The organism is Shewanella sp. M-Br, from assembly GCF_036245925.1.
In the GTDB taxonomy this organism is placed as follows: Bacteria; Pseudomonadota; Gammaproteobacteria; order Enterobacterales; family Shewanellaceae; genus Shewanella; species Shewanella oncorhynchi.
Genome location: NZ_BJBV01000001.1, coordinates 230,686 through 288,356, shown reverse-complemented (window position 1 = coordinate 288,356; position 57,671 = coordinate 230,686). Strand labels below are relative to the sequence as shown.

General features: G+C 47.1%; 39 protein-coding genes (2 of these 39 only partly in view). 16 read left to right on the top strand and 23 right to left on the bottom strand.

Annotation, left to right across the window (positions count from 1 at the left end; translation table 11 throughout):
• Positions 1 to 207, top strand: the 3' end of a protein-coding gene (locus AAA952_RS01195) for a diguanylate cyclase (protein WP_338253667.1). The gene continues 1,467 nt to the left of window position 1, outside the view; 207 of the gene's 1,674 nt are visible here — the last part of the coding sequence; its start codon lies off the left edge, out of view; the stop codon is at positions 205 to 207.
• A 163-nt stretch (positions 208 to 370) separates the two neighbouring features.
• On the opposite strand, the gene AAA952_RS01190 is transcribed toward AAA952_RS01195, so the two are convergent.
• From AAA952_RS01190 to AAA952_RS01170, 5 genes are all read right to left on the bottom strand, one after another.
• The gene (locus AAA952_RS01190) at positions 371 to 3,493 is read right to left on the bottom strand and encodes an NAD(P)-binding protein (protein WP_338253665.1); all 3,123 of its coding nucleotides are present in this window, start codon (positions 3,491 to 3,493) and stop codon (positions 371 to 373) included.
• Positions 3,494 to 3,730: 237 nt separating this feature from the next.
• A complete protein-coding gene (locus AAA952_RS01185; RefSeq protein WP_006080915.1) occupies positions 3,731 to 3,892 on the bottom strand; it encodes a hypothetical protein in 162 nt (53 codons plus the stop codon).
• A gap of 288 nt (positions 3,893 to 4,180) precedes the next feature.
• A complete protein-coding gene (locus AAA952_RS01180) occupies positions 4,181 to 5,572 on the bottom strand; it encodes an RsmB/NOP family class I SAM-dependent RNA methyltransferase (protein ID WP_338253661.1) in 1,392 nt (463 codons plus the stop codon).
• Between the two features lie 239 nt (positions 5,573 to 5,811).
• Positions 5,812 to 6,480 carry a glutathione S-transferase family protein gene (locus tag AAA952_RS01175; protein ID WP_113941046.1) on the bottom strand — a complete coding sequence of 223 codons (669 nt, stop codon included), beginning with the start codon at positions 6,478 to 6,480 and terminating at the stop codon, positions 5,812 to 5,814.
• A gap of 78 nt (positions 6,481 to 6,558) precedes the next feature.
• Complete coding sequence (locus tag AAA952_RS01170; protein ID WP_113941047.1) at positions 6,559 to 7,185, bottom strand: glutathione S-transferase family protein; 627 nt, start codon at positions 7,183 to 7,185, stop codon at positions 6,559 to 6,561.
• A gap of 196 nt (positions 7,186 to 7,381) precedes the next feature.
• Between AAA952_RS01170 and AAA952_RS01165 the strand changes: the two genes are divergently transcribed.
• Entirely contained in the window at positions 7,382 to 7,978 is a 597-nt protein-coding gene (locus AAA952_RS01165; protein ID WP_263165757.1) for a TetR/AcrR family transcriptional regulator, read from the top strand.
• Positions 7,979 to 8,071: 93 nt separating this feature from the next.
• Here the strand turns inward: AAA952_RS01165 and AAA952_RS01160 are convergent, their stop codons facing one another.
• Positions 8,072 to 8,785, bottom strand: coding sequence for a DUF2461 domain-containing protein (locus AAA952_RS01160; RefSeq protein WP_338253656.1), 714 nt, complete (start codon positions 8,783 to 8,785; stop codon positions 8,072 to 8,074).
• 336 nt (positions 8,786 to 9,121) lie between these two features.
• Here AAA952_RS01160 and AAA952_RS01155 point away from each other — a divergent pair, with 336 nt between their 5' ends.
• Together AAA952_RS01155 and AAA952_RS01150 are read left to right on the top strand one after the other, a co-directional pair.
• Complete coding sequence (locus tag AAA952_RS01155) at positions 9,122 to 11,341, top strand: TonB-dependent receptor domain-containing protein (protein WP_338253654.1); 2,220 nt, start codon at positions 9,122 to 9,124, stop codon at positions 11,339 to 11,341.
• A gap of 134 nt (positions 11,342 to 11,475) precedes the next feature.
• Positions 11,476 to 12,039, top strand: a complete 564-nt coding sequence (locus AAA952_RS01150; protein ID WP_011790067.1) for a PhnA domain-containing protein — start codon at positions 11,476 to 11,478, stop codon at positions 12,037 to 12,039.
• A gap of 98 nt (positions 12,040 to 12,137) precedes the next feature.
• Here the strand turns inward: AAA952_RS01150 and AAA952_RS01145 are convergent, their stop codons facing one another.
• A complete protein-coding gene (locus AAA952_RS01145; RefSeq protein WP_338253648.1) occupies positions 12,138 to 13,343 on the bottom strand; it encodes an MFS transporter in 1,206 nt (401 codons plus the stop codon).
• Positions 13,344 to 13,573: 230 nt separating this feature from the next.
• Between AAA952_RS01145 and AAA952_RS01140 the strand changes: the two genes are divergently transcribed.
• Together AAA952_RS01140 and AAA952_RS01135 are read left to right on the top strand one after the other, a co-directional pair.
• Positions 13,574 to 14,152, top strand: a complete 579-nt coding sequence (locus tag AAA952_RS01140; RefSeq protein WP_338253646.1) for a MarR family winged helix-turn-helix transcriptional regulator — start codon at positions 13,574 to 13,576, stop codon at positions 14,150 to 14,152.
• Positions 14,153 to 14,277: 125 nt separating this feature from the next.
• On the top strand, positions 14,278 to 15,291 hold the full coding sequence (locus tag AAA952_RS01135; RefSeq protein ID WP_028760658.1) for a succinylglutamate desuccinylase/aspartoacylase family protein: 1,014 nt from the start codon (positions 14,278 to 14,280) through the stop codon (positions 15,289 to 15,291).
• A 19-nt stretch (positions 15,292 to 15,310) separates the two neighbouring features.
• Here the strand turns inward: AAA952_RS01135 and AAA952_RS01130 are convergent, their stop codons facing one another.
• Complete coding sequence (locus tag AAA952_RS01130) at positions 15,311 to 17,338, bottom strand: methyl-accepting chemotaxis protein (RefSeq protein WP_263180931.1); 2,028 nt, start codon at positions 17,336 to 17,338, stop codon at positions 15,311 to 15,313.
• A 207-nt stretch (positions 17,339 to 17,545) separates the two neighbouring features.
• On the opposite strand from AAA952_RS01130, the gene AAA952_RS01125 reads away from it, so the two are divergent.
• The 3 genes from AAA952_RS01125 to AAA952_RS01115 all read left to right on the top strand — a co-directional run bounded on the left by AAA952_RS01125 (position 17,546) and on the right by AAA952_RS01115 (position 19,456).
• Complete coding sequence (locus AAA952_RS01125) at positions 17,546 to 18,172, top strand: fumarylacetoacetate hydrolase family protein (protein ID WP_338253642.1); 627 nt, start codon at positions 17,546 to 17,548, stop codon at positions 18,170 to 18,172.
• Positions 18,173 to 18,195: 23 nt separating this feature from the next.
• Entirely contained in the window at positions 18,196 to 18,807 is a 612-nt protein-coding gene (locus AAA952_RS01120) for a Crp/Fnr family transcriptional regulator (RefSeq protein WP_263199387.1), read from the top strand.
• Positions 18,808 to 18,946: 139 nt separating this feature from the next.
• Complete coding sequence (locus AAA952_RS01115) at positions 18,947 to 19,456, top strand: YgjV family protein (protein WP_028760654.1); 510 nt, start codon at positions 18,947 to 18,949, stop codon at positions 19,454 to 19,456.
• 129 nt (positions 19,457 to 19,585) lie between these two features.
• Here AAA952_RS01115 and AAA952_RS01110 read toward each other — a convergent pair whose 3' ends face one another.
• From AAA952_RS01110 to AAA952_RS01095, 4 genes are all read right to left on the bottom strand, one after another.
• Complete coding sequence (locus AAA952_RS01110; protein ID WP_113941056.1) at positions 19,586 to 19,828, bottom strand: hypothetical protein; 243 nt, start codon at positions 19,826 to 19,828, stop codon at positions 19,586 to 19,588.
• A 194-nt stretch (positions 19,829 to 20,022) separates the two neighbouring features.
• A complete protein-coding gene (locus AAA952_RS01105; protein ID WP_338253635.1) occupies positions 20,023 to 22,749 on the bottom strand; it encodes a family 20 glycosylhydrolase in 2,727 nt (908 codons plus the stop codon).
• On the bottom strand, positions 22,746 to 23,588 hold the full coding sequence (locus AAA952_RS01100) for an ROK family protein (protein ID WP_198572061.1): 843 nt from the start codon (positions 23,586 to 23,588) through the stop codon (positions 22,746 to 22,748). The genes AAA952_RS01105 and AAA952_RS01100 overlap by 4 nt, the downstream gene beginning before the upstream one ends.
• Positions 23,585 to 24,877, bottom strand: coding sequence for an MFS transporter (locus AAA952_RS01095; protein WP_198572060.1), 1,293 nt, complete (start codon positions 24,875 to 24,877; stop codon positions 23,585 to 23,587). Before AAA952_RS01095 ends, AAA952_RS01100 begins: the two co-directional genes overlap by 4 nt.
• A 505-nt stretch (positions 24,878 to 25,382) precedes the next feature.
• Between AAA952_RS01095 and AAA952_RS01090 the strand changes: the two genes are divergently transcribed.
• The gene (locus AAA952_RS01090) at positions 25,383 to 26,312 is read left to right on the top strand and encodes an AraC family transcriptional regulator (RefSeq protein WP_106649980.1); all 930 of its coding nucleotides are present in this window, start codon (positions 25,383 to 25,385) and stop codon (positions 26,310 to 26,312) included.
• Positions 26,313 to 26,321: 9 nt separating this feature from the next.
• Here the strand turns inward: AAA952_RS01090 and AAA952_RS01085 are convergent, their stop codons facing one another.
• A complete protein-coding gene (locus AAA952_RS01085; protein WP_338253629.1) occupies positions 26,322 to 27,878 on the bottom strand; it encodes a tryptophan halogenase family protein in 1,557 nt (518 codons plus the stop codon).
• A 66-nt stretch (positions 27,879 to 27,944) separates the two neighbouring features.
• On the bottom strand, positions 27,945 to 30,581 hold the full coding sequence (locus AAA952_RS01080; RefSeq protein WP_338253627.1) for a TonB-dependent receptor: 2,637 nt from the start codon (positions 30,579 to 30,581) through the stop codon (positions 27,945 to 27,947).
• Positions 30,582 to 30,920: 339 nt separating this feature from the next.
• Here AAA952_RS01080 and AAA952_RS01075 point away from each other — a divergent pair, with 339 nt between their 5' ends.
• The 3 genes from AAA952_RS01075 (at position 30,921) to AAA952_RS01065 (ending at position 33,584) form a co-directional block, all read left to right on the top strand.
• Positions 30,921 to 32,060 (top strand): polysaccharide deacetylase family protein, encoded by a 1,140-nt coding sequence (locus tag AAA952_RS01075; RefSeq protein WP_338253625.1) that lies wholly within the window; start codon positions 30,921 to 30,923, stop codon positions 32,058 to 32,060.
• 213 nt (positions 32,061 to 32,273) lie between these two features.
• Positions 32,274 to 33,050, top strand: coding sequence for a hypothetical protein (locus AAA952_RS01070; RefSeq protein ID WP_263160695.1), 777 nt, complete (start codon positions 32,274 to 32,276; stop codon positions 33,048 to 33,050).
• Between the two features lie 129 nt (positions 33,051 to 33,179).
• On the top strand, positions 33,180 to 33,584 hold the full coding sequence (locus tag AAA952_RS01065) for a DUF3224 domain-containing protein (RefSeq protein ID WP_113941065.1): 405 nt from the start codon (positions 33,180 to 33,182) through the stop codon (positions 33,582 to 33,584).
• Positions 33,585 to 33,851: 267 nt separating this feature from the next.
• On the opposite strand, the gene AAA952_RS01060 is transcribed toward AAA952_RS01065, so the two are convergent.
• Together AAA952_RS01060 and AAA952_RS01055 are read right to left on the bottom strand one after the other, a co-directional pair.
• Complete coding sequence (locus AAA952_RS01060) at positions 33,852 to 34,406, bottom strand: BON domain-containing protein (protein ID WP_338253619.1); 555 nt, start codon at positions 34,404 to 34,406, stop codon at positions 33,852 to 33,854.
• Positions 34,407 to 34,682: 276 nt separating this feature from the next.
• Positions 34,683 to 35,138 carry a hypothetical protein gene (locus AAA952_RS01055; protein WP_028760642.1) on the bottom strand — a complete coding sequence of 152 codons (456 nt, stop codon included), beginning with the start codon at positions 35,136 to 35,138 and terminating at the stop codon, positions 34,683 to 34,685.
• 248 nt (positions 35,139 to 35,386) lie between these two features.
• Here AAA952_RS01055 and AAA952_RS01050 point away from each other — a divergent pair, with 248 nt between their 5' ends.
• The 3 genes from AAA952_RS01050 (at position 35,387) to AAA952_RS01040 (ending at position 38,814) form a co-directional block, all read left to right on the top strand.
• The gene (locus AAA952_RS01050; RefSeq protein ID WP_338253616.1) at positions 35,387 to 36,757 is read left to right on the top strand and encodes a sigma-54 interaction domain-containing protein; all 1,371 of its coding nucleotides are present in this window, start codon (positions 35,387 to 35,389) and stop codon (positions 36,755 to 36,757) included.
• A gap of 107 nt (positions 36,758 to 36,864) precedes the next feature.
• A complete protein-coding gene (locus AAA952_RS01045) occupies positions 36,865 to 37,941 on the top strand; it encodes an L-dopachrome tautomerase-related protein (protein ID WP_338253614.1) in 1,077 nt (358 codons plus the stop codon).
• Between the two features lie 213 nt (positions 37,942 to 38,154).
• Positions 38,155 to 38,814 carry a hypothetical protein gene (locus AAA952_RS01040; RefSeq protein WP_338253612.1) on the top strand — a complete coding sequence of 220 codons (660 nt, stop codon included), beginning with the start codon at positions 38,155 to 38,157 and terminating at the stop codon, positions 38,812 to 38,814.
• A 50-nt stretch (positions 38,815 to 38,864) separates the two neighbouring features.
• On the opposite strand, the gene AAA952_RS01035 is transcribed toward AAA952_RS01040, so the two are convergent.
• The 7 genes from AAA952_RS01035 to AAA952_RS01005 all read right to left on the bottom strand — a co-directional run.
• Complete coding sequence (locus tag AAA952_RS01035) at positions 38,865 to 40,544, bottom strand: diacylglycerol kinase family protein (RefSeq protein WP_173245895.1); 1,680 nt, start codon at positions 40,542 to 40,544, stop codon at positions 38,865 to 38,867.
• A 144-nt stretch (positions 40,545 to 40,688) separates the two neighbouring features.
• Positions 40,689 to 40,883: a hypothetical protein gene (locus tag AAA952_RS01030; protein WP_028760637.1), complete on the bottom strand. Its 195-nt coding sequence runs from the start codon at positions 40,881 to 40,883 to the stop codon at positions 40,689 to 40,691.
• Positions 40,884 to 40,907: 24 nt separating this feature from the next.
• Positions 40,908 to 41,084 carry a DUF1328 family protein gene (locus AAA952_RS01025; RefSeq protein WP_028760636.1) on the bottom strand — a complete coding sequence of 59 codons (177 nt, stop codon included), beginning with the start codon at positions 41,082 to 41,084 and terminating at the stop codon, positions 40,908 to 40,910.
• Between the two features lie 355 nt (positions 41,085 to 41,439).
• Entirely contained in the window at positions 41,440 to 43,086 is a 1,647-nt protein-coding gene (gene pfaD / locus AAA952_RS01020; RefSeq protein WP_338253907.1) for an eicosapentaenoate synthase subunit PfaD, read from the bottom strand.
• Between the two features lie 116 nt (positions 43,087 to 43,202).
• Positions 43,203 to 49,205, bottom strand: coding sequence for a hotdog fold thioesterase (locus AAA952_RS01015; RefSeq protein WP_338253608.1), 6,003 nt, complete (start codon positions 49,203 to 49,205; stop codon positions 43,203 to 43,205).
• Complete coding sequence (locus AAA952_RS01010) at positions 49,202 to 51,526, bottom strand: PfaB family protein (RefSeq protein WP_338253606.1); 2,325 nt, start codon at positions 51,524 to 51,526, stop codon at positions 49,202 to 49,204. The genes AAA952_RS01015 and AAA952_RS01010 overlap by 4 nt, the downstream gene beginning before the upstream one ends.
• A protein-coding gene (locus AAA952_RS01005) for a phosphopantetheine-binding protein (RefSeq protein WP_338253605.1) crosses the window boundary here: on the bottom strand, positions 51,523 to 57,671 show its 3' portion. Its footprint extends 2,035 nt past the window's final position; the window shows 6,149 of its 8,184 coding nt (coding positions 2,036-8,184); its start codon lies beyond the right edge, outside the window — the gene reads right to left on this strand; the stop codon is at positions 51,523 to 51,525. Before AAA952_RS01005 ends, AAA952_RS01010 begins: the two co-directional genes overlap by 4 nt.

Here is a 57,671-nt window from a genome sequence, read left to right as displayed (position 1 = left end):
GCTTTGAGTGGCTTAGGTGAAGAATTAGCAAGCCATGGTTTTAAAGATTGCCAGTGTAGTTTTGGGATGTCGTTAAACACTGAGGTCGCAGATCCCCATGAGTGGTTGCGTTCTGCTGACACTCACTTATATCAATCGCGTATGGATAAGCGTCGTCAAGAGTATGCAGATACTCGCGGTGTCGATGTGAGGCTACATTTAAGCTAGTTATTGAAAAACTTAAAGTAATGGTTTAAGTAGAGCATTAGAAAACATAAACGGCGCAGAATTTATCTGCGCCGTTTATGTTTTTATCTTAGATTTATTAGCTTCATCTTGCTTGGACTAAACAGTGTCCAAGTTTGCGACTTAGCTAGATTTAAGGACGAGCTTAGAAGTCTTTTTCGCCCTTAATCACCGCAGGATGACCCGATATCGCTTTTGAAGTGTGCATTCCCGCCATCGTCGCCGCTTCGACGCAGCCCGCATTAAGGCCTGTCTTTATCCAATCGCCCGTCATATACAGGTTGTCTATCCCTGTGCCATCTGTCGTGATGCGATACTGCGAGCTGTCTTTAACCGATAAGACATAACGCTCGGATGGGTCTACATTTGCGCGCCAATATTGGCTATCGAAGCGGACAACACCTTGGCGGTCTTGTTCATCGTGTAACCATTCCCAAGGGAAGCTATCACCGACATTTTGCCAAAGTTTATGGATTTCGGTATTGAGTTGATGGATAGCGCCCGCTTTTGCTTCTAAGGTTTTCCGTTGTTGGAAATCTACATCCGAGCTTGGTGGATAGGCCTCGACAGGCAATGCCGAGCAAAAGTAACTGGCATTTTTAGGTTCTAAGCCGCGCCAATCTTCTTTGTCTAGTAGTTGGTTCATCGATGCCCAAGTATCGAAGGGTTCGGTGAAGCCCGATAATACGGGTTCCTCGCCATCTTCAGAGTAATTAGGCCAGCCTATCCCATTCAGATCTTGGTTCATCCACAGTTGATAGGCTTGAGTGGCGACAGTTTGCACCTTATCAACGCAAAGTGTGAGGGCTGGGCTTTGTGCCATGACTTCACTCGCCACATGGGGCACAGAACCTATGGATAGACCGAAGATCACTTTGTCAAAATCTACGCCTTTGACTAAACGCTTTTTCGGCAGGGCTTTGCCAAAGTGAGTTTCATACACGCTGTCCCAATCGCTCCAGAAGTGTTCAAGATTGATATTATGGGCTTTAAGCAGTGCCGCTTGTTCAGGCTCAAGTTGCTCATAATTGGGCGTACTTGGCCAGCAAGCGAGACCTTTAACATCGACCAAAGGATCATAGTTTGTGACAGTCGGTGCCAGAGCTACTTGTTCAGTGATCTCAATCGCTTGAACGCTTTGATTACGGCATTCGAGATTATCGATGCGATTGAAGTAGTGGAAGTTGACTCCGCGGTGTTTGAGCACTTCGTAAAAAGGTGTAAACACAACATCACCCATACCCGCCTGCATTTTCCACATCACGCCACCTTGATAGCACAGTGCAATACGCAGCATAGCGCGGATAATTGTGCCCGCTTCGACATTAGGTTTGTCGAAGTTGCCTTTCTCATAGGCAAACACTAAGTCGTAAAAACCACGCACGGGGGCGCTGTCGACTGTGTACTTAAGACTGGCGCCGTGTTTGGTTAACCATTCGCGGTAATCATAACCATTGATGGCATCGAAACCTTTTTCAAACACATCGTCGGCAAACATGCCCTTGAGGATCGTGAGCCCCAGATCGGCGGCTATATATAAGTGGCGTAGTTCGTCATTATTATCTAAATGTCCGCTAAAACGTTTCACGAGTCTTTGATGCAGGGCATCGACGGCCGATTCTACAAAACCATCGTCACTTTCACTGTGTACATGCTCATCGCACTCGCGGCCAATCATTTGATTAAAATGGCATTCAAGCTTATCACCGAGCGCGTCGAGTGATTCTTTGGCATCTTCGACCGAATCCTCTAACTTATCTTTTAAGCGTTCAAACCAGCTGCTATCGAGCCAGTTTTTAGGTGTTCCCATGGCATTTTCATCTGCATCGAGCAGGTCATCCATGTCTTTGAGCCATTCTTTGATCCACGCAAAGGCGACTTTAACGACTTTCCAGAAGGTGAGGGTTTCGGTGCCATCACCTGGGATGCCTGGTAACATTGGGAAAGTGATTGGCCAACTTACAGAACGGCCATCAACTTCTTCCTGTAAGACGATGAAGTTATGGGGTTTAAAGGCATCAAAAAAAGTCGCAAGCGGCGCGTTTGCTGGCCTATCCAATTCCTCATACGCTTTGCGCATTAAGGCAAACGCGTTTTGATAGAAACCAAACCAGATGTGTAAACCATGTTCTTCGATGCGTTGCCCCATAGCGGCATTGCGGCCACTTGCCCCTTTACCACCGATACGCCAGCCGAGTTGATAGACATCAATCTCATATTGATTCTGCCAGCCGGGTTTATCGGTTAGATAACAGGCTGCTGTCATTGCCGCGACACCGCCACCGAGAATGGCTATTTTCTGTTTTTTGATTTCGGAGTTATCGACTAATACCTCGCCGGGCGGCACTTCAAAATCGAAGTTCACATGGTAAGGGAGTAAAACGTGCTGCTCACCAATCTCGACCCCGAGCGTATCTTTTAACGGGAAGCTGGCATTATCAAAAATGGTCGCGACAAAATCATTTTTTAGCAGAGCAACACTGTGCACTTTATTCACTTGGGCTGGCGCGGCAACGATGGCTTGATAAATAGCTTTTTGCCCTGACGAGTCGGGGAACTGTTTTAGAAATACTTGATCGATAGCGGGTTTAAATAACAGATGAAATAGCTGCTCTTCGCCAAGCTGGTCAAGTTCTGGAATAAAATCGGTTTGTTCTTTAAAGAGTTGCCAAGTTTGAGCTATTGCTTCAAGGGTTGAAAGCTGTGCCTCGGGTTTGGCATCGCAATTCACTTCAATTAATGGATGCAGGGCAAGTTCGGTTTCGGGTGAGAAATGTAAAAAACTTTTGGTCTCAAGGGATAATCGCGTCAGAGGCTCGCCAACCGCTGGCATAGTGTATTCACATAAATACTTAGGATAACCAAAGAGTTCTCTGCCATTAATTAAGGCCATGGCATCGTTCACCCAAATGTGTAGCGGCTGAAAATACACTTGGCTGATTTGTTTACTGTCGCTGCTATCTTGGCGCCCGACCATGACCCAAGTGATGATGTCCGTTTCTTGGATCCAGCCCTTAGCTCTGTCCTCTGGATAAGCGGAATAGGCTTTTTCAATTTGAGTGAAGGTTGTCAGTACGTAGGGAGACAGCACCTTAAAATACATTGCGCTGCCGGCAACTTGATTCAGGGTTTTATCGATAGAGCGTTGCAGGTTTTCCTGTTTCCCCTTAAGAAAAAAACCGTACATATCGGCTTTATTTAGCACTAAGGGCGAGTGCATCAACATACTGCCTTGGGGATAAATAAAGTCGGGGCGCTGTTTTTCCATGGCGTTCATCCTTAAATTTCAGTGTAAGTCCAATGATTTGGGAGTTATAGCCCAAAAAGCATAGGGCAAATAAGCAATTAAGCCCATTGATTTTACACTGGAATGATTAAGTATTTGAGAGGGGATAACGGGGTTGAGTAGCAAGTTGGATATTATCCAACTTGCTCAGATTTGGCAGGTTTAGCACAGAACGAATTTGTAAAACAAACCCGTGAGAGCAAAGGTACTTAGATTTAGTTACTTCGATTTATTTTGGTAGAAATCCACCTCTGTATTATCGTCCGAGTAACGTCGCTTAGTATCTCTGCGGCGCTGTTTCACGCGTTTATTCTTTTGCTTACCTTTGACGTTATCGCCCCATGGCGCATCATCGTCGTCAAATTCATAGGAGTGTGACATGGTCAAAATTCCAAAAATACCTGTGCCATTCGCAGCACCCGATCTTTTTACCCAAAGGAGAGATGAAGCTAAAGCGAAATATTTCATCACTGATGGTGAAAAGTTTTGTCCAAAGGCTATATCTTGCCACTGAAATGGCCGTATCTGAGATTTTAATGGGGAGTTTGTTGGTTATCCTTATGATAATTAAAGGATAAGTGTAATTATCATCAGAAATTATATTATATGATTGAAACTGGCACCCAGAATGAAAGGCGCCAAGTTTTGATACAAAATAATGAGTTAGTGTTACTTGACGCGCAGCATACGCGCGACAAACATACCATCACTATTAGCTTCAAAGGGCCAAACGGTCAACATTTCTGTTTGTTCACCCGTAAAAGGATGGCGTATCGGCGTGAGCGTGAACTCTGGATGTTGCTGTAAAAACGCCGTCACCACGTCTTGGTTCTCGAGCGGCGACAAGGAACATGTGGCGTAAACGAGGATGCCGCTCGCTTTAACTGCGCGGCTACTGCGGCTTAAAATATCGAGCTGTAACGCGGCTTTATCGGCCACGGCTTCAACACCATCCAACCAACGCATATCAGGATTACGTCGCCAAGTGCCAGTACAACTGCATGGGGCATCGACTAACACACCGTCGAAATGATCCGCTGGTACCGGCAGGGCATCACTCTTCCAACGGGCCACGCTAATGCCGTTAAAGTGAGCTCTTTGGGCGCGTTTAGTCAGTTCTTCTAGGGCATTGGAGCGAATATCTGACGATATAATGCTGCCCGTGGAGGGTGTTTGATTATCAGCAGCCTTGGTCAGCATCAAAGACCGCAACTGCAGGGTTTTGCCGCCAGCACCACTGCAGGCATCCCACCAATGGGCATTGGGTTCTGGCGCGCAAATTTGCCCTATAACCTGTGAAGCCAAATCTTGGATCTCAATGTTGCCGTCTTTATACAGGGCGATTTCATTAAGATTCATACTCTTGCTGCCAAGGTTAATGGCATCGTTAAAGTAATGACCATAACTAGCATCGATACCGAGCGCTTGCAGTTGTGTCGCCGCATCTTGACTCGTGATCCCCTGTGCGCGGCCCCAAATCGGTGGGCGACTGGACATAGCCTCAATTAATTGCGCTTGCTGCGCCGCATCTACAGGGCACCGTTGCCAGAACCACTCGGGTAATAAGTCCTGTGGTTTAAACTCAGCCGCGGGAAATAAATGCTGCATTAGCGTGAGTTTGTCGTCGAGGCTTTTAACGGCAAGTGCTTGAGCCTGCTGATAATCGATAGGTGACTGCGATAACTCATGCCAAGCAGTGGCGATATCTTGCCAAGCATGGGCTTCCAATAACGCACTGGCACTTAGGCTGGCAAAATAAACGGCAGATTCTTGCTGATCGCCTAATCGCTGAAACCAACCCCACCAGCGAAATAGACTAAATAAGGATTCACGAATGACTTTACGATCCTTCGAGCCGTGTTTTTTATGTTCTCTAAAGTAGTTTGCCAAAATACGGTCGGCGGGCATTTTACTGCTTTGAATTTCATCGAATAACTGCTTAATTGTACTGGCGTAACTGAGCGCACGTTTTTGCGCTGGGGTGCTCGCCTCTGTATTTAACGCTGACGATGTGTTTGAGTTAGATGCCTTATCGGAAGAGAAGCTGCTTGGATTACCCATAAATTTAGCCTGAATTATGCTCTCTGTGGCTGCGCCTTATGTAGGAGGCATAACTGTAACAGAGGGGAAAAATAAGTGGCGCAGAGTGTAGCAGTTTTGCCCGATAACAGGCAGAAAAAAAGCCCCAAAGTAGCATCAACTTGCGGGGCTTTTTGTGGTTGAGTCACTGAGACTCATGGTGTATTCAGTACCAAAGGGTTATTTGCAGGCTATTCGCGCAATGACCGCTTAGCAGATGACTATTTCGTCACCATCTTTTGGATTTGCTTAGCCCGTTCTTCATCACTCATTTCCACAGGTGGCGGCGTGATTATGCCTTTTTGGCACGCGGGTCTGAGTGCTAACTCATCTAACCAACGTTGCAAATGGGTCAGACCTTCCATATTGATGCCGCTCCACTCGTGGATCCGCACCCAAGGCCAAGTTGCGATGTCGGCAATCGTGTATTCGTCACCAGCAAGGTATTGATTTGTAGCTAGTTGAGTATTCATAACCTCGAATAAACGTCGACCTTCTTTTTGGTAACGGTCAATGGCTGCGGGGATTTTTTCAGGGAAGTACCTAAAGAATACGTTGGCTTGTCCCATCATGGGGCCGACGCCGCTCATTTGGAACATTAACCATTGGATCACCTGCGAGCGTTTTTTAGGATCGGCTGGCAGGAATTTACCTGTTTTTTCGGCGAGATACAGCAGAATCGCACCCGATTCGAATACCACAAAATCCGCGTTATCGCGGTCGATAATGGCGGGAATGCGACCATTGGGATTGATGGCAATAAACTCGGGCTGTTTTTGCTCATTGGTGCTGAAATCTAATTTGTGGACGCGATATTCAAGTCCCATTTCTTCCAGTGCGATGGAAATTTTAAAACCGTTAGGGGTCGCGGCTGTGTATAAATCTATCATGATGATTCCTTTAGGTTATAACGCTTATAGCTACTCACTTTAGTGCCCATGAATATTCATCATCAGGCATTAGCGCCGCTATTTTTTAGGGGTTAACGATACTATGGCAGGACGCTGCGCCATAGTGTTGAACCAAGCCTTGAGATGCGGCAAGTTATCAGTCACTTCGATGTCTAAATTTTTAATAAAACTGATAAAAACGTAAGCCGAAATATCGGCAATGCTGAATGCATCGCCTGCCACAAAGGGTGACTTGCTCAATTGTTGGTCTAAGGTTGGTAGGAAGTCAATGACCCTTTGGCGTGATTCTGCGCCCCAAGACTCGACACAATTTTCCCTGTCTTTATAGACACCGCTTAAATTACGAAAGGCTTGAAACCCGACCATTAATCCTTGTAACTCTATGATGCGTTGCCACATTTCTACTTTGGCGCGCTCAAGCGGTGTATTACCAAACAGTGAACGCTCACTCGGGTGGATTTCGTCTAAATAGCGGCAAATGGCAACAGATTCACACAGGTAGCTGCCATCATCGAGTTCGAGCAGTGGAATGCGGCCATTTGCACTTTTGGCTTTAAACTCAGCGCTTAAATTTTCTCCTCCGCGGATATCGACGTTCACTCTTGGCACTTCTATGCCTTTTTCCGCAAGAAAAATACTGACGCGGCGTGCGCTGGGAGTCGGAGCTAATTCGTAGAGTTTCATCTAAAGTCCTGTAGTTTTTATCAGTGCTTTATGCTCGATTTGGGCACATAAGGCTTTTTCTGAACGTTCGGTTAGGTTAGAATTTACGCCATATCTAAACGAACAGTCAAGAATGATTTACCCCTCAACTTTCTGTAGCAAAGAGGAATGGTGAAGCTGAACGTGAACGCGTATTCAAGAGATTAGGTCGCAGGCTATGGCACGGAGTTGTAATTTTGATCGGCAAGAAAAACTCATATTGGCGATGGAGCTTTTTTGGCAAAAGGGCTTTGCCGAAACCTCGATTTCCGATCTCGTCGGCCATTTAGGCATTAATCGATTTAGTCTCTATAACAGCTTCGGCGACAAGCAGAATCTTTACCGCGAGTGCCTCAGTTTCTACCTTGATCATTATTCTTTTGGCGCTTCAGATACTTTGCTGCATGAAAAAGCGGGCTTAGCTGAAATAGAAGCTTATTTAGCGCGCTTTGTTGCTTTGCAGAGGGAGCAAAAGTATGGCTGTTTTATGCAAAATGCCGTGCTCGAAAAGAGCCTTAACGATGAAAGTGTGCTGCAGGAATGTCAGCGATTATTTTGTCGATTACAGACCTCATTCATCCAAGTGTTACAAGTTTGCCAAGCGCGTGGAGAGCTATTAGCCCATGTGCAACCACATCAAGTTGCTGCTTTTTTAGTGCTGCAATTACAAGGGATTAGAGTGTTAGGCAAGGCGGGCGAATATGAGTTGTTAGACAATGCGTTTGTTGTATTGCAAGACTATTTACGTAGTTTGAGTGCTAATCAGACGGCATAACTGCAAATGACATAGTTTGATTGGCCTAGGTTTTTGCCTAGGCCATGTTTTTTAGAAATCTATTTTTTAAAAGTTTATTTTTAAAAGCTATTTCTAAAAGTCCAAGTCCAGCGCAAAACACAGATAGGCCATCAGTTGAGTGCAGCGTGCAAACTGCTCGGCACAAAAACTGGCTGCATCTGGGCGGCAGAGTTCCTCAAAGGCGATATTTTTAACTGCGATAAAATCTTTTCGTTTTAGCTCTATCAGCATAGGGTGGTTTTTATCAAATCCCTTTGGTGGTCGAGTTAAGCTATCGCCATCCATATTAAATCCATGACTTTGTAAGGTTTGTAGCGCCTTTTTATAGCCGTTGGGATTCTCATCGATGCAAGTGCGAATGGCATTTAAGGCTTTCGATTCTGGGTGCCAAATCCCTGCGGCAATAAAACAGCCATCTTCGGCAATATGTAGATACAGTCCCGGCGCATGCACGTCTTTGCCCTGAAAATGGCGAAATTGAATGCCAACATTGGTTTTATAGGGCGTTTTATCTTTGCTAAAACGGCTGTCTCGCTGGGGACGCATCAGGCTGCCGCCGACTTTTTTTGGTACTGCAGTCAGCCGAGGCGAGAGGGCGAGAATACTGGGCTGCATTTGCTCGATAAACTGCAGTGCAGGCGTTCGCACTGTTTCTTCGTATTCCGCCTGATGGGCTTTAAACCAGTCGCGGGAGTTGTTTTGTGCCAGTTGATTTAAAAATTGCAGGCTCGCCGTGCTGAATGTTGCACCAGTCGCGATGGGGATTTTAGTTGTTAGAGTGGCCATTATCAGGGAACCTTATTAATGCAGATAAACCGAGCACAAGCAGTATTAATGCCGATTGAGGAGCAAGGTGAGTTGCTGACATATCCTTCCATATCGCCTGCCCGTTCTTACTCACGATAGTTAAAACACGATAGTTAAGACTGCCAAGTTGGGTGTCAATACTGCCATCCTTCGGCAAGATCTTCACTTAAATTTTTGCATTGTGCCGCTTCTACCTTGTTTTCAATAAGTCGGTTATTTACACGTAAAGCTAAGTGAGAACTATTCTTATCTTGTTCGTTAGTGCCTATAATGCCGCCCTATTTTTAGATTGGTTTGTTAATAGGATGACGTTGAATGGGTTGCCTGCCTAAGTGTGATAAGTGGAAAGCGAATAGAAATCTGTCGCTTATGGGATTATGTATATTGCCCTCAATGCCGTTGTACGCCGCTGAGGTATTGGGCGAGCCTAAGGTTGAGCCGATTGAGATCCTGCAGGTTCATGGGCAGCAATATCGCAGGGCCATCACAGTCGCTAAACCCGGTGAAGCGATTATTTCCATGGAACAAATCGAGGAGATGCAGGCGACAACTTTCGCCGAAGTGATCGATGATATGGCGGGGGCGCATATCGATGGCGGTACCCGCAGTGGCGGTGAGCGGATTAATATTTGGGGCTTTGGCGAGACGGAAGATTTTAACGTTTATGTGGATAATGCTCCGGTGGGATTTGAGCAGTATCGTTACGGATCATTTTTCCTCGATCCTGATCTCATCAAGCGAGTGGAAGTGATTAAAGGTGCCCATGATGTGCGCTCGGGCAATGGCGGTTTTGGTGGTGCCATGTATGTGGTCACTAAATCGGCCGATGATTTTCTTAACTATGATCAATCACTTGGCGCGCGAGCCAAAACCAGCTACGCCAGCAATAATGACGCTATGGGTTATACGGGGACAGTTTATGGCCGCGTGAATTCACATCTATCTGGCTTGCTGCATCTTACGCGTCGCGATGCGGGGGATGTCACTTTAGCCAATGGTGAAGAGTTTGAATATTCAGGTTATGAGCAAAATAACTACCTAGGTAAGATGGATTACGCGCAGGGCGATCACCAACTGGCCTTGAGCGTGACCCATTATCTCGATGAGGGCCGCAAACCTTGGGCCAATCGCCGTGGCCCTATGCCTGCAATTTCAGACTACAACATCAAAAAGTACGGCTCCTACGAGCAGGCGCTGTATGCCACAACCGCCTATAACACCTATGAAGACAACACTTGGTCTGCCAATTATCGTTATTCGCCGAGCAATCCGCTGATTGATACCCAAGTGGTGATCTCCCATTCGGCGAATGCGCGTCACTGGGTAAGACCCGATATTGCGTGGGAGAAAATGACGGTTTCCGTCGGCAACTTCGGCCACGAATCTTGGCTAGATTACAAACGTGATTACATTGATATTAACAACTTGAGTTTGATTGGCGACCACGAGATCACCACAGGATTACAGTACCGTAGTCTCGACCGCACTTCGTTAGTGTTCAACAAAAGTTATGAAACAAATCCCGAGAAAAACTTTGGCTGGTACACACCTTACTACCAACCCGAAGGCCGTCAAGATACCTATGCAGCCTATATTCGCGATGCAATTCATCTTACTAATGACTTAACTGTGACTCCCTCGCTGCGATATGACTTTATCTACAGCATAGGTCGACCAAATATTGCACCAGATTACAATGATATTGCTGCTGGCCATGATTATAGCTCGACCCATCATTCGGGGTTCTCACCAAGATTAGGCATAGATTATCAACTGACAAATCACGCTCGGTTAAACTTTGATTACGCTTATAGCTTGCAAGCCCCTGTGGTGGATGAGATTTATGCCGTGCAATACGCTAAAGCCAGCATTACCGGCACGAGTCGCGACATTGATGTCGAACGCTTACATGCCTTCAAATTAGGCCTAATGACGCAGCATCAGCATGTACTTGCCAATGAGGATGCTTTGTCGACGCAAATCACCCTGTTTGCCAATTTAGGTCGTGATGATATTGCCCAGCGCCGCGGAGCTAAGTCTGATAAAACCCAGTTAATTCAAAGTGGTTATACAAATCTTGATGGTTACCATATTTACGGTGCCGATTTTGAAGCCCAATATCGCTATCAAGACGTGTTCAGTGATCTGGCGGTTTCATGGCTGCAAGGTCAACACAATGGGTCACTCAGAGACAGCCAAGATGACGATGAATATTTAGCTAACATAGCCCCGCTCGATATTCGTTTGCGTTTAGGCATGTATATCACAGATGACATTTCTATTGCTTGGCAGGGCGCTTGGTATGATGCGCAAACCAATGTTCCCCACGGTGATATCTTTAATGCCGAGTCGCCAAGCGAGAATTATTTCCTACAGAATGTGTATCTCGCCTATGAACCTCAAGCCATCTTAAAGGGATTAAGTGTGCGTTTGATGGTAAAAAATCTTACGGATCTGCAAGTGGTGCCGTTTCTCTCCGATGGGATACCCGCCGCAGGGCGTGATGTTCGTTTGAGTTTAGCCTATGAATTTTAAAGACTAATCACCAAGGCTGTGTGGACTAGGTATATATAGCTCATAAAAAATAGGGTTATATTGCCTCAGCCCCCTGCCGAAAAATGCCAGTTTATGGCATAATCCGCGTTTTACTAGGCATATAGAACAGAAAAATGACTGAAAATGAATTGCTAAGTCGCTGTGGCGGCAAGTGTGAACTGTGTGGCAGCGAGCTTGAACTCTCTATTTATGATCTGCCAGCCTCCGATGGCCGTGACAATGAGATCATGATTTGTGAAACCTGCAGTGGCCAAATTGCGGCACCGGATACCATGGACATGAACCACTGGCGTTGTCTGAATGACAGCATGTGGAGTCCTGTACCGGCAGTTCAAGTGATGTCATATCGTATGCTTAAGCGCTTAAATGGCGAAAGCTGGGCGCAAGATTTGCTGGATATGCTTTATCTTGAAGACGATTTAAAAGCGTGGGGTGATGCCGAAGTTGCCGCAGCAGGTGACGATGCTACGCCAACGTTAGACAGTAATGGTGCAGTGCTCAATGCTGGCGATACTGTGGTCATCATCAAAGACTTAAACGTGAAAGGCACTAGCTTTGTGGCTAAGCGTGGCACAGCTGTGCGTAACATTGCTTTGACCAACAACCCAGAGCATATCGAAGGCCGCGTTAACGGTACTCGTATTGTGATTCTGACGTGCTTCGTTAAAAAGTCTTAAGTTTCGCTTAGTGTGAGCGCGATTTATTTAGCTCAACACAATAAAAACCGCCATGATCGTTAGCCGACATGGCGGTTTTTTTATTTTAAATTAGATGGTTAAGATACACAGCGGGTGATTTGATATTGGCGTGCATAGCCCTGCGGATTAAATTGCCAAGATAATATCCACGCGATCACACTTAAGCCACCGAGTAATAACCAAGCACTGTTAAAGCTGTTGAAATTATCGCGAATTAATCCGGCAATCCAAGGCGAGATAGCCGCTATGGTATATCCCACACCCTGCACGAAGGCGGTTAATTTACCTGCTAACATAGGATTCTGTTGATGATCCATAGTGACAATCAGCCCGAGTGGAAAAATCCCGCCAATACCTAATCCTGCAAGTCCCGCCCATAAAAATAGCGATACTTGAGGGGCGAGTGCCAGTCCCATAAAGCCAATGAGTTGTAGCAAGCAGAGTAGGGCTATGATGGCGCGTCTGTCCGTCGACTTGCTGGCAAGCCAAGGAAACACTAAGCCCGCGATCACTTCCATGCTGGTTAAGAAACCTAACACTAATCCCGATTGAGTTTGGCTATAACCTAGCTCGACCGCGTAGGGGGCTAACCATGCAAGTACGCAGACATAACAACTTGTGCCTAATGCAAAAAATATCGCCAATAGCCAACTGCGACGAAAACGCCAAAAGTTAAGTTGCAAAGCTTGCTCTTTTGCTTGGCTCGGTAATGCGGCTTTATGTTTAATCAGGAGCCACAGCACGAGTGCGAATATGCCTAACCAAGTCCAATGACCTAGACCCGCGCGCCAACCTAAGTTCATCCCGATAAAAGGTGCGCTACTCGCCGCTAATGCCGCGCCACCCATAATGGCGGTGACGTAAAGCCCCATCATTAAGGGCACCCGTTCACCGAAATTAAGCTTAATCATGGCGGGCATTATGGTTTGAATGAGGGCGATTGCGACCCCTGCCAGTAATGCCGAGCAGATAAGCCAATTGGCATCTATCGCCCAGAAGCGCATTGCAGTGGCGCCGATCAGCAGTAGCAATGATCCTGTCATTACGGTATTGAATCCTAAACGTTTGGCGATACTAAAGCCTGTAAAACAACCCAGTCCCATGGCGAGCACGGGCAGCAATGTCAGCATAGACGCTAAGGTAAAACTTAAGCTGATATCCTTTTGTATGCTGGGCAGTAAAGGCCCAACGGAGGCGAGAATGGGCCGTAGATTTAGACCAATAAGGATGAACGCGAGTCCGAGCAGCAATAAATTCACTTTCTCTGTCAGGGGGGATCGCATGGATTGTCTCCAAAAATAAGCTGAGTTTGATTTGCTGAAAAAGTGATTTGTAGCAGCATTTAGCATACTCATGATGATTTCCTTTCAACAACAGTAGGTTGAAACCACATCACTACAATTCAAAAAGAATCTCTTTCAGATGTATCTTGATATAAAGATATTTTAATTCTGCGAGAAAATGACTAAGATGTAAAGAATGATGTAAAGAATCTTTATATTGAGATAAACCTATGACAGCTAAAATGACGCTAACTAATGCCAGTCCTGCGGATACTAACGCGAGTTCTACGGATAAAAAGAAAGCGGATTCGAATACTAAAGAAGATGGCCTCGATAGAATTGTTGAACAGTGGCAACAGCAAGGGGTTACTGAGGATTTGATCCCTATGGCTGTGCTCGGGCGAATCGCTCGTTTAACGAAATATATCGAAGTGGTACTGCTGCAATGCCACGCCGAATTTGGCTTAGGTCAGGGGGAGTTCGATGTGCTCGCGACGTTAAGGCGCTCGGGAGAGCCGTTCACACTCTCGCCTTCGCAACTTTATCAGAGCATGATGCTAAGTTCTGGCGCTATGACCAGTCGTTTAGACAGACTCGAAAATAAGGGGCTGATTGAGCGGGAGCACAGTAAGGAAGATCGCCGCGCTGTCCATGTCTCGTTAACTGCAGAGGGTAAGTCGCTCATTGATAAGGCATTACCTCAGCATATTCAATGTCAACGTGCGTTGTTCGCGGGCGTGAGTGCTGAAGATAGGCCTGTGTTACTGCAGATTTTAAAATCTTGGCTGAACCAATTTGAGCCGCAATAATTCGTTTAAAATCCCACTTTAGTCTTTAAAGTAGGCTGATATGCAATAGCGGATCATTTTGGCAAAAATGCGGTAAACATGAGCCAACCGCGCGGGATAACATTTGATAGAACAAGGGAGTTGCCATGGTAAAAAGACGTGAAGCATTTGAATTAGCGGGAAAACGAGTCACAGCTGGGACGCAATTAGGGATCAAGCTGCCAGCCGCTAAGTTGTATACCGATACGCAACTCGATATTCATGTGGAAGTGTTTCACGGAGCCAAACCTGGCCCGACTTTACTGGTTTGTGCCGCTATTCATGGGGATGAACTCAATGGTATCGAAATTTGTCGGCGTTTATTAGCCAGAGTGAATCCAAAGAATCTGACGGGCACGTTAATTGTGGTGCCAATAGTGAATGTGTTTGGTTTTATTCAGCAATCCCGTTATTTACCCGATCGTCGTGATTTAAATCGTTGCTTTCCTGGTTCTAGCAAAGGGGCGCTCGCAAGCCGTTTAGCTAATCTGTTTGCCACTCAGTTATTAGTTCATGCAACCCATGTGATTGATTTACATACTGGGGCCGTCCATAGGGATAATTTGCCGCAAATTCGCTGTGATACTAATGATGAGACTATGCTCGCCATGGCGAATGCCTTTGGTGCGCCGCTTATTATGCATTCTAAAGCCCGCAGTGTTTCTATGCGAGGTTATGCTAATCAACAGGGCATTCCTTGCATTTTATATGAGGCTGGAGAGGCGTTACGTTTTAGCGAGTTGTCGATAAAATCTGGCCTCAAAGGTGTGCTCAATGTGATGCGCAGTTTAGATATGCTTAAAGGGCGAGTGAGTAACAAAGGCGCGAGTGTCAGTGCTATTCGCAGTTATTGGGTTCGCAGTGAATCCGATGGTTTAGTGAATATGAAGCTTAAACTTGGCCAGCGGGTGACTAAGGGTTATATCATTGCCCATATCGTTAGTCCCCACGGCGGTGACAGTGTGGCCATTCGCGCGCCAACCGACGGTATTATCATAGGAATAAGTAATATCCCTGTGACTAACGAAGGTGAGGGCATGTTTCATATCGCCCAGTTCGAAGGTGACGAGATTGAAATTGCCAACGAACAGCTCGATGAATTCCTGATGGAATATGCCTAGATTCTAGGTCCCATCACCTCTATAGTTTAAACCGTTCCACTGAGCTGGTGAGTGAATGGGCAAGCAGAGTGACTTCGTTGCTGCGTTTAGCCATGTCCATGGCTTCATTGGCATTTTGGTCTGCAGATTGTGCCGCCTCACTCATGCTCGACTCAATCCGCTGGCTGTAATCTAACTGCTCGTGGGCGGCGTGGGTGATCTCTAGACTCATTTTATTGAGGGTATGTAAGGTGCTTTCTATGTGAGCGATAGCATCCTGCAGGGTTTGGCTTTGTCCGACACACTCATTTGCTTGATTTTGCCCCGTAGTAATTGCATCGGCTGCCGTGGACGTTTCTTTTTGCAGGGCCGTGATCATGGTTTGAATTTCGGCGGTAGCGGCTTGGGTGCGTGAGGCAAGTGATCGCACTTCATCGGCCACGACGGCAAAACCACGACCATGTTCCCCCGCTCTGGCGGCTTCAATGGCGGCGTTCAGTGCCAGCAAATTGGTTTGTTCGGCAATGCTGCTGATGGTGGTTAAAATGCTGCCAATATTATCGCTTTGAATGCTCAAGCGAGACATGACTTCAACTGAGCTACTTAAACGGGCGCTCAGTTCGGCAATTTTATTGCGATTATCATCGGCAATTTGCTTCACTTGATTACCGTATTTCGAGGCTTGACTGATTTGTCTCGCCGACTCACTGGCCTGTTCTGTCACTAGATTTGAGCTAGTAAACATCTGTTCTGCCAAGGCTTTAGTTTCATCGACTCGACTGATTTGCGCCGTTGCGGCATTGGCGATGCGCTGGCCTTGCTCATTGGTTTGGGTGGCAGAGCTGTCCAATGAATGGGCATTTTGGCTGATATTGGTTAACAGCTTGGCAAGATCGTCACTCAAGGTATTCATGTTATCGATTAGGGCACCAAATTCATCGTTATGGCGTTTACGAATGCGTTTAGATAAATCCCCTCGGGCGATACTGGCGAGTGCGCCGTTCACTAAGGCCAAGGGATTGAGCATGGCCTTGGAGGTGAAGAAAGAGATAAAGCTCACCATGATGATAAATACCAGTGCTAGTACAATCGCTAAGGTTTGACCCTGTTGAATATCATTACTGGCGATGGTTTGCAGGCTGGTAAATCGGCGGTCGGCTAAGTTGATTAACTTATCTAAGGCGAGATTATTCGCATTAAACTCTTTATCGGCATCGAGGTAATGTTGCTCTGCTTGTCGTTGTGCCTCAACTACGGCTTCCTGCACTTTATAAAGTTCGGCAGGCGCTGCGAGTAAGGTATTGATAATCGCATATTCTTGCTCGAATGTTTGCAGTAGGCCTAAGGTATCAAGCCCATCAGTTTGTTGTTTTAAAAAGGTAAAGTTAGTGGTGAGGTTCCCCAGTAAAATACCGACATCCTGTTGGTGCGATTGAATAACATCCAAACTTTGAGTGTGGATCAGTTCCCCCATAGTGTTGGCTAGCGTATAGAGCATGTCGTCAATGCGAGTACCTGTGCCGACAATTTCTTCGAGTAAAGTCGGATTATCGGGGATGGAAAGAGTTTCGAGATCAATCATCGCATTACTGGCGTTGGTCTTGGCATGGTTAAAGCGCTCAAAGAGTTGCAGGTACTGCCGTTTTGCTTGTTCATTGGCGAGTTTAGCGCTAAACATGGCTTGGCTTTGCTGCAAATAGGCTTGGTATCTTGCCTGCGCTTCGTTTAGGGATGTTTGCATCTTAGGTTGATCTGCAACTCGCTCAATTAACTCATTTTCGATACTTTGATATTTCTTCTGCAGCGCGGTAAATGCTTGCTGACTTTTGGTTAAGGCGGCAGTGTCTTGCTGACTATGGGCCAAGGTGGCAAGGCGTGACATTTTTAATAGCACTAGTTGTAAGCTATTACTCTGCTTTTGCACGGGTACGGCTAAGGTTTCAATATTTTGATAGGCGGTTTGTACTTGGGAGAGTGAATAGTAGAAAAAGCTACTACCAGCGATGAGCAGCGCGCCAATTGCACTAAAACTAAAGATGATTTTTTGTTTTATGGTAAGCGTTAACATAGTGCGAAAACCTCTTCTATGACTGTCCCTGTAAAATGGGTTTATTAATGGTTAGATCGCTGTTTTCGTTGAAATATTGATTTAAGTGTAGCAGAGTTCGTCATAAGTACAGTGATTAGTTCAATTGAACGTTTAGATTTAATTTAGGTTAACTAGTTGGTTTTATTATTTAAAATTATTTCAACCCTATCTTGAAAAGGATTAAAGATGAAATCAGTCATGTTAGGTGAAAACCTTATCGTACCGACAAAAATTCTCTGCATTGGGCGTAACTATGTTGAGCATATCCATGAATTAGGTAACGAAATCCCCGAGGATATGGTGGTATTTTTAAAGCCCAACTCGGCCATTTCGACTGTGCTTCATTCTGAGCATCAAGGGGAAACCTTGCATTATGAAACCGAGCTGTGTTTTATGTTTCAAAATGGCCGTTTCAGTAGCGTCGCCGTCGGTTTAGATCTCACAAAACGTGATTTGCAAACTAAGTTAAAAGCTAAGGGATTGCCTTGGGAGCGAGCAAAAGCCTTTGATGGTGCAGCGTTATTCAGTCCGTTTGTGGCGATTGATGATGCGGAGGCACAGCTGCATTTCACCTTGAGTATCAATGATAACTTGGTGCAAGAGGGGCATATCGATTTAATGATTTACAAACCTCAGACCATATTGTCCGAGCTACAGGCATTTATCAGTCTCGATGAGGGCGATATTGTAATGACAGGCACGCCTAAGGGCGTGGGAAGCATTCCCGCTAAAAGTGTATTTAACGTCACGCTGAGCCGTGGCCTGCAAGCGACTGCTGCACCCTTACTCGAATGGCAGTGGTTAAGTGTTTAGTGATAAATCGCTGAGTTGCTCGCATGATTGAACCTGATGACGTAAAAAAGACTGCTGTATTGCAAGTGTCAACTTGCCAGCCACTGCAACAATATTTGATTGCGTTAGGGGCGAGTCAAGCTGCTGTTGAACGTTACTTACCACAGTTTAAAGCGTTGAACGTGCCGGCGGGAGAGGTGCTTCTTGGCCAAGGAGATGAGCAGTCACAGGCATATTTTGTTGTGGATGGTATCGTGCGCGCTTGCCATTATACTCAGGAGGGCACAGAGCGCTGTAAGGAGTTTTATTTCGAGGGTGAACTGTGTTTTTTGTATGTCAGTTGGCTTAAGCAAATTCCCGCTCGTTACCAATTAGAGGCTTTAAGCGCCTGTAAACTTATCCAAATGCCCTTGTCCGTGTTGGATGATACTTCGCTGCAGTCAGTGCAACTTGGGTTACTTAAACAGCAATTATTGTATAAAGAACAAAAGGAAGCCTTTTTACTGCTGCACACACCTGAGCAACGTTATCTGTATTTACGCGAACATTCACCACTTTGGCTTGAGCGGTTAAGCCAAGGTCAGCTAGCTAATTATATTGGCATTACGGCAATCAGTTTGTCGCGTATGCGCCGACGACTTCAAGACTCTCTTTAACGGTTCTTGCTCCCAGTTAACTTAAGTTAATGCGCTAAATCGCGATTCCCATGATGCTGCGCCTTAAGTTGCGCTCTCAAGTCTATAAGGCTTTCAATCAGAGTGCGCATTATTGCTTAAAGCGAAGGAGCTTAATAAGTTGACTGCGTTTACTTTGTCTCAAATTTTGGTGGCGATAGCCATTATCTTCGATCTGATTTCGTTTCAATTTAAGGCGCGGGAGCGGATAGTCGCCTGCCTTTTTGTGTCTGGCATCTTGATTTCAATTCATTTTTGTTTGCTGGAGCAATGGACTGCCGCAGGCTTAATGGGCATAGCCACAGTGCGTTATCTCACCAGTATTTTTACCACCTCAAAAGTAGCCCTATGGTGTTTCTCTATTGCTGCACTTGTGATGAGCATTGTGACCTTTAATGGGGTAACGACTGTGATCAGTTGTATAGGCACCTTGTTTCAAACCCGCGCCGCATTCTGTCAAAGGGATAAAGATCTCAGACTGCTTATGATAGTCGGAACCAGTTTTTGGCTCGTTCACAATGCCTTAGTGGGATCGCCCGTGGCAGTGTTAATGGAGGTACTCTTTATTGGCAGTAATTTGGTGGGCTATTATCGACACTATTTTCGTGGGCAGCTTAAGCAACTGCCGTGATTAGTTTAAATAATCTCATTGATAATTAGAAAGATATTTACTTTATAACGGCGAATTACAGTGACTGTTGTAATCGTCGCTTGGCCGTCGATGTGAGGCTAATTCCAGTGTGGGTTGGCTCTGGAATGATTAGAGTCCCGCGACGGCTTCCATATCGAGTTCGATATCTGTGCAGCCTTTAGCACAGTAAATTCCTGCGGCTTGTTCTGCCTTTGCCTGCTCAGGCAATATGACTTTAAGTGTCTGTTTACAGCTAGGACATTGCACTGGCTTACCTTTAAATACCCGTTTAATCAGATTTTTCTGTTCATTAAACGAGGTTGCTGTGGTTTGGTTTAACACAGCAAAGGTGCTAGTAGAAGCAGTTGTCATCGGTTGGCAGATCCTTAGGCTTGATAAAGTGTTATCACGAGAGTGTCATCGCGAATAGCGAGATTATAGCCTGAGTTGCGCTGTTATTGAAAAGCCTCAATGTAAGCTCATGCTTAACCCATCGACCAGTGGTATTAATAGTCAATTAACGTATCGGCCATCACATGTGATGGCCGACATTGTGCGATGAACGATTAGAGGGAGCTTTGCCAAGTCGATGGGCGAGAGTAACGTGCGCCATCTTTGACTCTGGCGCGGATGTGTTTGACATCATTAAGCTTGAAAGCTTGGCGGTAGCTTAGCCAAGGTCCTGAGTCGAGTTGGTATTCCAACTCGGCATTGGGATATAAGCTATTGACCACTAACTGCTGATTTTCAACACGTATCCCAGGCGGTGATATGCGATAGAAAATTCCCGCTTTAGCTAACTTAGGTTGCACTTTATTGGCGTAAACCGCGGCGAAGGTTTGCCAATCCTGTTTGAGCACTTGCTCGGCTTGGCCCTTGAGTTGGCGGGCGAAATGTTGAGTTTGCTGACTATAGATTTTACCTTGATAATCATAGGCTAATTCCCATGGCGCCCTATGCCATGCCCGTTCGGCGAGGGCGACCATGCGCGGGAATAACATGTATTCTGCTTGCTCGTCCGATTGCACCATTTCGCTCCAAAGATGCCCCTGCAAGCCGTAAAAACCGTGTCCTGGTTTGAGCTGGCTGTGGCTATCGTCCGACACAAATGGCTGATTTAAGCTATTGTGCCAGCGCTCGGCATGGGCGGGCAGATTATCGGGCATAAAGCTAAACACCTTAAAACTGTCTATTGCCCTCGAGGCCCAATGATTGCCGCGCTCATCTGGATGGCTAGCGTAGGGGAAATCAAAATAGGTGACTTCTGGCGTTGAGATAACGACCTTCCAGCCCAAATTTGCTTGCTTATGGGCGATTTGATGGCCGTTGTCTGAAATCTGCGACCAAGCGTTAGATTGCACTTGGGCGGGCATGTTTTCGGGACGCACTTCACCCATACCATCATTCCAACCAGCGGCAATAATCCCTTTCTCCGCCAGCATATTAGCAACGCGTTCGATAAAGTAACCATTGAGCGAATGCAGTCCGGTTAACTCATCGGCTTTTTGTTTTTTCATTGCGATACACGCAGGGGATTCTACCCAAGCGCCTGCGGTTTCATCGGCGCCTATGTGGTAATGCACTAAAGGAATGCCTACGGCTTGGTGCATCTTTTTAACTTCATCAATCACAGTATCAATAAAGTGATAGGTACTCGGCAGACACACATTGAGTGTGTTGTCGTGGTAATACTGAATCGACGAATATTGGGTTTTATCTGCAAATTCAGTCAGTAAAAACTCCTCCGCCTTAGCTTTGTCTCCCTTGGCGAGGTAATGGTGATAACGCGCCTCCATGGATTTTATTGCGGCGCGTGAATGCCCCGGCATGTCCAGTGAAGGGATCACTTCGATATGGTGAGCATCAGCCAGTTGTAATATTTCTTGGTATTGCACCACGGTTAAGTAGCCATCGACGGGGTTAACGTCCGCTATGCCGCTGCCCAGTTGTGGCAATAAACAGGTTTGCTCGGTTAAATCGAAACAGCGTTTTGCGCCCACATCGGTCAGTTCAGGTAAGCCGGGGATGGCTAAACGCCAACCTTCATCGTCGGCTAAGTGCAAGTGCAGCTTATTGATTTTATAGGCGGCGAGCTGTGGGATAATGCGTTTAATAAAATCGAGTGAGTGAAAGTTACGGGCTAAATCGATATGCAGGCCGCGAAAGGCGTAGCGAGGTTGGTCTTGAATATCGATGGCGACGAGTTGATCGTCACTTAAACTGATCAGCCCAGCTAGGCTTTGTAGGCCATAGAAGAGTCCCGCTTCACTGCCCGCTCGAATACTGATTTGCTCAGCCGTTATGGTTAACCGATAGGCTTCGCTGCTTTTAATTTCACTATCATGGGCTTCAGTGCTTGCGACTTTAGGAGTTTGAGTATCGAGTTGCAATAATAGCGGCGTGCCTTTGTCCTTGGCCGAAAAGCCTAAAGAATCGAGGTAATCAAATGCCGCCTGCCGCCCCTTAAAATCGACAGTTGCAGCCGTGAGTCGATAACCTTTAGCAAGGGATAAAGGTGCCGAGTTTAGGCTTTGGCTATGAAGTGGCGTGGGGATGAGTTTGCCGCTAATGTCAGGTGCTTTGTCTGCGGCTAAGGCTTGATATTGCTCTGCTAAATATTGGCCATCGGCAAAGGGGGTTGCATCGTTTTTTGCCAGTAAGAATTGTTTCTCTGCATTAAAAGGCGCCAGGTAGTCTTGCTCGGCTAAACCTGTTTCTTTATCGCGCCTTGTTTGAGTGCTCTTTATGACCTGCGCCTTATCGCCCATAGCGACAAAGAAGTTTGGCATAAACTCGGAACGGGTGATTTGGCTGCCTTTGCTATAAAAATCAATACGATAAACCTGATCGGCGACGAAACCCTTAAAACTGGCTTTAGGAGTGATTTTGTGTAAATCGCCATTGATATGTTCAATGCTAAAGTCACCTGCATCGACAAAATAAACGGGCGATAGTTGGCTGAAATAAATTTGCCAATCGCCATGATTTAGCTCTTCGTTGGATAACTGAGTGGGCAAGGTCAGCTCAATGGCGGAGCGATAGCACTGGGCTTCTTTAGCGGGACAGGTTTCAAGATAACTGGCGGTTAACTGATAATTTAATTGGAGTTTATCGGCCAATTGATTCAGCGCGACATGATTTGCCTCCTGCACAGCATTGGCGGCCTGTACTGATGGCATAGCAAGTATTGAAAGCACCGACGCCACGGGAAGCACTGCCATGACGCCGCTGACAAAGGCCGTCTTAATCCTCTGCCACTGTATTTTCCCTTTCTGTGTTATTTGTCCTTTCACTTAGCTGAGTCCTTTTGTTGTAAAAACCACTGCGCGGCACCTATGAGGGCTGCATTGTGATGTTGGCTGGCTGAAATCGTCAAGTCTGTCAGTTGCGGGCCATAGACTAAGCTTTGCAATTTCTGTTTAAGCGCTTCAATAAAAAAGGGAAAGCTTTGGCTGACTGAGCCGCCAAGGATAATATCTTTGGGATCGTATACTAGTAAGGTTTGGGCGATCATGTGTGCCAAGTGTTCGCCAAAATGGACGAAGGCTTGTAGCGCTTGGCTGTCACCTTCACAGGCTTTTTGGTACAAATGCTCGCCACTCATTTGATGATGAACGGTGAAGTATTGCCCCGAGCAGTAGTGCTCAATAATGCCATCGCGATAACTCAAACTGCCGATTTCACCTGCGGCGCAATGTTTACCCGAATACAGCTGACCATTAAAAATCACCCCAGCGCCTACGCCAGTGCCTAAGGTAATCCCGAGCATGTCTTGATTACTGTTGAGTACAGCTTCGCCGAGGGCAAAGAGGTTAGCGTCATTATTCACAACAACATCCATTTCAAAGGTATTTTGCAGCTGCTGGGCTAACTGCGTTGCCGTCAGCGCAGGGATGTTGAGCACTTCGAGTAAAGTGCCGCTCTGCATATCCACCATACCGGGCACCCCGATGGAAACACCATTGGTTTCAGGCGTGAGGTGACTGTGGATACAGGTCACGAGGAAATCGAATAATTGTTCAAAGTTGCCATCGGCGGGAACAGGATACCGCCAAGTGTCGAGTAAGGTTTTACCTTCCACCTGTGCCAACATCAGTTTAGTTCCCCCAAGATCTAAACATAGGACGCTCATAATAGCTTGTTGCCTCTCGTGTTGTTTGTTGCCATAGGAACGGCATCCTTTGAGGCCGCTTTTGTTGAAAATAGGGTGGTGTTTTTAATCAAGGGACGAGCCGTTAGGGCGACATAACCTATGTAAGCCATAGGGATTAGCAGCACTAACATCCCGAACCGTAATTCGCCGGACAGCTCACTGATAACACCAATGATCGGCGAGATAAACGCGCCGCCGATAATGCCGGTACAGAGAATGCCGGCGAATGATCCATGATCTTGAGTGCGCGAATTGAGCGCCAACGAGAAGATCACCGACCACATGATAGAAATGAAAAAGCCAACCAATGGGAAACAAATTAATGTTAGTTGGCTCGGTCCCCAAATCGCCACCAGAAAACAAACCAGTGAACTAAGGGAAAAACTGAGCAGCAAGATCTGACTGTCGATAAGTTTAAGTAGCAGCAAACCGAGTAGGCAGCCGAGCGTCATGTAAAACCAAAAATCGCTAACCACATTGGCGCCGACACTTAAGGTGTCAAGACCATGATATTGCAGCAAAAAGACTGAGATACTGTTAGCAAGCCCTTGCTCAAGCGCAACGTAGGCGGCGATAGCGAAGAAGAATTTCAAAACGGTTTTATCTTTGAAAAGGCGTAAATGGGTCTCGAGGGCACCTGCCGACTCATCTGCCAGTTTATTCACTTTGGGCATCTTCACTAGGCTGGCAAAGAGCACCATGGCGAGCGCGACCACGGCGAATAACCAATACATGGCGAGCCAACTCATGTTCTCGGGCAATAGCTGTTGCACATAGTTGGCTGATGCAACACTGGCTTGATCTAAGGCGACAAAATGCTGATACACCAGCGGCGCTAAGGTCGCGGCGCCGCCAAAGGCAAGTTGGGCCAGTACGGAGAAAAAGGCAAAATGCTCTGGCCCCGCGGCTTGGCGCAGTAAGGGATTGACTGCCACCTGCAATAAACTCATGCCAGTGCCAATACAAAACAGGCTAAACATGGCGATGCTAAAGGTGGGCAGACACACAAAAGTCACGGCGCCGATAAACGCGAGGCTAAAGGCTAAGATGATCACCCGCTTTTCACCGTACTTGTCCACCAAAATCCCCGCAGGAATCGATGTCACGCCGTAGGCGATAAAAAACGCAAAGGGAAATAACCCCGCCAACGTCAGGCCGATAGCATAACTGTCAATTAACGCAGGGAAAATCGGCCCCATGCTGTTGGTCATCAAGGAAATCACAAAGAAAGTGCAGAGGACAAACAGAATGATGAGTTTGTGTTTCATGTGCTTAGCCAATTGAATTAAGTGAAATTCATTGTGGCTTGACGCTCGCCTTGGTGGTGATACGAATGGTGCCTCTGTCGATACTTTTCTCACATAGTCAAATCGTGTTTGCGCTGATTGGGCTGATTTACATCAGGTGCTGTAAATACTTGCTGTAGATAGTGGGCAGCAGATAGCTGCTGCGAATGAGCATAGAGAAAACCATGTTTTAGCCTCTGCTGATAACCTGTTTACTTGTAAAATAGTTACCTTTAATTAACATTGGATAGAATAGTATTGGAGTGGCGGATTTTAGTATCACTGCAAGGCTGACTTGCTATAGACAATAGTGCGCGAAGGCACAGCTATTTCGCCGCGCTGATAGGTCAAGGCTTGCATTAAAAATAAGGTCTAAGTAATTGAATAATTTAACAGGTTGGCATAACGGCTAGCTTGAGTGAATGGCGTTGAACTATAAGAGCTGATTGAAGCTAAGGTAAAGGAATGAGCAACTGGAGTTTAATGGATGAAACCTCTGTGTGAAAAAGTGATCCCCGATGAAAACAGCTCTTGGCGTTACTTTCGTTATGAATGGGACCACATGGATCTCAATTGGCATTATCATCCCGAGTACGAAATCTGCTTAACCCTCAACAGTTATGGTATGCGTTATGTGGGCGACCATATTGCCCGTTATGGCGATTATGATTTAGTGATCATAGGCCCAGATATGCCCCACGGCTGGCAATCCGAGGCGAACCTTGGTGTTTCAACTGACGAGATATCAAATGGCAACGCGCTAAAAGACGGCACTTCGAATGCGAGGGTGCAGGAAGTCGTTTATGTGGCACAAATTCCAGCGGTCTGGCTACACCAAATTGTGAATGAGCAACGTGAGTTAGCGTCTTTGCATTCACTTTTGACCCATGCCAAACGAGGTGTGTTGTTTAGTGAGGAAACGGCGCGTAAGGCCCATAGTGTGTTTATCGCGATGGAGACGGCCAATCCTTTTAGACGCTATATTTTGTTATTGGAATTATTAGCGTTATTACAACAGGATAGTCAGCAAGAACTCTTGTCGAGCACCTTGTTTACCCACGGTAGTAAACTCGACTTTACCGTGAAAAAGCTCGATAAAGTGATTGAGCATATCTATGACAATTACACTCAGGCCTTGTCGGCACAGGATTTGGCAAAGTTAGCGCACATGAGCACCAATCATTTCCATCGCTTCTTTAAAAAACGCACCGAGAAAACCTTAACTGAGTTTATCAATCAACTCAGGATAGCTAAGGCGTGCAAGTTACTGCTGTCAAATCAAAGTCCGATATCAACCATCAGCGATCAGTGTGGTTTCAACAACTTATCCAATTTTAATCGGCGCTTTATTCAATTTAAAGGTGTCACGCCGAGTCGTTTTCGTCAGTGCTTTAGCAGTAAACAAAGGGCAATTTAACCATTCTTATCACGGATGCTTAGGTTGAAAATACTGCTCCACTAAGGTTTGGCTGTAGCGTATCGCTTGCGCCGTGATCTCCGCTGAAATCGGCTCAAATGGGCGCTTCAGTTTTGGGTCGCGGTAATCCATTCCCGCTAACAGCGCATACCAAGAAGGGCGAAAGTAGGCGAGTTGCTGATCGTATTGGTAAAGCAGTAAATCAAAGTCTTCCCCTTGATACCAAGCTTGCAATAGTTGCGTCAGCCTTTGGGAAATGGTGACTTTTCTCGCCGCCAACCAATAGGGTTCGCTGCGCTGGCTGGTGACATAATGGGCCTGAATATAATCCTTTATGCCGAGCACTAACTGCATGACCGCCTGATTGAGTGTTTGTCGACTTAAGGTCTCTGCCTGCTTATTCAATTGATAGCGCTCGAATAACGACATAAATTTTTCAAGGGTGAATTGGGTCATCATGATCGACGTGGCTTCGAGCGGTTCGATAAAACTTTGCGCAAGTCCTATCGCCAGCACATTGTTGTGCCAAGCCTTGTCACTGACACCGACCCGCATCTTGAGAAACCGTACTTGGGTTGATTCAGGCAGATTAACACTGTTCAACAATTCCTTGGCTGCGGCATTGGCACTGAGGTGGCGACTGCTATAAACATAGCCATTGCCAAGCCTGTGGGTAAGGGGGATTTGCCATAGCCAGCCCGCACTGAGCGCCGTGGCGCGGGTATGGTACTTGGCTTGCTGTGCTTGGGTTTGCAATGCATGGTTTTGTAGATCATGGGTTTGCTGTGTTTGAGTGGAGTCCATTAATGCTGGTACAGGAACAGGAACAGTGACGGCGCTGTCGTTGAGCAGTTCATTGGCGAAGGATTGAAAGGGTACGCCTAGGGTTTTATGAATTAACTTAGCGCTCAAGCCGCTGGCATCGATAAAAAAGTTGGCGTTAAGTCGTTCGCCATTCGCCAGCATTAAGGCGTCTATATATTGGTTTTGGGTTGTTGAAACTTCAATGACATCGCCGATGAGGTGTTTTACGCCGCGTTGGCAAGCGTATTCTTTTAAGTAGTTGGCCAGTTCAGTGGCATCGAAGTGATAGCCGTATTCGTTAGCGTAGGGCAACGCTTTATTCGGCCTTGGGCTGAGATTGCGTTTCGCCAGTACGCCGCTGGAGAAAAACGCATCGGGTTTTACTGCACTGCCATGACCGCGGCGTCTTGCATTGGCGTTGATAAAGAAAACTTCAGCGGGTTTCACATCCATTTGGCAATAGAAGGGGTGAAAGTATTGCTGCCCGTCGCCATTCCAATTGATGAAATCGATGCCGGTTTTATAGCTGGCGTGGCATTGTTCCATCCAATCTTTTTCGCTAATGCCTAAGTTGTCCATAAAGCGTTTTAAGTGTGGCGTTGAACCTTCACCAACGCCTATGGTGCCTATGTTGTCCGATTCCACTAAATAGAGCTCAATGGCGGCAAATACGGGGTTATTCGCGAGGGCTGCCGCTGCCATCCAACCTGCGGTTCCACCCCCTAAGATAATGATTTTTCTGATTGCTTGCTTCACTTTCATGGTTTATACCTCTGCATTATCAACGCAAAAAGCCGACCCTAAGGTCGGCTATGCTGTGACTCAAGTTTAGAATTTGTAGCTGGCACCGACGAAATAACGTGAACCAAATTCGATGGTGTTTTGGGTTAATCCGTATTTAACATCATAGGATTGCACCACTTCATTGGTTAAGTTAACCCCTTCGAGTGAGATATCTAAGTTCTCCATTGCATGCCAAATAATCGAGGCATCCACTTGTTGATAGCTGTCGTTTAACACGTTTTGAATATTACCTACGCCTAAGTATTCTGAACGCCAGTTATAGGCGATACGGGCGCTGAACAGATCATCTTCGTAGAAGAGTGAACCGTTGAAAGAGTTCTCTGACACGCCTTCAATCATCTGCTCTGTGCCATCGGGGCGAGTGCTTTTACTGTCCACATAGGTGTAGTTGGTTAAGAAGCCAAAACCGCTTTCAAAGTTATGTTGTAGCTGGATTTCAAGCCCAGTCACTGAGCCGCTACCGCCGTTGGCTGGGGCTGTGACACGGCATTTATCCCACTCGGATTCTGACGCGCCGCAACCTTCAATGTACTGAGTCGACTCAGTGACAAACACTACGTTATCAATATCTTTGTAGAACAAGGCCGCCGACAGCATAGAAGATTCAGTGAAGTACCATTCGATGCCAAGGTCAGCTTGATTCGCCTTATAGGGTTTTAAATTTGGATTACCGCCGGTCGCAGTACCAAAGTTTTTCGCTATCGCTAACCCAGGTTTAAGATCGCTGTAGTTGTTACGTGCCATCACGGAAGAGGCCGAGGCGCGTAGGATTAAATCTTCTTGCAGATCGAAGGCGACGTTGATACTCGGTAACCAATTATCGTAATTAACGGATTCATTGTAGGGTTTGCCATCGGCAAAACCGGTTGAGGTTTGGTCTGTGTTAACGTAACGCACGCCAAAGTTACCACGATAGAATTCGCCGCTGAAATCCGCTTGGGCGTACAGGGCCAACATATCCTCTTCGACAGTGAAGGTGTTACCGAGATCGGCGACTTCCACTAACTCGCCATTGGCGTATTTCTCGCTGATAAACGCCCACCATTTGTCTTCATCTAACTTGGCATAGGAGTCGAGCACATTGCCACCGTTCTGGGAATGCAGGCCAGAAAGTACGCCATCGCTCCAGTTGGCTAGGTTGCCATTGGGCACGAAACCTAGGATTTCTGCGGGGTTACGGTTGAAGGCATTACGCTCGAAATCACTGGTGTTGTACTTAATCCCGACCGCAATTTTATTAATAAAATCATGATCGAGTTGATATTCGAAGTCAGACTGTGCGTAGGTGACTTTATGATCTTGCACTGTGGTTTCGTAGTTGGCTTCCTGCGCATGCTTGAACTGGCTAGCATCGTTGGCATCTAGGCTCGTGAGCACCACTTGATAGGGACCTGTGGCATCGTAACTAAAGCCACCATCGACACTGCCTTGACCATTAGGGAAGGCGGGATCGCCAATTTTGCCGCCTTGATCCGTCGCAGGGATCCACCAAGAAGATGAGCCGCCTTGGGTGCCGCCATCTGAGGTCGATTGGCCAATGACGCCGCTAAGGGTGAAACTGTCCCCGACGTATTTTCCGGTTAAGTTGAGTACGTCAGACTTCATATTGACCGCGTGGCGTACCACAGGGTTATAAATAATCGACGCATACGCTGGCAGAATCGTTGCCGATGCTGTGCCGCCTTGGGCGTTATTTACTACGTTGGTGGAGCCCGAACCGCGGGCGCCAACGGTTAAGAAGTTATGGTTTACGTGGGGGATATCGAGTTCAAAATTAAAGTAATCTAAGGTGAACTCTGTTTTTTCAGTCGGTGCAAATTGCAGTGTGACTTGGGCACTGGTCCTTTCACGTTCGGCCCTAAATGCCTGTGAGCCAATCCCCCACGCCCCGACAGTTGATTCTTGGTCTTGTGCAGGATCGGCAGCGAAGTATTCATAATAACCGCTGAGAGATTCTAATACATGCCGACCACTGGTGAGTTTTTCTACTGAGTAAGCGCCTAAAATACCAAATTTTTCATCGTCATTTTTCCAGCTTCCGACGAAAGATCCACTCGGATCTGTTTCATCGTACAGGCTGCTTTGGCTCAACTCACCCGCCACTTGGTAAGTGTGAGCATCGAGATCTAAGGGCTTACGGGTTTTGAGATCGACAGTGCCGCCCAGCGCACCTTCTTCAAGGCTAGCGGTTGGCGTTTTGTGGACTTCAACCGCACTCACTTGCTCGGCTGACAATAATTCCATGTTGAAGGTACGAGTGGCGGGACCCAAGTCATACCAAGAGGTGCTAGCAACGGTTTGACCGTTCAGCAAAATACGGCTCTGCTCTGGCGCTGTGCCACGGATAGTGACCCCGCTCACTTCACCGTATTGCCTATCGACCGTCACCCCAGAAATGCGCTGCAGCGCATCACCGATATTTTTATCGGGAAACTTACCGATATCTTCCGAGGTGATAGCATCGACCGTGGAGTCGGCGAAGCGTTTGGTATTCATTGAGGCTTCAATCGAGCGACGTATGCCGCGTACTTGGATTACCTCAATATTTTCTGCCGTTGCCTCTTGTTGCTCCGCCGCGACTGCGGTTGAGCTCATCCCGAACAAGGCGTTAGCGATACATAATGCGAGCAAAGAGCTCTTAAATAGTTGACCTTCTGACATGTTATTGCATCCCTGTAGTGCTTTTATGTTGTTTTTTCTCCAGTTAACTTACCTGTTATCGAATTGTTGATGCGGTACTTTTCACACTAGGATTGGTATTTTTCTATTGTCTTTGAAGCCTTGGGTAAGGGATGGTTAACTGGGTGCAAAGTCAGAATTTATCGACTTAGCGTAGAAAAGTATGGCTTGTTGCTAGGATGGTATAACTAATGCCAGCGGGATTACTCACTATAGATAAGCTAAACGGATGAGTGAACTCGCTGTCTACAGGTTATGAATTAACCAGTGCGTAAAGAGAACTAACTTATTCATCTTTAACATTATTTATAGGATGAAATCATGAAACTGAAATCGATAGCCATTGCAGTTGGGCTTTGTGTTGCGAGCTTGAGTACTGGCTTAAGTGCGGCCTACGCCAGCGATAAAACCATTTACCTTACCTTTGATGATGGTCCAATTGACGCGACCTTAGGGCTGTTAGATGCGTTAAAGGATGCCAATATTAAGGCGACGTTCTTTATTAATGCGTTTCATATGTATGGCGAAGGAGATGAAAACGAGGCGTTAGCGGCTGTCGCCCTACAACGTTTGCTAGACGATGGTCATATTCTGGCAAACCACAGTTACGATCATATGCTGCATAACTGCACTGATGGCGTGCAATCTGGGGCGGCATATTGTAATCAAGTTGGACTCTGGCCGGTAAAATCCTATCAAGATGCGGCCACCGATTTCACCTATTTTGTGACGAACACGGCCAAAGTGGTTGAACTTATTCCTAATGCCGCCAGTTATCCCAATAACAAGATGACTAAGTTGGCACGTTTGCCTTACACCAATGGTTGGCGAGTGACCAGTAAACTCAAAGGCGACGGCTTGTGTGCGACATCCGATACTGTGCCGCCTTGGGACCCTGCTTTTGCTTGTACCGCCGAAACCTCTACCAACAGTTCGCAAGTTGCGGTGCAAATTCAAAACATGCTCGCCGAGAGTGACTATAAAATATTTGGTTGGGACTTTGATTGGGGGCCTGAGGATTGGGGCGTGGCTTTTCCCGCTGAATCTATGGCTGATGGGGTTGAGCTGGTGGATAAAATCAATCAAGTGATCAATACCTGTGCGGGCACCACAATGAACCCTCTTAACAGTCGTACGCAGAACTTAGATTGTAGTGATGGTTTACATAACGGGAAAGTGGTTATCTTGACCCACGACTTCTTGTTTGAGAATGCTCACCGCGGACAAGGTGCAACCATCAACTTGCCTAAAATTAAGCGTTTTGTTGAAGAAGCTCAACGTCAAGGGTATCGTTTTGATACGCTAGATAACTATGCCCCTGCTTGGCAGGATCAGCATAATTATCAACTACCTGAGTTTGTGTCCTATCAAGATAAAATCTATTCCTTAGTGCAAGCGCATTTCTCCCAAAGCAATTGGCAACCAAGCCAGACCCCTGCCTTGTGGAAAAACGAAAAGTAGTGATGTATTGGGCTGAGTATTTACTCGGCCCATCATATTGGTCGAGTAAAAGGCATGTTGCTGAACTTAGCCTGACAAAATTCAAAATAGCGGCATTTTTTACACTTTACCCACTTCGCTTTAACTCAGTATCTGTAATACTGCTCCGACATTGATTTGAAGTTTATCGGTGTTAGAAAAGTAGCGCATAACGAGCGCGATTGGGGAGAGAAGATGAGTACGTTTGTAAAATTAACCATAGCGGCAACCTTAGTGGTATTAGCCTTACTTGCTGCGGGTATTTACCGTTTCAACATGACCAATGATGATATTTATATGGTGATGGAAGATGGACAGGTGATGCAATACGATGAAGCTATGGCGCATGAAAAAACTCAGGCTCAGGCGAATGAGATCGAAACTGTGACACCTTTTGAGGTAAAGCCTGTGGCGAATGCATCGGAAGTGATGCTTAAACTCTTTAGCTTAAATACCGCCAATCCTGTTGAAATAACGCTGCCTGAGGGCGGCAAGTCCGTTGCACTGACACATTTTATTAAGATCAAGCAAACAGAGTTTGCTATGGGCGATTACCAAGATGGTGAGGTAAAAGGTCGAGCATTACTCGATTACTTGCGCATTACACCGTTAAATTTCGATCCCGCTCTAGAGCCGGACACCCAAAGTGACGCACCGATTCAAGATGATCCTAAAATGCAAACTATGCCCTTTGTGGCGCCCTTTATTGTGACGACTCAAGGTTCGGGCGTATTTTGGTATCTTGGATTGTTTAATCTGGATTTTAAACACAATAGCTTGAAACACTTAGGCAGTGTCATGCTTGGCGATCGAATCGAGGTGGATAGTATTGAACCTGTTTATCCTTTTGAAGCCCCATTTAAAATTGCTGTGACTTATCGTGATAGAGCGTCTGACCAACCCATGTCTGAAACCCCTGAAATAGTCAAAACCATAGAGATGATAGTGAGTGAGACCAGCATACATAAGTAACGTGTAAATGCCATTATGGATCTACGTAGGCTTATGCTAAGTTGTTTTTCGGTCTGTGGGTGATGTTTGCTTCAGTAGCAAGCGTTAGCAGGTAATAGGTCAGCATAAGATTTCGACAAGGAGAGTGTCATGCAAGTTAGCAAAATCACTGGGAAATTTGATGTTAAGCTCACTCCTGATAGCCCCTATGCTACTGGTATTGGTGGTGTGACGTTAGGACGTATGGGCTTAGATAAAACCTTTTATGGTGAGCTTGAGGGGCGCAGCAAGGGGGAAATGCTCAGTGCTATGACGTCAGTCAAGGGCTCAGCTGGCTATGTGGCCATTGAACAAGTGGTTGGTAATTTGTGCGGTAAGCAGGGCAGTTTTGTATTACAACATTTTGGCATTATGACCGATGGACAAAATCGTCTGATCTTAGAAGTGATACCCCATTCTGGGGCGGGGGAGTTGCAGGGGTTAACTGGCACTATGACCATCAATATTGAGAATGGCCAACATTTTTATGCATTCCAGTTTGGCTTTGAAGCTTAGTTTGGCTTTGAAGCTTGAGTAACGCCTGTGTTTTAGCTCAGTTTTCTGTAACTCTTCTCCTTTATGATCATTCGAGTCATCTGAATTCACCCTTCTTAATTTAAGCGAGTAAGTCTTTTCGATTGAGTCTGAAAATGGGCATAAAAAAACCAGCTGAGGCTGGTTTTTTTGATTCTTTTTTCATAAAGCACTATCGAACCTTGAGTCTAGATCGGTGTGCTGTTACTTAAAATACGTTTAATTTAAAAAATGCCGTTGTCGCGAGAGTTAAGACACTTTTTTAACCACTTTAATTTTATCAACGACCTTTTTCACATCGTCGGTATTTTCGGCAATTTTCAGTGCTAGTTGACGTTCGGCATCGCTGGCAACTTCACCTTTCAATGTGACTATGCCATTGGCAACATCCACATTAATTTGGGTGCCGGATACGTCAGTTGAAAACAGTAAACGCGTTTTGATGACAGTGGCAACTTTAGAGTCAGTTAAGGTGGCAACAACTTCACTGGTGCCTTCTTTCTCATTCATTACAGTGAGTTGGTTATCGACATCTTTTACGCCGTCTAAACTTTTGATCAGTTCAGTGGCAAGAGCTTTATCGACACTGCTTTCCACTTTACCCGTTAACGTCACGTTTCCGTCTTTAACATCCGTTATAATGTCAAAGGAATTGAGGTTAGTGTTGAGCAGTAAAGTGGTTTCAGCTTTACCATCGATCCACGCATCCTTAGCCCCGTCCTTCCAATCTTGAGCCGCTGCGACATTTAAACTGATTGAACCGACAAGTAAAGCCACTAGTACTGATGCTGTTGTAGTTTTCATAATCATATCCTCCGTTGTTTTCTCGAAGCTAGATAATGCGCCAATCGTGCCAATGTTTTTAAGGTGATGATTTTTAATGTTTTAATTGTTTTATTTGGCGTTTTTATACCTTGGCACTTTCCTTTAGGTCGGTCTTTTTTACCGACAAAATGTAATTTTTTCTGGCATGCTGAGCCATCATTCGAGCATAAAAAACCGCACTCATCAGTGCGGTATTATGTCTGTAGTAAAAGTGGAGGGGAGTCGGTTAAATATGGCTCACTTAGCGACAGGGAATTAATGGTGATTGAGCGATCCCGTACCGTCGTAACTCATTTGCAGCCAAGCGGCACCCTCTGCAAGTTGGTTTGCAAGTTGTGGCTGATGCGCTTGCCTTACTGCTTGTTTTATTTGGATTAGCACTTGCTGCTCTATGTCGACAAGGGCGGTCATAGCCTGCGAGATTTGGCACTGTTGCAGCAATTCTGTTGCTTGAGTATAAGTGACGGGCACGGTGTGACTTAGGCCATTAATTGGCTCGTCAGCCAAACGTCTCAGCTGTTCAAACCGAGTTAACATTCGTTGGTGGATGTTAGCTTTGGCGGAAAAAACACGTTTAAGATTATAGTCTTCGACATACCTCCTCGCTTGGTTGTAAAATGTGAGTCCTTCTTGATTCAGCTTGATGATTTCATCGATCAACATGATATCGGCGCGGATATCAGTCTGATGTTGCACAACATTAGACTTCATTATGGACCTCCTAATGCCAGTGTTCGACATAGATTGTTTAACTGCTTGGGTAAACTGATTTTGTTTCGTTCAGCTACCATGCATATTCTGTTCTCGTTTTTAATGATATTTTAACAGGCTGATTTTTAGACTGATATTCTCCGTTCATCGAGATATCATCTTAGAACATCGGCAACTATTACCGTTGCTGTTGTTAAAATTTCACGACTGACATACAGTAGCACTTCATACACAGGGAGTGGGATAGCATGGCTCGATTGACACTTTTTTATCACCTGCAGGATGTAAACGCCGAGCAAGCTATCATTGAACTCGCCGGCGCAGCCGACTTTAATAAGCTACGCAGTGTCGATGATTTACCTTGGATAGAGCAGCTTGAGGCGAACCACATTGATGTTGCCATCATTGAGCTGTCTAGCCTTAGCCGTGAGGATTATCTTGGGCTGCTGGACAATACGGCCTTGTCTAATATCGAGTTTATATTTCTCTCCGACGGTCAGCCGAACCCCAATCTTGATCAGTTAATGTCGAATTTTGCCTGTTATCATTTTCGTAAACCCTACGATATGACGTTGATCAGTGACATCTTCGCCGATTTTGCCCTGTATTTAGTCTCATCACCAATCCGGCCTCGGCCTTTTTCCAGCGAGCTAGACCAATATGGTTTGCTTGTCGGTTCCTCTGCAGCTATGCACAAGCTGTATCGTACGATACGTCGCGTTTCTGCGACCGACAGTAATGTGCTGATTATTGGTGAGAGTGGCGCAGGGAAAGAGCTCGTTGCCAATACCATACATCTTGCCAGCCCGAGATTGAACGAGCCTTTTATTGCAATTAACTGCGGTGCATTAAGCCCTGAGTTGGTCGATAGTGAGCTGTTTGGTCATGTCAAAGGCGCTTTCACTGGTGCGAATCGCGATCACAAAGGCGTATTTGAGCAGGCAGAAGGTGGAACCTTATTTCTTGATGAAGTCACCGAAATGCCGATTGAGCATCAAGTGAAGTTACTCAGAGTGCTTGAAAATAGCGAATATCGTCCCGTTGGCGGTGCCAAAGTGCAGCATGCCAATGTGCGGATTGTGGCGGCAACTAATCGTGATCCCATAGTGGCGATTGAGGCAGGGCAATTTCGCGAAGATTTGTATTTCCGTTTGGCCCAGTTCCCTATCCGCGTTCCGCCATTAAGGGAACGTGGCGATGATATTCTCGGGCTAGCGCAGCATTTTCTTGCCTATCGTAATGTGGCCGAAAAGCAGAATAAAAGCCTCGCTGAAGACAGTGCGCAGATGATTGCGGCATATCCTTGGCCAGGGAATGTGCGTGAATTAAAACATGCCATTGAGCGAGCCTATATTTTGGCAGATCAAGAGATTTTACCCAGCCATTTACAGCTACCTCAGACGAATGAAGTGGGTTTATGTGGTGGTGAACAAGTTGTTATCCCCCAAGGCATGCGCTTAGATGATTTAGAGAGAATCGCTATTTATCAAGCACTAGAAACCACTCAAGGTAATAAAACGGATACCGCCGAACAACTGGGGATCAGCGTTAAAACCCTCTACAACAAGCTCAGCAAGTACGAGCAACAAGTCGAAGCGGGTGAGCCGACGGCGGAATAGTGCTGATTATCAAATTAATATTGAAACAGAACCGATTTTTACACTATTTTTTTTGTAAATAATAACTCCTATTCTACAGCCCTTAAACAGAAAAGCGGAGATAGAATATGAAACACTTATTTACTACAGCATTATGGCTTTCTTTGACTGCCAGTAGTTTTGTAAACGCTACCCCAGCGGTAGGAAGTCTTGAAACAGTCGCTGAATTGCCAATACGACCTGGCAATGTCAGCGTCACTGCACAAGGTCGGATTTTTGCCACAGTACATCCATTTGATACACCATCAGGTTTGCAATTGATTGAAGTTAATCGTGAGACCAACGCTTATAAAGCTTGGCCTTCAATGGATTTGCAAAAAACATCGACAGCCAATACTGCTCAATTTGATACCTTATTAGGTATTGCTCAGGACAAGGCTGGACACCTCTGGACCGCAGATATGGGGTTAGAATTAGGCCAAACAAGGATTTGGGGATTCAACATTAAGGACGGCAGTCTATATAAACAAATCGTCCTACCACAAGCTCTCGCGCCTAAAGGCAGCTTTATGCAGGATTTGGTTGTCGACTCTCAAAAAGGCTGGATTTATTTAGCTGATATCGCCAACCCTGGCCTCTTAGCGGTGCGTATCGACGATGGTCATACAATACGTTTTTCAGGTCATAGCTCGCTGCAGGCCGAAACGGATGCAGTAATGAACATAGATAACAAAACAACATTGTTTAATGGCAAAGTCGCCAGTGTAGCGGTCAATCCAATCAGTTTATCTGCCGACGGAAGTACACTCTATTATGGTGCAATGAATGGCACTCACTGGTATCAGTTATCGACTGCAGCTTTACAAACAGGCAATAATGATAAAATTATCGCCACGGTAAAATTAGTCGGAGCCAAGCCTGTATCAGATGGCGCAGCAACGTCCAAACAAGGTAATCATTACTTTACCAATTTGAACCACAATGCCATTTCCATGCTAGATAACAAAGGCACACTAACAACAGCGGTCAGTTCTCCACTACTGGATTTTCCAGATAGTGTGCAATTTGGTGAAACAGGCTGGTTATATATTTCAGTGAATCAATTGCATAAAGCAAAAGCCTTTAATGGAAAAGCCGAAACAGCCAAACCGCCTTATCGTATCATGCGACTCTGGACCGGTGAGGATACTGCTGCGGGTCAATAACACCTTAGCTGCAACAGCAAAGTTGCAGCTTATATTTGCAGTATGAGTTATATCGCAACTGTTTATTTACGTTGATGTCAGTCTTTGGTTTAACTCGAAAGCGTCTAGAAATGAGTTAGGTGTTGATTGTGCAAACTATCAATGCCTCTTATTGTTACTGGCACAGGTCAATATTGAATGGTGAGATAATTTTTGGAACAAGGAACAAGTTCAGTGAAACTCAATCAACCTTCTAAAAATGCATTTTATATTCAAACTCTGAGTACTCAGTACCGACCTCTATTATGGCTGTTTGCTGCTGGGTTATTACTGCTTGGTTTACTCTGCGCCAGAGCAACCTATTTACAACCCGATCCGATACTACAGCTCGTTCTCGGCTGGGTAACACTGTTTCTATTGTTACCCGTGTTACCGACTGCGTTTGTTCAGCAACAGTGTTGGTTAGATGCCGAGCAACAGCAATTGTGGCTCGGTAAAGGTTTATTCAATGGGAGGTATATGGGATTGTGGCGGTGGCGTTCCTATGCCTTTTCGGACATCAAAGCAGTGCAACTTTATCAGCTGCAAATCACCCGCTGGCATCAGATCAGTCGCAATCGCCAAGCGGAAGATACTGTCCAACATTATCTGGCTTATTTAGAATTGCACCACCCCAACGGTGCTCAATTGATATTGGGTGACAGTACTGATAGAAAGGAATTACAACAAGTTCTACAGCAATGCGCGCAGGCGATAGACTGTAAATTGCAGGATTTTAGTAACACTACTCAAAAATCACTTCCCAAAGGTAGTGAATTTAATTTCATGCGGGTACTGGTTCTGCTGGTTATATTTATTTTGTTGAATATTTTATATTTTTTGTTCGTTCTATAAATGCTCAGTCATCCAGCCTAAAAAGTTAGGCTGGATGTCCTCCACAACGATCACTCATCTTGCTCAGTGGTTTCCTGATAAGGAACAAACACTTTAAGAGATGCTGGCTGGACTTCAATAGTGAGATCCGCAGGCTCAAATACTTCACCATCAATCACATATTTACACTTAGGCTGGCTGCTGATGGTGACCTTTTTAGCATGGGCATGATGGACTTTACTTGCACTCGCTTGTTGATCTCGCACACTCTTATTGCCTTCTTTTACCCATCCCGCAATCGCTAATTCAGCGAGGCTAAGCAACTGCTCTTTGGGTTCATCGCCAGCATCCAACCAAGTAATGTCGAGCAACCCGTCGGTCATGTTTGGTTCGCCATCGCCCTGCGCCAACACGCTGGTAAACGGTGCGGCATTGGCAACGATTAGGCTATGGGTCGTTAATGTTGTGGGTTTTGCATCATCTAAGCTGAGCTGGATGGTTAAAGTGATATCGGCATTCACTGCGCGCCATAAGCCATCGAGGTAGGCAAACTGGCCGAGAGCATTTTTACGCTCACGGTTCGCGGATTCAATCATTTGTTGCTCAAACCCTATGCCCACAAGCAACAACACTAACTCCTCATTACAACGCGCGGTATCAATGGCTTGGCAATGCCCTTGAATAATATTATCCAACGCCTGAGAGATAGGAATAAGCTTACTGCCTAAACCAAAGAGGGCATGACTGAGAGCATTAGTTGTGCCAAGAGGAATGATGCCTAAGACGATATCCGTATCAACGATTTGAGAGGCCACTTCAGTCACAGTACCATCGCCACCACAGGCGATAATAATATCAGCGCCTGCATTACGGGCTTGCTCGGCGAAGACATTTGCGGTTTCGTCTGCTGTTGTGAGTTTTAAAGTCAGGTCAAAATAGGCTTTGAGTTCATCTTGGATTTGCTCGCTGTATTCTTGCCATTTCCCGCCACCAGAAACTGGGTTGGCGATAATCCACGCCACTTTGTGGATGTTAATTTTCCCTTGACTGAGCATGCGATCTAGCGCGCGTAATTGCCATTTGTTTAAGCCGGCGGTTTTGCGAATTTGCTTTATCTGCTGCAGTACTTCGGCGAAGTGCTGTTGTTTATCTTTACAAACCAAATAAGCGGCGAGTACCAGCACTGAGCGGCCACGACCCATAGCACAGTGGATGAGTACCTGTTTATTGGCGCGCACTTGGCGGTGCAGCCAGTTAACGGCTTGATTGAGTTGGGCGCTGGTCGGTACGCTATGGTCGAGGATGGGAATATTTAAATACTCGATATGATCCTCAAATTGCGACCAATCTAAGCCATCAAATTCAGCGGTGACATCCAGAATGGCAGTGATCTTATTGGCTTTAATCGTTTCCAGATCTGCGGAAAAGAGTCTACAGCCGAGATACAGATGTTCATCAATCCTCTGCATGGGTGGTACTGAATCGTATTTTCTGGCCCAGTGGTTATAGAGTCGACTGCCTAATAAAAAGGGAATAAAACCCCAACGAATATACCAAGGAATAGTGCCATCTTGGCGTTTTCTAAAAATACTGGCGAGATTAAACCAATAGGCTGAACCGACTAAAAACAGTGACAGACTTGTCCATGCACAAATGAAAGTGAGCAGGGGAGAAGTATCTGTTACTGCAAAATAGGCTAACAATACTGCACCTGCAGTGTACAAATATTTGATGTGGATCTTCGTTAGCATGCAAGTCCTCCAATGCCATTGTTCTTGGTTAAAATCGTTGCACTTGAATGGATAGGTGTCGAGATGAGAGATGCAGAAATGAGCGAGTCTAAACCAAAAGGGTGGCAGTAGACGAGTCTATTGCCACCCTAAAGTGAGGTTTGTTTAGCACTTAGTATCTTTAGCTTTAACACCTTCTTTGACTTCTTCACAGGCATCTTCGATGGCGTTACCTGTATCAGTCATTACTTCATCGATTTTTTCGCCCGCGTCTTCGGCTTTGTTATCACTACAGGCCGTTAAACCTAGGGCGAGTAATAATGCGAATGCTGCACTTGTCATCAGGGTAAATGGTTTCATATCTATCTCCTTTTCTAAAAAAAATTATAGTCGCGGTGATTTACCCTTAAGGGCATTGATCAGCAGAGAAATCACTAATAACACAATAAATATGAAGAAAATGATTTTCGCTATTCCCGCCGCTGCGCCAGCAATCCCAGCAAATCCTAACAACCCGGCAATCACGGCAACAACTAGAAATACTAATGTCCAACCTAGCATAATAACCTCCTGCCCTTGTATTAATCCTTTTCATGACAGTTTGTGTCACTTGTAAGGTAACGGCTAATGGCTCTTACTTGATTGCGATCTTAATGCCAACTTTAAAAATTTTAAGTAGTTAATTGATTTTAAATATAATTTAAATCATTTTATTTAAAATGGTGTGAGTGAATTAAAAGAGGGGTAGGCAATTTTTACCTAAGCTTCGGTAAGAGTTTCAGCCTAATACGTTGAATCAAAGACTGTGAGCTGATGTTGTTCATAAGTAAAGACAAATAAAAGCCGACACTGTGAGTTTGTGTCGGCTTGAAGATATTATGATCTTATAATACAAGATGATAGGAGCTAAATACGTTTAAAAACGATTTAATGGTTTCCAGCGTTGCAGGCTAACTGGAATGGTCGCGCCTTGGGATAACAGCAGGTTAATGCGGGATTGATACGCCGCGCCTACCATTAAATGTTTGGCTAAATCCACCGCATTACGGGCCTTATAGTCATCTAAATAACTGCCTTTCGCCCAAGCATTAAATGCGCCGAGCGCTGGGCCTGCCCAAATTTGGTAATCCATTTCGCGGCCGACTTCACCTGTGTTCGACCAGCGGCTAGACAGACCCAAATACCAGCGGAAAATCAGCGCCATCTTACGTTTGGGGTTATCCAGTGCACGCTCGATTTGTTTAGGATCGCGCTCGTTAAAGTGGGCGACAGTGCCCGCCCAAATATCATCGAGTGATGAGCGGAACACTTGCTCTTCGAGTTTTTTACGCTCGTCCGCAGGGATGGCATCAATCGAATCGTAACGGGTGTAGATCTCATAAAGCTTATTGGCGCGCATCGGGAACAAAGTGCCGCGCTTAACCACTTGTAATTTCACGCCCATTTCGAACATATCGGCGGCAGGCGCCATAGTCACATCGGCCATTTCTGTGGTGGCGAGTAACTTACGGGTGTGTTCGCTCGCGCCCGCCTCCACACACGCTTGGTTGATTGAACCTGTGACGATAAAGGCCGCACCCATGTTGAAGGTGGCTAATGCTGCATCGGGTGTGCCGACGCCGCCGCCTGCGCCAACACGGATGGGCGTTTTATATTGATACTTAGCTTGGATTTCATCTTTGAGCGCCAAAATCGTCGGCAATAGCGTGACCAATGGACGATTGTCGGTATGGCCGCCTGAGTCGGCTTCGGCTGTGATGTCGTCCGCCATAGGCACCTGCAATGCCATCGCCATTTGGTCTTGGCTGATAAGGCCGTCACTCACTAATTGCTGGAGGATTTTGGCTGGCGCTGGCTCCATAAACTTAGTCGCGACTTCGGTACGGCTGATTTTGGCGATGACTTTGTTGCCAATGACTATCTCGCCATGTTCGTCGCGGCTCAAACCCGCCGCGCGGTAATAGACGATTTGCGGTGTTAAACCTAAAAATGCCGAGGCTTCGACCGTGCGCACTTTATGTTTTAAGAACAGCTCAACACTGCCGCGCTCTAATGCGGGCTCGCTTGGGCTGTGAATTAAGTTAAAAGCATAAGGACCATTAGGCAGCGCCGCCTGAATGCGAGTAATGGCCGCTTCAACGCGGGATGGGATTAACCCCGCCGCGCCAAACGAACACAAAATGCCCGCTTGACCTAGCGCGATAACCAGTTCTTCCGAGGCAATACCGTTGGCCATAGCGCCGGCGTAGTAAGCGTATTTGACACCGTGGACGCGGCGAAAATTACTGTCGCCTAAACTTTGGGTGCCAAGGGCGGGCGCAAAGGCGCTGACGGGGTGTGAGCCTAGTGGCGCTTGGCTGTCACTTGTGGTCACTTCGGCCGTTTGCGCTATGCCTAAGCCTTTTTCACTGTGATTGACTAAGTAACAGGCTTGGCTTAAATCTTTGAGTTTTTTGCCTAATGCGTCGATATCAAAGCACAGCTCGGCATCGTTGACTTGCCACGGCCAAGGGCTGAGTTTTTCGTTATTGCTATTGAATTGATCTAGAGTATGGCTAGTCATAGGTGTTCTCATGTTATTTGTGCCGCCTTGGTGATGTGGATAGCCAAGGCGGCGCAACTATTTATTATTCGTTATTCGTTATTCGAGATTAGCGTCTTTCTAACAGCGTAAACTCGCTAGGCTTCTTCAATACAGATGGCGATATCTTTAACTTCATAAATCCGCAGACCATCTTTACTCAAGTTGGCATCGCCCATAATGATGCGTTTGCCATTGTCGTCTGTCATGCTGGTAATGTGCACATCCAGTGACATCTGCTTGTTTAATGGGTTAATTTGACCGCGATACTTCCATTTGATATCCGATAAAATCTGCCCGAATTTTGGATTGTTAAAGCCCGCGCCAAGGTCTTGGTCAATCGCATAGGTTTGCATCAGCTCGATAATGGCTTCAACCCCTAATGAGCCTGGCATCACAGGATCTTGATGGAAATGGAATTGGAAGAACCAATCACTCGGGTCAATCGTGCGCTCGGCGTATAAATAGCCAAGGCCCGCCTTACCGCCGGCTTTCACGATTTCAGCCTTGTCGATAAAGTTAAGTTGACCGCCCGCTAAACGGTAATGTGGTTGACCTTTTGGTGCATTAAAGCTGCGATGTTGTTTATCTAACAGATTGATTTGGCTATCGGCTACTATGCCATTTTGCACATGCCAAGGCTGAGTGATCTTGCCGTTGTCTATGCCTAACTGGTTTTTCAGCGCATCGCCCTTGAAGTAACCAAATACCGCTTTTCCTTGGTAGAAAGGCTCGCCATCGCAGCTTAATTCAAAACTGAAATTCTGAATGATGTTGCTGCCAGCGATCACAGTCGATAACAAACGTGAGTCGTTTACGATTGTCTTGCCGCGTAAATCCACATGGCGCAGCAGCTTACCGTTGCCGTCTAAGTTGCGGAAAAATAGCTCTTGGCCGGGGAAGCCCAAGGTGGTGCCCATATAACCTGAGATAAAACCGTTTGGCTGCAGTGATATTTCCATCAGCACAGAATAGGGCATCACGGCGTGATGGCTGTTTTTATCGTAATACCAAGCATTTGCAGGCACTTCGTATTCGGCGATACACGAAGAAGGCTTTTTCAGCTCGCCGCGTTTGCCTTCAATCGCAATGACGCGAGTCGTGAGCTGTAAATCACCGCAAGGCGTGCGCGGTGGAATAAGGCCGCGATAGATGCTGAAATCAGGGCCGAAGCAGTTTTCGATGTCGCCAGTGGCAAATTCGAACATGTGGTATGGCGTGAACGGCAGGGTATCGGGCACGCGGTTGGCGTACTTTGAATCCGCTGGCGCAATCGGCGCAGGTACATGCTTAAGCGGCACTACGCCTTTATTGGTTGGCGCAGTTAAATCAGGCAGCTGCGCCATTAGCGGCGCCGCTAAGGATGTTGGTGTTGTCGAAACAAGCGGCGCAGCCGAAACAGCATTTTTAGCTACATTTCTAGTCGTATTGTTAGCTGTGCTGTTGGCATTATCCGCGAGGTAGCGGGTGCATTCGGCTTCTTCTTTGATCATCACTCCAAGGTTTTGGAAATCCACGACCACTTTGCCATTGAGCAAAATATCGATATTCGCCTTAGCATACGGGCGCGGGCTCATACCTATTTCGGTGATTTCCATGCGATAGGTGAGCAGGCCAGATTGCGGCAAAACTTGACCGCGACAGCGCACTTTTTGTGACGCATTTTCGAGCGGTTGGAAACGACCGTTTTTGACGCCCCCTTCTTCTGTGCTGGCGTGCATACCAATATGCAGCATAAAGAATTGCAGTAATTGACCACAGCCTTCGGCCATTAATGATCCCGCCATCACTTGGTCGCCCTTGAAATGACACGGGAAATACCAATGATCGGCTTCGAGCTGCTTATGGCCTTCAACTGAACCTAAACCCCACGCACCGCCATGCACCTCAAGATTGCTGACCTGTTCAATCATCAGGAATTTTTCAGATGCAAAACATAAAGAGGGCTGCAAACCATATTGGGCTTGATGCGCCGCGTGTGCACCGCCAAAACAGCCACCGATATCCGCGCCGAGCAGTTTATGGATTTGGCTGTAATCAAATTGGTTTTGCGCGCAGTTCAGTAACGGATTAAAGCGCGGCTTATTCGGATTGTTCAAGGCAAGGTTGCGCGCTTTGATTTCGGCTTCGGTGTGAATAACGCCTTTGCCGTCGGCCAGTTCTTTATCGGTGAAGAAGCCGGCACAGCCGCCATCCATTTTAAGGATCAGCTTGTCACCCACGAAACATTCGTAGGAGAAGAAGAACAACAAGGTATCGCCATTGCGGGCAAAGTGATTGATGGAAATGTCGTAGCGCAGGGTGTCACCACCGCGCGGTAAGTCGCCAAGGAAGGTCAGGGTGCAATCGAGCAGGCGATAAACGCGCTCGCCCTTGTTTTCAAAATCGATACCTAAGTAGCTGATCAGCATCAAGTCGCATTGGCCCGATTCGACCGCCACGGCCCAAGGGATTTGGCCATCGACCAAATACGGCGCGTCCACAGGAATGTCGTATTCCGTGGTCATAGTGCAAGGCTGATATTGGTTCATCTGGGCGTTTAATTTAGTTACCCGAGATACCAGTAAATAGTCTGTGGTTGGCAGACGTACACGGCGCGAATAGCTGTCGATAATGGCGTAATCTTGGCCAAAGACGTTAGCGATATCGCCTTCGGCGTACTCGACTAAATCCGCATAATCCCAAATGCAAGGCTTGCTTATCGGTGTTGGCGGCGTGTACTCAGGCACTTTTGCATGATTGGGATAAAGCACAGGATGTGGAAGAACCGCTGTCGCAGATGCCAGAACTATGGCTTGCTGTTGTACTGGCGCAGCTTGGCCAATTGATGTCAGTTCGCCCTTAAGCTGGGCTTTCATCAAGGCATCGGCCAGTTTCAGTCCTTCAGCGCGACTTTGCAAAAAGGCTAAATGCGCCTCACGGGCGAGTTGCTGATTGCTTAAAAATGCCGCGTCTTTTAGCTCTGCTTGAGTGGCGTTTTTATTGGTGCTTAGGGCATTCATTGGCATGCTGCTTAATGTCTCTTTTTGTTGAGCCGTGGTTGGGCTGCTTGTTGCAAAGCGACTCGTGTCTTTGCTCGCTATTTGGGCCAAATGTTTGCGCTGGCTGCGCGCTGGCAATGCTGTCATGGCTTGGGCTTTTTGTTGTATAGCATCAAGGCCTGCGATCGGAGTATCTAGGATATGCTGATAGATATCGCGGCCACCGAGCGTTACTTGTTTTATTAAGTGTTTTTGCTCTGAAAGCGTTAAGTCTTGTTCAAGCCTTTGCTGCAAACTGTATGCTTGCGTGGCACTTTGGCTGAGCAGTAACTGCGAGCATTTACCTTGGCTAAACGTGGCAACGAGCGCGTGCTGCTGAGCTTGAGAAGAATGCTTGTTAAGTTGCGTTTGGTTTTTAAGCTGCACCTGATTTTTAAGCTGAAGCAGCGCGCTCAAAATACTCGCCATACCCGCAGCGGCAAAGTTGTGGCCAATGGTATCAGCAGCTTGGCTGCGCTGGTTCACACTCGGCAACAGGGTATTGAGTACCAGCTCTGGACGGCTGAGTTGCTCAACCGCAATACTGGTTTCAATCAAGTTAATCTGGCTGCTATTCACCTTGGCTTGGGTTAGCAAGTCATCGCAAATACGCGCTGTGTTGCTATTACCTTGTATGTCACAAATCGCGCCAAATACTTGGCCGCTGATGTGACCATAACTGTCGCCATAGCTGCTATTGGCATTAGCATTGTCAGCGGCATTACTTGGCTGGGCTGCACTTGATTGCGCTGTTGTGAGCACTAACGCGCCAGCACCTTCACCGACTTTCCAGCCTGCGTCAGTGGCAGTAAATGCCACTGGCGATACGGCGTTTTTAAGGATCACTTGCTCTAAACTGCCACTTAAATCGACGGCGGCGATCACTACGGCATCTAAGGACTCTTGGGACAACAGGTTTTCGGCCACATCGATACAGCGGGCGACCGATTGCTCCGCCGCTGAAATGGTAAAAGCTGGGCCGTTAAAGTCCCAAAGGGATGCGATACGTGACGCCATGATGTTGCCAATAAAACTGGTGTATTGGTTCAGTTTGGCGGCATCGAGCACACTGTCCATGGCGATCTTTTCAAGGGCGAGATACTCAGCTTGTGTGAGTGTTATCCCTTGTTTTTTAAGGCTGTCGGCCAGTTGAGTGTGTAGATTTACGCGGCCACGGAACTGGTGTAATTCCAGTTCAGTTTCCATCGCTACTAATACAGCAACCTTGCCACCGGGCTTTAAGTTGGCATCACGAATCGCTTCATCAGCCACTTTGATTAGCAGCAGTTGCTGGGAGATCAGGCGGTCATCTTCATTGGGCGGCACTTTAAAACGCAGAAAGTCAAAATCGAACTGGTCGATATACGCGCCCTGTGGTGCGGCTGCGAGGCCAGTTCCGCTTAAACCAAAGTTGGCCAGAATATCAGGGTGTTTGTCTAAGCCTTTCCAGCGTTTAGCGGGCAGCGGGATAAAGGCATGCTGCTTTGCGCTTATCGTGTTATCCAGTGCATTAATGGAGGATAAAGGCCCAAAGTGCGATGCTAAACCAATGATATTTAATGGCGTATGCTGGTAACTTACTGCGGCTTGTTCACTCTTTTTGTTTGTATTAGCAGCATAGGATTCCAGCAACAAATGCGCGTTACAGCCGCCAAAACCAAACACGGAAACACCGGCGTGGCGGCGGTCATTGCCGGCTTTATCTGGCCAAGCATGCAATTCAGTTGGCAGATTTTTTGCGCTAAACAAGCCCTTAGGCGAAGATATCGGCGCTGATAAGTTAATACTTGGCGGCAGTCGGCCCGAGCGCATGGCAAAAATCATCTTCATGATCCCCGGCATGCCTGCGGCGGTGAGTAAATGGCCTAAGTTGGATTTTGCTGAACCGATCAGCGGCACTGCAGAGCCAGCGAGTTTGTCCTCGAAGAAGCGCTCCATCGAGGCGAGTTCGACCTTATCCCCAAGCGGCGTGCCCGTGGCATGGCATTCAATCACTTCGATATTGGCAGGCTGTGTGTTTGCCGCACTATAGGCGCGCTCGAAGGCTTGCACTTGGCCCTTGCTGTTGGGGCTTAATACAAACTGGCCTTTACCGTCGTTCGATAAACCAATGCCGCTGACGACAGCATAGATGTTATCGCCATCGCGCTCGGCATCTTCTAAGCGTTTTAAAACTAAAACCCCAGCGCCTTCTCCGGCGAATAAGCCCTTGCTGTTACTATCAAAGGGCGCCGAAATACCGTGATCTGGATAGGCGTGAAAAATTGAGAATCCCATGTTGATAAAGAAGGGATCTGCGCCCGATACTGCGCCCGCAAGCATCATATCGGCCTTGCCAGTTGTTAGGTAATCGCAGGCGAGTTTGAGTGCGTAAACTGAGCTAGCACAGGCGGCGTCCAGGCTTAACTGAGTGCCGCCTAAACCGAGTGCATCGCTGACCAGCTTTGAGGCTGTGTGGGCAACGGCGCCATTGGCAACGTTTAATGCTTGCTCGACGTTTAATGCTTTGTCGGCGTGAGCTTGGTTAAAATCAGCCAGTTGAAAAGCGCTTTGGTTAAGTTTGTTTTGCAGCGCCTTTTCAACGGTTTGATGATACAGAGGCAAAAATAATTCGTTGGATCGGGCGGTCGGGAACGACAAGGTTCCCATCACGATACCTGTGTGCGCCAGTACGGCATCGCTTGGGGCAATCCCGGCGTCTTGAAGGGCTTTGCGACTGCAATCGAGTGCCCATAAAAAGCTTTCATCTAAACCGTCAAAGGCGGATTCAGGCAGTTGATAGCCCCTAGCATCAAACTCAAAGTGTTGAATGTAGCCACCTTTATCGCAGTAAAAGCGGTCAGATTGACCTTGCACACCTTGGTAATCGGCCGGATTAGCATTGAGCTTTTCGCGGCTAATTTGGGTGCGCGAGTCTTTTTTATCCAGCAGGTTTTGCCAGAAGGTTTGGGGATTATCGGCGTCAGGATACTGAGTCGCGAGGCCGACAATCGCAATTTTTGATGCGCTTTTTGATGCGCGGTTTGACGCAATGGTAGGCACGGTAGTTTTATCAATAGTAGGGGAATGCTGAGAACTCACAGGGGTTCTCCTTTTGGTGATACTGCTGATGATAAAGGGGCTTTGTTAGCACTTAATGGCTGGATGAGCGGCGCGAGCGAAAGGGGCACTCTGTGGCTTATTAGCTGAGCTAAACACTTGAGTAAGCTGGTAATCGCATCGGCACCCTTAGCATTGCAAGCAATGGCGGCTGTCGCCGCGTTCGCTGTGCTTTGGCTTGCATGGGCATGGCTGATTTTATCTATGAGTGTGCTGGTTTGCCTATCGGCGCCCACTTCGACAAACAGCCTTGCGCCTTGCTCAGTGGCATTTTGAATGAGCGCACTAAAGTCGAGTGGCGAACAAAAGGTATCGGCAATCGCGCGGCCAATGCTGTGACTATCCACTGCCACTGGCGCAGTTTGCGCTGCGCTGATAAAGCGAATAGACGAATCTTGCGCCGCCGCTTTCAGCGCCTTAGGTTTCAGTGCTTGAGTATAGAAATCTTGTACTTGCCCATGGACTAACATGGCAGGCGCGGTATGCATTGCTGTGACGCGATTGGCGGCAATCCCTCGCTTACCTAACGTGGCAAGCAGGGCTTTACAGCTTGTTTCGCAGCCTGCAATGACGCAGGTATCACCTTGGGTGATGGCTAAATAAGCACGAGGAAACTCTGGCAATAATGCCTTGATTTCATGGCTATCAGCGCGCACCACAAAGCTGTTCCACACTATGGCTTCATTATCCGCAAGCTGCCAGGCTCGGCGGACTGCGGTTAGCTCGCCAGAAATCGCATGGTTGAAAATATCGCTATTTTCAGTGGCGTTAATCATAGCGTGCGGTGTTTGCCACACATCTAGGCTGGCCCACATGGCCGCTTCGCCCATAGAGTAACCGAGCGCCATTTTAGGTTTAATATTAAAGACTTGGGTCAACAGTTTAGTGAATAGATAACTGGCCCCCACGCCACTAATCGCTTGCTGACTTAGGTTCATGCCAGCCGCGGTTTTAACATCTGCCGCATAAATCTGCGGTGATTGCAGCATGGCGCTTAAATCGCCTTCACGTTCTAACTGGTGATACAGCGCGGGGAAATACTCATGCAAGTTATTGAACATATTGGCATAAACAGTGCCAACGCCGGGATATACAAAGGTCAGTCCCGCATCCCCTAGCGGCTTAGCGGTAAAGCAGCTGCCCGCTGGGGTCTTAAAGGGTTGACCGTGATGACGCACCGCATCATTTTCAAGCGCTGCAAGCATGGCGTTGGCTTCAAGTTTAAGATCGTCAATCGATGCCGCCATTAAGACCAACGCCAGAGGCGCGTTGGCATCATAGCGTTCAAACCAAGGTTTGAGTTGCTCAGCGCGAAAGTCAGCGTGCAAGCCGGCGCCATTTTCCAGACTGTTAACTAGTTGCAATACTTGCGCTATGAGTGAATCACTATTGTCACCACTTATCGGCACAAACAGCCTATTTTCATCGACAAGAGCTTTGGGCGCGGCGAGTTGTGTGCCTTGGGTCAGCACTAGGCTTTGGCAAATATCTTGGCCTGAATCCAGCAAGGTATCTGCTGGGTTTGATCTTGTTGCCGCTAGATTCTTTGCTACAAGATTTAGACATAAAACCCGCGCTTGATGTTGGTCGCTAAACCAATAGCCAGTTTGATGATTGGTGTCGTTTGTCTGTTTTATATCTGTAGTGCCTTTAAGCGGCGCTTGTGTTCGCGCAGCGAGGGCGGTTACGCCTTGGCGCAGCGCAACAAAGGCCTCGTTGAGAGTGTTGGCGACAGTCTGATGTTGAACGGTTTGAGCTGGATTACGCTTTGCCGCCGCTAATGCAGCATTAGCAACCGCCGCTGCATTAGCAACACCTGTTGTCTCATTACCAGCGGCAAAGCCAGCAATAAACGCGTGGGCGTGAAGACGCAGTTTGGCGGCGCGTAAACCATCAAGCAAATACAGGGACTGAGTCAAAGGCTGGGGCAGATTGCCATCATTGAATTTAAGTTCAACGAGCTTGCCTTGCTCAATGGCTGTTGTTGCTTGGCCTAACAAGGCAGTGAGCGAGCTTTGCTCATACACTGACGGTTCATGCACTATCGGCTCATGTACTGTCGACTCGTGCAATGTCGGTTCATGTGCTGTCGATTGGTTGGCATCGGCAGCGCAAATTTGAACTCTTTCACGTTCCGCAAACGTCTCTAATACTTGGGCTGAGTGAGAGTCAAGATTGACCGCGTCGCCAAGCAACACTGCAATACGCAGTGGCTTGGCAAGCTTTTCAGTCATAGCCGTGTCAGCTATCGACGTTTCAGTTTGGCCGCTATGTAGCGTTGCTAAAGTGTGGGCTAAATTCACTCGACTTTTGCCTCCACGCTTTCAATGGCTTTATTAGCAACTTTATTAGCTAAGAATGCACCGTTAAGGTTTTTGCTGATGGTGACTTTGGCGTTGTTCATCTCGCAGCTTAAGCTGCCATCTTGATGATACAGCGCAATATTGGCTTCAAGGGCACGGCCAGAGTGTTTTACCACATCGAGCACTAGATGACCTGTATCGCCAAAGGCAAATGGCGCATGGGAAATAAACTCACCAATGCTTGATGGCAAACTCGCCGCGCCATATTTGAGTCTCGCCCATACCAGCATCGCCTGCAGCAGCAAATCTTCCGCAAAGGCTTGTGAGCCTTTAGGGGCCAGATTGGGCACAAAACTCCCGCAGTCCGCTAACGCAACATGGGGTAGGCTCACCTTGGCGACTAAGCTCGCATCGTCAAACTTCACCACCGACTCAATACCTTGCAGTCTTGGGCCGTGGAAAAGCGTGCCGTCGCTGTAAAGGCTGCTCGCGGTTGTGATGGCAGAAAGTCCTGCCAAACTGTGCGCGTCAAAAGCAGTTGCTTTGCTGTTAGTGGCTAAGTTATCACTTGCCGCGTCATCAACAGCATCATCAACGACTAGGATGGCCTGATATTGCGGACGACCTTCAAAGCTGATTAAGGCACTGAATTGTTCACTCAAGTACTCGTCAGTATCTTTCGCGGCTTTATCCGTTAACGCAATCGGTGCAAGTTCAAGTTCTAGCGTGATGGGGGCTGCACTTTCTAACACTCCATTTTGTAACACGGCAGTGTCGAAAATAATGCCCTTCAACAGCTTGTAGCTTTGCACTTTGACAGGCTGCTTGAGCACATCAAAGGCGGCTTCACGCATCCACTGAATCGCGCACACAGTCGGTAATACGGGATTACCATTAATGCAGTGATCTTCAATAAAGATCATTGCCTTAGTGTCCAGTGTGCGCTTTAGTTTTACAGCGTTAGGCAAAGCATGCGGACCCGACGCGTCAGTGGTCAGATCCGCTTCAGGCTTTTTTAGATTGCTACCTTGAGTTGCTTGCTCGTCACTTGGAACTGTGCCTTGCATATCAGTACCGACCAGCAATTGTGCGCCTGTGTTGCTCAGTAATTGGCTAGCAAATAACTCAGCGCCTGCCTTTAGCGGGATCACATAAACACCGCGATCCATAAACATCTTTTTCAGCGCAGGATTCACCATGCCGCCGTCCCACGGACCCCAATCGAAGCTCATCACTTTGGCGTTAGGCAGTTGCTGTGCCAGTTGCAGTGCGGCTTTGTTGAGAATGTCGTTGGACATAGCGTAATCGCTTTGGCCGGTATTGCCGTAAAAACCCGCCGCCGATGAGAACAGAGCAACCAGCTTTAACTTATCTAAATCCAGTGCGGCTAGCAGATTGCTAATGCCTGTGACCTTAGTGCCATACACCCGTGCTAACTCATCTAAGGTTTTGTCTTGGATGTGTTTATCGGCGAGTACGCCCGCACCATGGATGATGCCAGTAATAGGCGACAACTCGGTGATCGGCACTATCGTGCTGGCGATCGCATCGGGATTGTTAACATCGAGACTTAAGTACTCGGCGCTCGCGCCCACAGCGGTAAAGGCTTGCAGTGCGGCTGCAATTTCTAGGCTGCTTTGAACTGGCCATACTAAGGCATCCACTTGTTTTGGCGTGGGTTTCTCGCCCAAGCTTTGAATGTGGGCAATAGCTGCGGCTTTAAGTTCACTGTTATTCTTACCCTGTGCCCAAGCGGGAATGGCTTGTTGGCTGCTTCTGCCAGCAAGGATAAAGTGCGCCTTGCTGCGTTTGGCTAAACTTAGCGCACATTCAAAGGTCACGCCTTTTGCGCCACCGGTCACCAGTATTTTATCTGCACTCGTCAAGTTTGCCGCGCTGTGGCGGGTATCAGCCTTGCCAGCAACTAAGGTTACACGCTCAAGTGCTTGGGCTGCGCCTTGGTTAACACCGACTTCCAATACGTTATCGGTTGCAAAGAGCTCAGCGATCACAGCATTGGCCAGTTGCTTGGCATCAAGTGCTGGCGCGATATCTAAGGCGCGGCAATGCACGCTTGGCCACTCGTGGCTCAAGGTTTTCGTTAGACCTGCCAATGCTGCTTGGTTTAACTCGCTGCGGGCAATTTGGCTGTGGTTAAGATAACCAAAACCACCGTCGATACGACTGACGCTGATAAAACTACTACCAGTATTGGCGGTCGCTGCTGTTGTTAAAAACGGTTGTAAGTGCTTGGCGAACAAGAACGCTTGCTCGACGGATGCCTTGGCGGCACTGGACAACACTAAACCTTTCGCATCGGCTGAGGTTTTATGTTGTGGTTGCAGATGAATAAAGCCTGCAACCGTACTTAAGCTTTTGATCTCATTAATTACGGCACCAATGCTGGCATCGTCAATCGCCGCCAATGTGAAGCTGGCAATGTGGCTATTGAGCGGTGATGCACTGGCCACAAGGCTTTCAGGCGAGCGCACAACCACAACCGTTAGACCTTGAGCATGCAATTTTTCGGCAAGTACGCCAGCATTGTGGCCATCATCGCTAATGATAATGCAGGCATCTTTAGCAAAAACGCGTGGCAGGCCTTGTTGCGCTGATTGCTTTGACGATTGCTGTGGCGATAGTTGCGCTAGCTCAGCCGCCGCTGGCAACTTTTTTAGCACCACCTCACTGTGTGGCGGTAAATCGATAGTAGGTTCAGGCTGAACGACAGCGCTAACTGGCGCGGCATTCTGGCTTACCGCGTTTTGGCCTAGCTTGCTTTGCATATAGCTAACGATTTCACCTAAGGTGCGACACTCGGCCAGATCTTCAGGATTGAGTTCAGGCAAGCCCGGTAGCTCGTCTTGCACTGTGCCTAAAATTTCAACGCGCTTGATGGAATCTATGCCTAAATCGGCTTCCATATCCATGCTGAGTTCCAGCATTTCAGTGGGGTAGCCTGTCTTGTCGGCCACCACAGCCATCATGGTTTGTTGGACAAGTGCAGCACTTAAGCCATTATTTGTTGTAGTGGTAACAGTGACTTGCGCTGCTGTTGTAGCTGAAACCGAGCCAACCGCAGGTAGTTTGCTGTTCATGTAGTCAACGATTTCGCCTAGGGTACGACACTCGGCCAGATCTTCAGGATTCAGCTCAGGTAAGCCCGGCAGTTCGTCTTGCACTGTGCCTAAGATTTCAACGCGCTTGATGGAGTCGATACCTAGATCAGCTTCCATATCCATGCTCAGTTCCAGCATTTCAGTGGGGTAGCCTGTCTTGTCGGCCACCACAGCCATCATGGTTTGTTGCACTAACGCAGCGCTTAAACCGCTGGCGGCAGGCGCGGCAGTTGTCACATGAGTTGCTACGATAACTGATCCCGCAGTTGGCAGTTTGCTGTTCATATAGTCAACGATTTCACCCAAGGTGCGGCACTCGGCCAAATCTTCTGGGCTGAGCTCAGGTAAACCTGGCAGTTCGTCTTGCACTGTGCCTAGGATTTCAACGCGCTTAATTGAATCGATACCGAGATCGGCTTCCATATCCATGCTGAGCTCCAGCATTTCAGTGGGGTAGCCCGTCTTGTCGGCTACCACTGCCATCATCGTTTGTTGCACTAACGCAGCGCTTAAACCGCTGGCTGCAGGAGTTGTTGGCGCTGTTGTAGAAACGACAACTTGGTCAGCCGCTGGCAATTTGCTGTTCATGTAGTTAACGATTTCACCCAAGGTACGGCACTCAGCCAAATCTTCTGGGCTGAGCTCAGGTAAACTCGGCAGTTCGTCTTGTACTGTACCTAAGATTTCAACGCGCTTAATCGAATCGATACCTAGATCGGCTTCCATATCCATGCTGAGCTCCAGCATTTCAGTGGGATAGCCTGTCTTATCAGCCACCACAGCCATCATGGTTTGTTGTACTAACGCAGCGCTTAAACCGTTAACGGCAGGTGCGGCTGTTGCCACTTGAGTTGCAACATTTGCAGCAGTAATAGGCGCTACGATAATTGAACCCACTGCTGGAAGCTTGTCATTTTGTGTAAGCTTACTTTGCATGTAGTCAACGATTTCACCTAAGGTACGACACTCTGCCAGATCTTCTGGGCTGAGTTCAGGTAAGCCCGGCAGTTCGTCTTGCACTGTGCCTAGGATTTCAACGCGCTTAATCGAATCTATACCTAAATCGGCTTCCATATCCATGCCAAGTTCCAGCATTTCAGTGGGATAGCCTGTTTTATCGGCCACCACAGCCATCATGGTTTGTTGCACTAACGCTGCACTTAAGCCGCTCGTTACTGGTGCCACAGGTGTCACTTCTGGCATCACTACAGCAGGCATGACTAATGCAGGAGCGGCAGGCGCAACTTGTACAGTCACAGCAGGTGAATAAGCAACGGGAGCGGTTTGCACAACAGGCGCAACAGGTGTGTTAACCGCGGGTCTCGTCGCAACAGCTTGAGCCGCTACTGGTGCGGCATTGTGTGCCACTGTCGTTGCCGCAACAGGTGCTGGAGCCGGCGCAGCTGCTCGTGGCTGAGCAACCGCTGGGGTAAAGTTAATCGGCGCATTGTTTAACATCGCCAAGGCCGCTTGGCTGCTACTGCTTTGTAGCTGCATAAATTCGGCGTGGCTTTGCAGGGTTTGCGCTTGATGCTGGTGGAACATTTCCATTGAGCGTTGCAGGCTTTCTGGGATTGCAATGCCTTGGCTTGCCATCTTGGCTTGTTCTGTCATCAGTGTCGTGAAGGTATCGCCATATTGCTGCGGGATGGCTAAAAACTGTTGATGTAACTGCGCCGCTTGAGATTGTGCGCTGAAAAATGCGGTTAACGCATCGCTGCTGACGTTTGGTGTGCCTGGGTTTAACTGCGCCGCTTGAGATTGTGCGCTGAAAAATGCGGTTAACGCATCGCTGCTGACGTTTGGTGTGCCTGGGTTTAACTGCGCCGTCGCTTGCTGCTGATTGCTTAAGCCTTGCGCAACGCTTGGGGATGTTTGTTTCATTTCAACAGCTGCCACTTGATTCGCTTCCACTTCTATTATTTTCTCAACAACTTTTTCGACGATGACTTCTTTCTCAACAATTTTTTCGACTTCTTTTTCGACAACCGTTTCAACGATGCGATCCACATATTGCACTTGGCTAGTCACGCTGCCAGTGGCGAGGGATTTGGCCATCTTAGCTTTGGTCGCAGCACTAATGTGGTTAGTGGCGGTGAGTTTGATGTTCATTGCTGATGGCGCTTCACGCTCTGCAATCTCTTGAGACGTAATGGCTTGATAGGGGTCAACTTCAGTTAACGCCACACCGGCTACCGCGAGTTGCACTGCGGCTAAGCGTAATTGACTGTCACTGTCGCCCTTAGGATTCGGGTTCATGCTGACAAGGCAAAGCTCATTTAAGTGTTCGCCTAAGGTATTTTCAACTAACTTTTGCAATATGTTCTTAGGGCCAAACTCAACAAACACACGGGCGCCAACTTCATACATGGCCTGCAGTTGTTCGCTAAAGCGAACCGATTGCAGCATGTGTTGTTTAAATTCTGCTTTAATGGCTTTGCCATCGCTTGGGTGCAATTGACCCGTGCCGTTGGCATAAAGTGCGACTGAAGGTGCGCTGAATTTAGCTTTATCAATGGCTTTGGCAAATGGCTTTTGTGCGTGTCCAACCAATGGGGTATGGAACGCGCCTGAGACAGGCAGGGCAATCGCTTTAAAGCCCAGTTCGCTAATGGCTTTAGCGGCCAGCTGAGTTTGCTCTGTGCCACCTGCGATGACTAATTGCGTCGGCGCGTTGTAGTTGGCAATTTTAACGCCATCAAACTGGGCTAAACAGCGATTGAGCGCATCGATATCATTCTTTTGCTTAAGAATAATCGCAAACATCTTGCCTAAATCGACTTGAACGCCAGTATCATTTGGCGTTTGCGCCATGGCGTGTCCACGGGCGAAGGCCAGTTCGACGTAATCAACACTCGAAATCACACCTGCCGCGCAAAGGGCTGACAATTCACCAAAGCTATGGCCCGCCACCATATCGGGGGCAAAACCTGCTTGAGTTAATAGCGAATATTGCGCCATTGAAACCGCACCTATGGCGCTTTGGGCGAACATAGTATTGGTCAGCGCCGCTTCTTGGGCTTTAA

What these genes read in the sequence shown, in the direction of transcription:
- AAA952_RS01190 (WP_338253665.1), bottom strand. Translation starts at nt 3,493, where the DNA reads ATGGAAAAACAGCGCCCCGACTTTATTTATCCCCAAGGCAGTATGTTG.
- AAA952_RS01185 (WP_006080915.1), bottom strand. Translation starts at nt 3,892, where the DNA reads ATGTCACACTCCTATGAATTTGACGACGATGATGCGCCATGGGGCGAT.
- AAA952_RS01180 (WP_338253661.1), bottom strand. Translation starts at nt 5,572, where the DNA reads ATGGGTAATCCAAGCAGCTTCTCTTCCGATAAGGCATCTAACTCAAAC.
- AAA952_RS01175 (WP_113941046.1), bottom strand. Translation starts at nt 6,480, where the DNA reads ATGATAGATTTATACACAGCCGCGACCCCTAACGGTTTTAAAATTTCC.
- AAA952_RS01170 (WP_113941047.1), bottom strand. Translation starts at nt 7,185, where the DNA reads ATGAAACTCTACGAATTAGCTCCGACTCCCAGCGCACGCCGCGTCAGT.
- AAA952_RS01165 (WP_263165757.1), top strand. Translation starts at nt 7,382, where the DNA reads ATGGCACGGAGTTGTAATTTTGATCGGCAAGAAAAACTCATATTGGCG.
- AAA952_RS01160 (WP_338253656.1), bottom strand. Translation starts at nt 8,785, where the DNA reads ATGGCCACTCTAACAACTAAAATCCCCATCGCGACTGGTGCAACATTC.
- AAA952_RS01155 (WP_338253654.1), top strand. Translation starts at nt 9,122, where the DNA reads ATGGGTTGCCTGCCTAAGTGTGATAAGTGGAAAGCGAATAGAAATCTG.
- AAA952_RS01150 (WP_011790067.1), top strand. Translation starts at nt 11,476, where the DNA reads ATGACTGAAAATGAATTGCTAAGTCGCTGTGGCGGCAAGTGTGAACTG.
- AAA952_RS01145 (WP_338253648.1), bottom strand. Translation starts at nt 13,343, where the DNA reads ATGCGATCCCCCCTGACAGAGAAAGTGAATTTATTGCTGCTCGGACTC.
- AAA952_RS01140 (WP_338253646.1), top strand. Translation starts at nt 13,574, where the DNA reads ATGACAGCTAAAATGACGCTAACTAATGCCAGTCCTGCGGATACTAAC.
- AAA952_RS01135 (WP_028760658.1), top strand. Translation starts at nt 14,278, where the DNA reads ATGGTAAAAAGACGTGAAGCATTTGAATTAGCGGGAAAACGAGTCACA.
- AAA952_RS01130 (WP_263180931.1), bottom strand. Translation starts at nt 17,338, where the DNA reads ATGTTAACGCTTACCATAAAACAAAAAATCATCTTTAGTTTTAGTGCA.
- AAA952_RS01125 (WP_338253642.1), top strand. Translation starts at nt 17,546, where the DNA reads ATGAAATCAGTCATGTTAGGTGAAAACCTTATCGTACCGACAAAAATT.
- AAA952_RS01120 (WP_263199387.1), top strand. Translation starts at nt 18,196, where the DNA reads ATGATTGAACCTGATGACGTAAAAAAGACTGCTGTATTGCAAGTGTCA.
- AAA952_RS01110 (WP_113941056.1), bottom strand. Translation starts at nt 19,828, where the DNA reads ATGACAACTGCTTCTACTAGCACCTTTGCTGTGTTAAACCAAACCACA.
- AAA952_RS01100 (WP_198572061.1), bottom strand. Translation starts at nt 23,588, where the DNA reads ATGAGCGTCCTATGTTTAGATCTTGGGGGAACTAAACTGATGTTGGCA.
- AAA952_RS01095 (WP_198572060.1), bottom strand. Translation starts at nt 24,877, where the DNA reads ATGAAACACAAACTCATCATTCTGTTTGTCCTCTGCACTTTCTTTGTG.
- AAA952_RS01090 (WP_106649980.1), top strand. Translation starts at nt 25,383, where the DNA reads ATGAAACCTCTGTGTGAAAAAGTGATCCCCGATGAAAACAGCTCTTGG.
- AAA952_RS01085 (WP_338253629.1), bottom strand. Translation starts at nt 27,878, where the DNA reads ATGAAAGTGAAGCAAGCAATCAGAAAAATCATTATCTTAGGGGGTGGA.
- AAA952_RS01080 (WP_338253627.1), bottom strand. Translation starts at nt 30,581, where the DNA reads ATGTCAGAAGGTCAACTATTTAAGAGCTCTTTGCTCGCATTATGTATC.
- AAA952_RS01075 (WP_338253625.1), top strand. Translation starts at nt 30,921, where the DNA reads ATGAAACTGAAATCGATAGCCATTGCAGTTGGGCTTTGTGTTGCGAGC.
- AAA952_RS01070 (WP_263160695.1), top strand. Translation starts at nt 32,274, where the DNA reads ATGAGTACGTTTGTAAAATTAACCATAGCGGCAACCTTAGTGGTATTA.
- AAA952_RS01065 (WP_113941065.1), top strand. Translation starts at nt 33,180, where the DNA reads ATGCAAGTTAGCAAAATCACTGGGAAATTTGATGTTAAGCTCACTCCT.
- AAA952_RS01060 (WP_338253619.1), bottom strand. Translation starts at nt 34,406, where the DNA reads ATGAAAACTACAACAGCATCAGTACTAGTGGCTTTACTTGTCGGTTCA.
- AAA952_RS01055 (WP_028760642.1), bottom strand. Translation starts at nt 35,138, where the DNA reads ATGAAGTCTAATGTTGTGCAACATCAGACTGATATCCGCGCCGATATC.
- AAA952_RS01050 (WP_338253616.1), top strand. Translation starts at nt 35,387, where the DNA reads ATGGCTCGATTGACACTTTTTTATCACCTGCAGGATGTAAACGCCGAG.
- AAA952_RS01045 (WP_338253614.1), top strand. Translation starts at nt 36,865, where the DNA reads ATGAAACACTTATTTACTACAGCATTATGGCTTTCTTTGACTGCCAGT.
- AAA952_RS01035 (WP_173245895.1), bottom strand. Translation starts at nt 40,544, where the DNA reads ATGCTAACGAAGATCCACATCAAATATTTGTACACTGCAGGTGCAGTA.
- AAA952_RS01030 (WP_028760637.1), bottom strand. Translation starts at nt 40,883, where the DNA reads ATGAAACCATTTACCCTGATGACAAGTGCAGCATTCGCATTATTACTC.
- AAA952_RS01025 (WP_028760636.1), bottom strand. Translation starts at nt 41,084, where the DNA reads ATGCTAGGTTGGACATTAGTATTTCTAGTTGTTGCCGTGATTGCCGGG.
- pfaD (WP_338253907.1), bottom strand. Translation starts at nt 43,086, where the DNA reads ATGACTAGCCATACTCTAGATCAATTCAATAGCAATAACGAAAAACTC.